At 48.7% G+C, this 57,671-nt stretch carries 58 protein-coding genes (1 of these 58 only partly in view); 32 read left to right on the top strand and 26 right to left on the bottom strand.

What is annotated here, in order from left to right:
- A protein-coding gene (locus tag ACO6VG_RS06260) for an SURF1 family protein (RefSeq protein ID WP_422136124.1) crosses the window boundary here: on the bottom strand, positions 1–125 show its 5' portion. It extends 658 nt beyond the left edge of the window; the window shows 125 of its 783 coding nt (coding positions 1–125); the start codon lies at positions 123–125; its stop codon lies beyond the left edge, outside the window.
- Between the two features lie 139 nt (positions 126–264).
- Between ACO6VG_RS06260 and ACO6VG_RS06255 the strand changes: the two genes are divergently transcribed.
- Positions 265–480, top strand: coding sequence for a twin transmembrane helix small protein (locus tag ACO6VG_RS06255; RefSeq protein ID WP_422136123.1), 216 nt, complete (start codon positions 265–267; stop codon positions 478–480).
- Positions 481–530: 50 nt separating this feature from the next.
- Here the strand turns inward: ACO6VG_RS06255 and ACO6VG_RS06250 are convergent, their stop codons facing one another.
- The 4 genes from ACO6VG_RS06250 to coxB are packed head-to-tail and all read right to left on the bottom strand — an operon-like array spanning position 531 to position 4,804.
- Positions 531–1,427: a cytochrome c oxidase subunit 3 gene (locus tag ACO6VG_RS06250; protein WP_422139418.1), complete on the bottom strand. Its 897-nt coding sequence runs from the start codon at positions 1,425–1,427 to the stop codon at positions 531–533.
- 10 nt (positions 1,428–1,437) lie between these two features.
- Entirely contained in the window at positions 1,438–2,067 is a 630-nt protein-coding gene (locus tag ACO6VG_RS06245) for a cytochrome c oxidase assembly protein (RefSeq protein WP_422442043.1), read from the bottom strand.
- Positions 2,007–3,608 (bottom strand): cytochrome c oxidase subunit I, encoded by a 1,602-nt coding sequence (gene ctaD, locus ACO6VG_RS06240; RefSeq protein ID WP_422136120.1) that lies wholly within the window; start codon positions 3,606–3,608, stop codon positions 2,007–2,009. Before ctaD ends, ACO6VG_RS06245 begins: the two co-directional genes overlap by 61 nt.
- An 11-nt stretch (positions 3,609–3,619) precedes the next feature.
- Positions 3,620–4,804: a cytochrome c oxidase subunit II gene (gene coxB / locus ACO6VG_RS06235; RefSeq protein ID WP_422140060.1), complete on the bottom strand. Its 1,185-nt coding sequence runs from the start codon at positions 4,802–4,804 to the stop codon at positions 3,620–3,622.
- A 1,262-nt stretch (positions 4,805–6,066) separates the two neighbouring features.
- On the opposite strand from coxB, the gene ACO6VG_RS06230 reads away from it, so the two are divergent.
- The gene (locus ACO6VG_RS06230; protein WP_422136119.1) at positions 6,067–6,717 is read left to right on the top strand and encodes a hypothetical protein; all 651 of its coding nucleotides are present in this window, start codon (positions 6,067–6,069) and stop codon (positions 6,715–6,717) included.
- Between the two features lie 135 nt (positions 6,718–6,852).
- Here the strand turns inward: ACO6VG_RS06230 and ACO6VG_RS06225 are convergent, their stop codons facing one another.
- Together ACO6VG_RS06225 and prlC are read right to left on the bottom strand one after the other, a co-directional pair.
- Positions 6,853–7,110 carry a YheV family putative zinc ribbon protein gene (locus ACO6VG_RS06225; RefSeq protein ID WP_422411752.1) on the bottom strand — a complete coding sequence of 86 codons (258 nt, stop codon included), beginning with the start codon at positions 7,108–7,110 and terminating at the stop codon, positions 6,853–6,855.
- Between the two features lie 116 nt (positions 7,111–7,226).
- Positions 7,227–9,275 (bottom strand): oligopeptidase A, encoded by a 2,049-nt coding sequence (gene prlC / locus ACO6VG_RS06220; protein ID WP_422136117.1) that lies wholly within the window; start codon positions 9,273–9,275, stop codon positions 7,227–7,229.
- Between the two features lie 277 nt (positions 9,276–9,552).
- Between prlC and ACO6VG_RS06215 the strand changes: the two genes are divergently transcribed.
- The 10 genes from ACO6VG_RS06215 to oppF all read left to right on the top strand — a co-directional run bounded on the left by ACO6VG_RS06215 (position 9,553) and on the right by oppF (position 18,362).
- The gene (locus tag ACO6VG_RS06215; protein ID WP_422473175.1) at positions 9,553–9,843 is read left to right on the top strand and encodes a DUF2442 domain-containing protein; all 291 of its coding nucleotides are present in this window, start codon (positions 9,553–9,555) and stop codon (positions 9,841–9,843) included.
- Positions 9,840–10,379, top strand: coding sequence for a gamma carbonic anhydrase family protein (locus tag ACO6VG_RS06210; protein WP_422411748.1), 540 nt, complete (start codon positions 9,840–9,842; stop codon positions 10,377–10,379). Before ACO6VG_RS06215 ends, ACO6VG_RS06210 begins: the two co-directional genes overlap by 4 nt.
- A gap of 119 nt (positions 10,380–10,498) precedes the next feature.
- A complete protein-coding gene (locus ACO6VG_RS06205; protein WP_422136114.1) occupies positions 10,499–10,720 on the top strand; it encodes a hypothetical protein in 222 nt (73 codons plus the stop codon).
- Between the two features lie 66 nt (positions 10,721–10,786).
- The gene (locus ACO6VG_RS06200) at positions 10,787–11,218 is read left to right on the top strand and encodes a hypothetical protein (protein ID WP_422473173.1); all 432 of its coding nucleotides are present in this window, start codon (positions 10,787–10,789) and stop codon (positions 11,216–11,218) included.
- Positions 11,219–11,376: 158 nt separating this feature from the next.
- Entirely contained in the window at positions 11,377–11,967 is a 591-nt protein-coding gene (locus tag ACO6VG_RS06195; protein WP_317144210.1) for a YhgN family NAAT transporter, read from the top strand.
- 663 nt (positions 11,968–12,630) lie between these two features.
- Positions 12,631–14,277, top strand: coding sequence for a peptide ABC transporter substrate-binding protein (locus tag ACO6VG_RS06190; RefSeq protein ID WP_422411745.1), 1,647 nt, complete (start codon positions 12,631–12,633; stop codon positions 14,275–14,277).
- A gap of 176 nt (positions 14,278–14,453) precedes the next feature.
- On the top strand, positions 14,454–15,380 hold the full coding sequence (gene oppB, locus ACO6VG_RS06185; protein ID WP_422473171.1) for an oligopeptide ABC transporter permease OppB: 927 nt from the start codon (positions 14,454–14,456) through the stop codon (positions 15,378–15,380).
- A gap of 42 nt (positions 15,381–15,422) precedes the next feature.
- Positions 15,423–16,343, top strand: a complete 921-nt coding sequence (gene oppC / locus ACO6VG_RS06180; RefSeq protein ID WP_422476259.1) for an oligopeptide ABC transporter permease OppC — start codon at positions 15,423–15,425, stop codon at positions 16,341–16,343.
- 1 nt (position 16,344) lies between these two features.
- Positions 16,345–17,340, top strand: a complete 996-nt coding sequence (locus ACO6VG_RS06175) for an ABC transporter ATP-binding protein (protein WP_422411742.1) — start codon at positions 16,345–16,347, stop codon at positions 17,338–17,340.
- On the top strand, positions 17,337–18,362 hold the full coding sequence (gene oppF / locus ACO6VG_RS06170; protein WP_422473169.1) for a murein tripeptide/oligopeptide ABC transporter ATP binding protein OppF: 1,026 nt from the start codon (positions 17,337–17,339) through the stop codon (positions 18,360–18,362). Before ACO6VG_RS06175 ends, oppF begins: the two co-directional genes overlap by 4 nt.
- 43 nt (positions 18,363–18,405) lie before the next feature.
- Here oppF and ACO6VG_RS06165 read toward each other — a convergent pair whose 3' ends face one another.
- Positions 18,406–18,888, bottom strand: coding sequence for a DUF29 domain-containing protein (locus ACO6VG_RS06165; RefSeq protein WP_422136107.1), 483 nt, complete (start codon positions 18,886–18,888; stop codon positions 18,406–18,408).
- Positions 18,889–18,966: 78 nt separating this feature from the next.
- Between ACO6VG_RS06165 and ACO6VG_RS06160 the strand changes: the two genes are divergently transcribed.
- On the top strand, positions 18,967–19,122 hold the full coding sequence (locus ACO6VG_RS06160; RefSeq protein ID WP_422136106.1) for a hypothetical protein: 156 nt from the start codon (positions 18,967–18,969) through the stop codon (positions 19,120–19,122).
- Between the two features lie 29 nt (positions 19,123–19,151).
- Here the strand turns inward: ACO6VG_RS06160 and ACO6VG_RS06155 are convergent, their stop codons facing one another.
- Positions 19,152–20,456 carry an ATP-binding protein gene (locus ACO6VG_RS06155; protein WP_422473167.1) on the bottom strand — a complete coding sequence of 435 codons (1,305 nt, stop codon included), beginning with the start codon at positions 20,454–20,456 and terminating at the stop codon, positions 19,152–19,154.
- Between the two features lie 466 nt (positions 20,457–20,922).
- Here ACO6VG_RS06155 and speE point away from each other — a divergent pair, with 466 nt between their 5' ends.
- The 4 genes from speE to speB are packed head-to-tail and all read left to right on the top strand — an operon-like array spanning position 20,923 to position 25,636.
- Positions 20,923–21,801: a polyamine aminopropyltransferase gene (gene speE / locus ACO6VG_RS06150; RefSeq protein WP_422136104.1), complete on the top strand. Its 879-nt coding sequence runs from the start codon at positions 20,923–20,925 to the stop codon at positions 21,799–21,801.
- The gene (gene speA, locus ACO6VG_RS06145) at positions 21,794–23,776 is read left to right on the top strand and encodes a biosynthetic arginine decarboxylase (RefSeq protein ID WP_422136103.1); all 1,983 of its coding nucleotides are present in this window, start codon (positions 21,794–21,796) and stop codon (positions 23,774–23,776) included. Before speE ends, speA begins: the two co-directional genes overlap by 8 nt.
- Positions 23,776–24,705: an adenosylmethionine decarboxylase gene (locus ACO6VG_RS06140; protein WP_422136102.1), complete on the top strand. Its 930-nt coding sequence runs from the start codon at positions 23,776–23,778 to the stop codon at positions 24,703–24,705. Before speA ends, ACO6VG_RS06140 begins: the two co-directional genes overlap by 1 nt.
- 4 nt (positions 24,706–24,709) lie before the next feature.
- Entirely contained in the window at positions 24,710–25,636 is a 927-nt protein-coding gene (gene speB, locus ACO6VG_RS06135) for an agmatinase (RefSeq protein ID WP_422473165.1), read from the top strand.
- A 12-nt stretch (positions 25,637–25,648) separates the two neighbouring features.
- Here speB and ACO6VG_RS06130 read toward each other — a convergent pair whose 3' ends face one another.
- The 11 genes from ACO6VG_RS06130 to ACO6VG_RS06080 form a co-directional block, all read right to left on the bottom strand.
- The gene (locus tag ACO6VG_RS06130; RefSeq protein WP_422473163.1) at positions 25,649–26,314 is read right to left on the bottom strand and encodes a YiiX/YebB-like N1pC/P60 family cysteine hydrolase; all 666 of its coding nucleotides are present in this window, start codon (positions 26,312–26,314) and stop codon (positions 25,649–25,651) included.
- Between the two features lie 159 nt (positions 26,315–26,473).
- The gene (locus ACO6VG_RS06125; protein ID WP_422473161.1) at positions 26,474–26,815 is read right to left on the bottom strand and encodes a type II toxin-antitoxin system ChpB family toxin; all 342 of its coding nucleotides are present in this window, start codon (positions 26,813–26,815) and stop codon (positions 26,474–26,476) included.
- Positions 26,812–27,057 carry an AbrB/MazE/SpoVT family DNA-binding domain-containing protein gene (locus ACO6VG_RS06120; protein ID WP_422136098.1) on the bottom strand — a complete coding sequence of 82 codons (246 nt, stop codon included), beginning with the start codon at positions 27,055–27,057 and terminating at the stop codon, positions 26,812–26,814. Before ACO6VG_RS06120 ends, ACO6VG_RS06125 begins: the two co-directional genes overlap by 4 nt.
- A gap of 217 nt (positions 27,058–27,274) precedes the next feature.
- Entirely contained in the window at positions 27,275–27,598 is a 324-nt protein-coding gene (locus ACO6VG_RS06115) for an RING finger protein (RefSeq protein ID WP_422136097.1), read from the bottom strand.
- A gap of 523 nt (positions 27,599–28,121) precedes the next feature.
- A complete protein-coding gene (gene aroE / locus ACO6VG_RS06110; RefSeq protein WP_422473159.1) occupies positions 28,122–28,958 on the bottom strand; it encodes a shikimate dehydrogenase in 837 nt (278 codons plus the stop codon).
- A gap of 31 nt (positions 28,959–28,989) precedes the next feature.
- Positions 28,990–29,970 carry an oxygen-dependent coproporphyrinogen oxidase gene (gene hemF / locus ACO6VG_RS06105; protein ID WP_422442041.1) on the bottom strand — a complete coding sequence of 327 codons (981 nt, stop codon included), beginning with the start codon at positions 29,968–29,970 and terminating at the stop codon, positions 28,990–28,992.
- Between the two features lie 57 nt (positions 29,971–30,027).
- Positions 30,028–30,573, bottom strand: coding sequence for an L-threonylcarbamoyladenylate synthase (locus tag ACO6VG_RS06100; protein ID WP_422139404.1), 546 nt, complete (start codon positions 30,571–30,573; stop codon positions 30,028–30,030).
- A gap of 77 nt (positions 30,574–30,650) precedes the next feature.
- Positions 30,651–31,790 carry a 5-(carboxyamino)imidazole ribonucleotide synthase gene (locus tag ACO6VG_RS06095; RefSeq protein ID WP_422473157.1) on the bottom strand — a complete coding sequence of 380 codons (1,140 nt, stop codon included), beginning with the start codon at positions 31,788–31,790 and terminating at the stop codon, positions 30,651–30,653.
- Between the two features lie 4 nt (positions 31,791–31,794).
- A complete protein-coding gene (gene purE / locus ACO6VG_RS06090; RefSeq protein ID WP_422473155.1) occupies positions 31,795–32,280 on the bottom strand; it encodes a 5-(carboxyamino)imidazole ribonucleotide mutase in 486 nt (161 codons plus the stop codon).
- A gap of 312 nt (positions 32,281–32,592) precedes the next feature.
- The gene (gene dprA / locus ACO6VG_RS06085) at positions 32,593–33,723 is read right to left on the bottom strand and encodes a DNA-processing protein DprA (RefSeq protein ID WP_422136091.1); all 1,131 of its coding nucleotides are present in this window, start codon (positions 33,721–33,723) and stop codon (positions 32,593–32,595) included.
- 6 nt (positions 33,724–33,729) lie between these two features.
- On the bottom strand, positions 33,730–34,758 hold the full coding sequence (locus ACO6VG_RS06080) for a LysM peptidoglycan-binding domain-containing protein (RefSeq protein WP_422136090.1): 1,029 nt from the start codon (positions 34,756–34,758) through the stop codon (positions 33,730–33,732).
- Between the two features lie 297 nt (positions 34,759–35,055).
- On the opposite strand from ACO6VG_RS06080, the gene ACO6VG_RS06075 reads away from it, so the two are divergent.
- Entirely contained in the window at positions 35,056–35,490 is a 435-nt protein-coding gene (locus ACO6VG_RS06075; RefSeq protein WP_422413500.1) for a DUF29 domain-containing protein, read from the top strand.
- 91 nt (positions 35,491–35,581) lie between these two features.
- On the opposite strand, the gene ACO6VG_RS06070 is transcribed toward ACO6VG_RS06075, so the two are convergent.
- Positions 35,582–36,355, bottom strand: coding sequence for an SPRY domain-containing protein (locus ACO6VG_RS06070; protein WP_422473152.1), 774 nt, complete (start codon positions 36,353–36,355; stop codon positions 35,582–35,584).
- 303 nt (positions 36,356–36,658) lie between these two features.
- Between ACO6VG_RS06070 and ACO6VG_RS06065 the strand changes: the two genes are divergently transcribed.
- The 12 genes from ACO6VG_RS06065 (at position 36,659) to ACO6VG_RS06010 (ending at position 49,066) form a co-directional block, all read left to right on the top strand.
- Entirely contained in the window at positions 36,659–37,060 is a 402-nt protein-coding gene (locus tag ACO6VG_RS06065; RefSeq protein WP_422137052.1) for an ABC transporter substrate-binding protein, read from the top strand.
- On the top strand, positions 37,057–37,515 hold the full coding sequence (locus tag ACO6VG_RS06060; RefSeq protein ID WP_422473150.1) for an ABC transporter substrate-binding protein: 459 nt from the start codon (positions 37,057–37,059) through the stop codon (positions 37,513–37,515). Before ACO6VG_RS06065 ends, ACO6VG_RS06060 begins: the two co-directional genes overlap by 4 nt.
- Positions 37,512–37,910: a hypothetical protein gene (locus ACO6VG_RS06055; RefSeq protein ID WP_422139396.1), complete on the top strand. Its 399-nt coding sequence runs from the start codon at positions 37,512–37,514 to the stop codon at positions 37,908–37,910. The genes ACO6VG_RS06060 and ACO6VG_RS06055 overlap by 4 nt, the downstream gene beginning before the upstream one ends.
- 280 nt (positions 37,911–38,190) lie before the next feature.
- Positions 38,191–38,700, top strand: a complete 510-nt coding sequence (def, locus tag ACO6VG_RS06050; RefSeq protein ID WP_422136086.1) for a peptide deformylase — start codon at positions 38,191–38,193, stop codon at positions 38,698–38,700.
- 126 nt (positions 38,701–38,826) lie between these two features.
- A complete protein-coding gene (gene fmt, locus ACO6VG_RS06045; RefSeq protein ID WP_422136085.1) occupies positions 38,827–39,774 on the top strand; it encodes a methionyl-tRNA formyltransferase in 948 nt (315 codons plus the stop codon).
- On the top strand, positions 39,774–41,150 hold the full coding sequence (gene rsmB / locus ACO6VG_RS06040) for a 16S rRNA (cytosine(967)-C(5))-methyltransferase RsmB (protein ID WP_422413496.1): 1,377 nt from the start codon (positions 39,774–39,776) through the stop codon (positions 41,148–41,150). The genes fmt and rsmB overlap by 1 nt, the downstream gene beginning before the upstream one ends.
- Positions 41,147–42,520, top strand: a complete 1,374-nt coding sequence (gene trkA, locus ACO6VG_RS06035; RefSeq protein ID WP_422136083.1) for a Trk system potassium transporter TrkA — start codon at positions 41,147–41,149, stop codon at positions 42,518–42,520. The genes rsmB and trkA overlap by 4 nt, the downstream gene beginning before the upstream one ends.
- 346 nt (positions 42,521–42,866) lie before the next feature.
- Complete coding sequence (locus ACO6VG_RS06030; RefSeq protein ID WP_422136082.1) at positions 42,867–44,315, top strand: TrkH family potassium uptake protein; 1,449 nt, start codon at positions 42,867–42,869, stop codon at positions 44,313–44,315.
- Positions 44,316–44,535: 220 nt separating this feature from the next.
- The gene (gene glyQ, locus ACO6VG_RS06025; RefSeq protein WP_422136081.1) at positions 44,536–45,501 is read left to right on the top strand and encodes a glycine--tRNA ligase subunit alpha; all 966 of its coding nucleotides are present in this window, start codon (positions 44,536–44,538) and stop codon (positions 45,499–45,501) included.
- Entirely contained in the window at positions 45,501–47,618 is a 2,118-nt protein-coding gene (gene glyS / locus ACO6VG_RS06020) for a glycine--tRNA ligase subunit beta (protein WP_422473148.1), read from the top strand. The genes glyQ and glyS overlap by 1 nt, the downstream gene beginning before the upstream one ends.
- 130 nt (positions 47,619–47,748) lie before the next feature.
- Positions 47,749–48,309, top strand: coding sequence for a D-glycero-beta-D-manno-heptose 1,7-bisphosphate 7-phosphatase (gene gmhB, locus ACO6VG_RS06015; protein ID WP_422136079.1), 561 nt, complete (start codon positions 47,749–47,751; stop codon positions 48,307–48,309).
- A 16-nt stretch (positions 48,310–48,325) separates the two neighbouring features.
- The gene (locus ACO6VG_RS06010; RefSeq protein WP_422136078.1) at positions 48,326–49,066 is read left to right on the top strand and encodes a lysophospholipid acyltransferase family protein; all 741 of its coding nucleotides are present in this window, start codon (positions 48,326–48,328) and stop codon (positions 49,064–49,066) included.
- A gap of 71 nt (positions 49,067–49,137) precedes the next feature.
- Here ACO6VG_RS06010 and lpcA read toward each other — a convergent pair whose 3' ends face one another.
- The 5 genes from lpcA to dnaA form a co-directional block, all read right to left on the bottom strand.
- Positions 49,138–49,716 carry a D-sedoheptulose 7-phosphate isomerase gene (lpcA, locus tag ACO6VG_RS06005; RefSeq protein ID WP_422136077.1) on the bottom strand — a complete coding sequence of 193 codons (579 nt, stop codon included), beginning with the start codon at positions 49,714–49,716 and terminating at the stop codon, positions 49,138–49,140.
- Positions 49,717–49,861: 145 nt separating this feature from the next.
- Entirely contained in the window at positions 49,862–52,276 is a 2,415-nt protein-coding gene (gene gyrB / locus ACO6VG_RS06000) for a DNA topoisomerase (ATP-hydrolyzing) subunit B (protein ID WP_422136076.1), read from the bottom strand.
- Positions 52,269–53,423, bottom strand: a complete 1,155-nt coding sequence (gene recF / locus ACO6VG_RS05995) for a DNA replication/repair protein RecF (protein ID WP_422473146.1) — start codon at positions 53,421–53,423, stop codon at positions 52,269–52,271. Before recF ends, gyrB begins: the two co-directional genes overlap by 8 nt.
- 121 nt (positions 53,424–53,544) lie before the next feature.
- On the bottom strand, positions 53,545–54,648 hold the full coding sequence (gene dnaN, locus ACO6VG_RS05990; protein WP_422136074.1) for a DNA polymerase III subunit beta: 1,104 nt from the start codon (positions 54,646–54,648) through the stop codon (positions 53,545–53,547).
- 85 nt (positions 54,649–54,733) lie between these two features.
- Positions 54,734–56,296 carry a chromosomal replication initiator protein DnaA gene (dnaA, locus tag ACO6VG_RS05985; RefSeq protein WP_422473144.1) on the bottom strand — a complete coding sequence of 521 codons (1,563 nt, stop codon included), beginning with the start codon at positions 56,294–56,296 and terminating at the stop codon, positions 54,734–54,736.
- A gap of 842 nt (positions 56,297–57,138) precedes the next feature.
- Here dnaA and rpmH point away from each other — a divergent pair.
- Both rpmH and rnpA read left to right on the top strand, forming a co-directional pair.
- A complete protein-coding gene (gene rpmH, locus ACO6VG_RS05980) occupies positions 57,139–57,273 on the top strand; it encodes a 50S ribosomal protein L34 (RefSeq protein WP_252177766.1) in 135 nt (44 codons plus the stop codon).
- A 13-nt stretch (positions 57,274–57,286) separates the two neighbouring features.
- Positions 57,287–57,655 (top strand): ribonuclease P protein component, encoded by a 369-nt coding sequence (gene rnpA / locus ACO6VG_RS05975; RefSeq protein WP_422136072.1) that lies wholly within the window; start codon positions 57,287–57,289, stop codon positions 57,653–57,655.
- Positions 57,656–57,671: the final 16 nt, after the last annotated feature.

Raw genomic sequence — 57,671 nt, 5'->3', positions numbered from 1 at the left:
AGCTTCTCCTGGTATCGGGACATCTGCCAGAACCCCAGTTTGATCAGCAGGGGCAAAAGCAGCAACACCAATAGCGACAACTTAACGCGATAGCTCTTAAGGGATCGATAGCTATACTTCAACATCGGGTGCTCTACCAAACTCCGCTGTTATTCTGATCTGAATGCCTTTAACGTAAGAAAAAACATGTGCGACACAGATTGATTTAACAATCGGTTAAGCAAACCGTTTTTCATCAACTCAGGCATCAGCAGGGAGCGTAATATGTGGTTAAAAATTATTATTGTTGTTCTTTTTCTTGCCGTACTCTTCTGCCTGGGCAGAGGCATGTACTTTCTACTTAAAGGTGATGGCGGTTCCGCCAAACTGGTAAATTCACTCACCGCCCGGGTTGGCCTGACCGCCCTGATCATGTTGATCATTGTGGTGGCCTGGCTGTTTGGAGATGTTCACAGTAACGCTCCCTGGCTGTACCGCTAAACGACGAAAGTCGTTAGCTTCCACCTCTTCCCGGAAATGTCGGGCTCTCCTCATATCAGATAAACAAAGATAAACAGGCCGAGCCAGACCACATCAACAAAGTGCCAGTACCAGCTGGATGCCTCAAAAGCAAAATGGTTATCCGGCTTAAAATGCCCTTTATAGATACGAATCAGCATGATCAGCAACATTATGGCACCCAGGGTGACATGTGCCCCGTGAAAACCCGTCAAAATAAAGAACGTTGAGCCATAGATACCCGCGCTCAGGGTCAACCCGAGCTCATTGTAGGCTTCGGCGTATTCTTCAGCCTGAAAGTAAAGGAAAGTAAAACCCAGAATCAGGGTGAGAATCATCCATACCTTCACCTTGGTTCTCTCTGCCTTTCTGAGGGCATGGTGTGCAATCGTCAGGGTAATACTGGAAGCGACCAGTAACAGGGTGTTCAGCAGAGGAAGATGGAATGGATCGATGACCCCTCGGGCTCCCGGGAATGTTTCATTATCCGGGTTGGTCATCAGCGGCCAGTCCGCTTCAAACTCTGGCCAGAGGTGTTCATGAGTGGAAGCACCGTCTCCCTCGCCGGCCAGCCAGGGAACGGCAAAGTAACGGATATAAAAGAGCGTTCCGAAGAAAGCCGCAAAGAACATGACTTCGGAGAAGATAAACCAGCCCATACTCCAACGGAAGCTGCGGTCCATCTGGTCACTGTAAAGACCTTTGCGGGACTCTTCGATGACATTACTGAACCAGCCAAAGATCATGTAAGCCATGATCAGGGAGCCGCCGAAAAACACATAATGTGCAAACGAATCTTTTACCCCGGCAGACATGTCGTTCATCATCATGCCTGCACCCAACAGCATGGTAAAAAGACCTATCGAGGCAATGATCGGCCACTTGCTCTGGGCCGGAACATAATAGGTACCTTCACCTTCTTGAGCCATCAGAATCTCCTCAGGACGGCAGTGTCCTCTCTCCCATTGTCGTCACATCAAACAAGGTGTACGACAACGTTAGTTTGGTGATATGCCGGGGTAATGCCTGATCCACAATAATTCTAAGCGGCATGATTTTTTCTTCGCCTGCTTCCAATGTCTGGGTGGTGAAGCAGAAACACTCTACCTTGTGCAGATAGTTGGTAGCCTGAAACGGTGAAACACTGGGAATGGCCTGACCGATCATTCGTTCGCCGGTCGGGTTGCGGGCAAAGAACTCCAGCTCGCCAACCTGCCCGGGGTGAACCACCACTTCTGTGACGCTGGGTTTGAAGTCCCAGCTCATCTCAGCATTGTTGGTTGCCACAAACTGCACTTTCACCTTCCGGCTGGTATCCACCTCAGCCGTTTCGGCATTGTAGCGGTATGGATTCGGATCGGTTTTGCCATTGAGTCCCGTTACCTTACAAAACACGTCGTATATGGGAACCATGGCAAAGCCGAAACCAAACATACCGCCAGCCACCAAGCCAGTCTTGATGACAGTTCTCCGCGACAGGTCGGCCGGGGTATCATCCTTCTCACTCATTACTTCACGTCCGGTGGTGTGGTGAAGGTATGGTAAGGTGCTGGCGAAGGCAGGCTCCATTCCAGACCTTCTGCACCTTCCCAGCTTTGAGCCTTGGCTTTCTCGCCGCCCCTGATGCATTTGATCACGATAAACAGGAACAGCAGCTGCGTGGTTCCAAACATAAAACCACCGATACTGGCAATCATGTTGAAGTCGGCAAATTGCAGGGCATAATCCGGAATACGGCGAGGCATACCCGCCAGCCCGATAAAGTGCATCGGAAAGAAGGTCAGGTTCATACCGATAAAGGACAGCCAGAAATGCGTCTTGCCCAGCGTCTCGTCATACATATGACCTGTCCATTTGGGCAACCAGTAATAGACCGCAGCAAAGATGGCAAAAATTGCACCGGGTACCAGTACGTAGTGGAAGTGAGCCACGACAAAATAGGTGTCGTGATACTGGAAGTCAGCAGGGGCAATAGACAGCATCAGTCCAGAGAAACCACCGATAGTAAACAGCACCACAAAAGCAATACTGAACAGCATGGGGGTTTCAAAGGTCATGGCGCCCCTGAACATAGTGGTAACCCAGTTAAAGACCTTCACTCCGGTAGGCACAGCAATCAACATGGTGGCGTACATAAAGAACAGTTCACCCACCAGCGGAATACCTACGGTAAACATATGGTGCGCCCAGACAATAAACGACAAAAAAGCAATACTTGCGGTGGCATAGACCATTGACGTATAGCCGAAGAGGGGTTTTCTGGCGAATGCTGGCAGAATGGCTGACACGATCCCGAAGGAAGGCAGGATCATGATGTACACTTCTGGATGTCCGAAGAACCAGAAAATATGCTGGAACAGAACAGGGTCGCCACCACCGCCTGCATTAAAGAAACTGGTGCCAAAGTGGATGTCCATCAGCATCATAGTCACAGCACCGGCCAGTACCGGCATAACAGCAATCAGCAGATACGCAGTAATCAACCAGGTCCATACAAACAGCGGCATCTTCATCATGGTCATGCCGGGTGCCCGCAGGTTCAGAATGGTGGCGATAATATTGATCGCCCCCATGATGGACGAGATACCCAGCATGTGGATGGCAAAGATAAAGAAGGTGGTTGACGGCGGCCCATAGGTGGTTGACAGAGGTGCGTAAAATGTCCAGCCAAAGTTTGGACCCCCGCCTTCCATAAACAGTGTGCTGATCAGCATCACGGCTGCAAAAGGCAGAATCCAGAAGCTCCAGTTATTCATTCTTGGCAGCGCCATGTCTGGCGCACCGATCATCAATGGAATCATCCAGTTAGCCAGGCCGACAAAGGCAGGCATGACCGCACCGAATACCATGATGAGACCGTGCATGGTGGTCATCTGGTTAAAGAAGCCGGGATCTACGATCTGCATCCCTGGTTGAAACAGTTCCGCCCGGATCACCATCGCCATAGCACCGCCGGTCAGGAACATAATAAAACTGAACCAGAGATACATGGTGCCAATATCTTTATGGTTCGTGGTTAGCACCCAGCGCATCAATCCCCTGGCAGGACCGTGATGGTCATGATGCTCGCTTGGCTTGTCATTTGCGCATGTGTCTGTCACAGCAGTCATGGTTGCATTCCTCACAGTCCAGCCTGATGTGTATTAGTATTCGGCTCATTCACCGCTGGCTTACTGACAGCAGCAGACCCGCCTGAAGCTTCAGCATCCGTCGCTTTGTACTCCCCGGTATTCTTGTATTCCAGAATTTGCTTCGGCGTGACCAGATCACCGGTATTATTACCCCAGGCATTTCTTTCGTAGGTAATGACTGCCGCCAGATCGACTTCGCTCAACTGGGCAGCAAAGGCCTGCATGGCGGTACCCTTCTTGCCGTTCAAGACAATATCGATATGCGCTTTGACCTGATCTTTCTCAACAGCCATTTTTGATCCTTTGAGAGCAGGAAACAGGGGCGGCATACCCTCACCATTGACCTGGTGACAGGCCGCACAGACTCTTTCGTAGGTGTTTTTTCCGCGCTCCATCAGCTCGGCCATAGTCCAGTTTTTACTGGTTAACTCACGCTCTTTAGCAGCCAGTGTTTTCTTCTCTGACAACCAGTCTTCATAGTCATCCGGTGACCTGACATCCACTACAATGGGCATAAAGCCATGATCCTTCCCACACAGTTCTGCACATTGACCACGATAAATTCCGGGACGTTCGACGTTGGTCCAGGCTTCGTTAATAAAACCCGGAATAGCATCCCGTTTAACGGCGAATGAGGGTACCCACCATGAATGAATAACATCTGCGGCAGTGACCAGGAAACGGATCTTTTTACCCGCAGGTAATACCAGTGGTTCGTCAACCTCCAGAAGATAGTTGGGGTCTTTGCTGCGAACGTTATAAATCTGTTCCGGTGTAGTTTTGAGATTACTGAAGAAGGACACTCCTTCTCCCAGATACTCATACTGCCACTTCCATTGATACCCGGTAATTTTGATATCAATTTCAGCTTCATCCGTATCGTAAATATCAATCAGTGTCTTTGTTGCCGGAATCGCCATGCCCACCAGAATTAATAGCGGGATGGTCGTCCACAGTATTTCTACAATCGTACTTTCATGGAAGGGATGGGGCTTAACGCCTCTTGATTTACGGTGCATGAAAATGGAGTAAAACATAACACCGAATACCAGAATGCCAATGACCACACAGATAATAAATATGGTCATGTGCAAGTCGTAAACCGAACGACTGACTGCCGTAACCCCCTCGGTCATATTGACTTTCCAATCAGCCAACAGACGGCTGGGCATCATAAAACCTGATAGTGTGGTCAGAAAAACCAGAAAGTATTGACCGACTCCCCCGGAAACAATAGAAGAGGGTCGTTTTCTGGAAGTTAAACAAGTGGAAGAAACCAGAACTTTTCCTGATCCGAGCGACAATAACGACCGGACTATTCGAAAAATGGCACCATACCGGAACCCCGCCACTGGCACCATCCGGGATGGGCGATATTTACCGCTCATGCTTTTCGTCCCGTTCATGGCAGTTTTTATCAAAAGAAAGAGAGCTAGTGCGTGCTGCATCATTCCCTTACATCCCCTGACTGTCCGCCCAGACAAGGCGGTGACTTATTATTATTGTTCAGCAGACCCAAGTCTTGCTTTCAGAGGCGACGGGGCAGCAAGCATCCGGACATCCCCGAGCAATGCTTACTGACTTGACTAGTTGTCGTTACCGGACAGGAGCCACACAGCATCTTGCCAGAAAAACTGCAATACACTTTAACTATCAGAGCTAACTACCAGAGCTGCTGATTTACAGAGATTTCAGCCAACCGTCTACCTGTTATTTCTTTTTCGCTGTGGAGAAAGAAATAACCCGGTTCAGGCTATCTGCGGAAAGTCAAAGTGCCAATATTCAATCGCAAGAGAGCGCTAAGTAACCGACAACGTCATACTACTTCGGACCCGACCTGCAAAACCTACTGCACAGGAACACCCTGCAAATAACAATACCCGTGAGACGCATTGAGTGATTCATTCAACCTGACAATGATCGCTCATCAAGTATAGTCCCAGAACCTCATTAAACAACATGATTGCACAAAATGAAAAGAGTCTTGTCAAAAAATACCTTTAATAAGAAATTGCCACTTGTCGTTTAAAATAAGGTAACGTGAATTCAATGGAAAGAATACCTGTTTAGACTTTTTTCGATCACTCTTATTGAGTCAGCACAACTTTGTAACGCCTGTCACAGATACAAACATCCATTCATCTTCTTTATGATATTTTTATTACACCTCGAAATGGGTGGATCAGAACCAACTTTCAGAGCCTGTTTAAGCATATGTAGTGTGTCATTTTTTTGACTGCACAAGTGCTTGCACTTTTTCATTTTTGTCGTAATTTACAGTCTTTTTTAAATTCTAATTTAATGAATAAAAGATCTTTGTATTATGAAAAAGAGGTATTTAAAAAAGCTTGAGTTCTTGTTGGTACTATGGTCTTTTTAACACCTTCACGGTGACGTTGCAGTACCCAAATTAATAGCAACCGCAACGGAGACAATCATGGACGTAGTGGCAATTAATAATCTGATCGATTGTGCCCGAAAGCATGAAGAGGGCTCAAGCCACCTTCAGTCGCTTGTCTGTCAACAGGTGGAGCAGTTGCACCACACAATCGAACTTCCCGACGACATGGCCAGTGAGACACTGCTGAAGTTTGCAGTTGAATACATTGATCATGTACCTGACTTTCTTGAAGCGCTGGATCAGGCTTCAAAGGAACTGGACATTGAGGCTTTCATTTCCCCTTTTCTAAGCATTGCCGAAGAGAACTTTCTGGCACCGGTTTTGCAGTCCCAAAATAATGTGGGGCTGTTTGATCTGCTGGATAAAGCCTACTTTACGCATCGACTGATTGAGGAAGTAAACGACAGTTACCTATCTCGAATCGGCTCTCCCCTGATCCCGATGAACATGACCTGGGCCAACCTGATCATTCATGCCATTCTGGGTGAAGAGTTTGGCAATGAGCTGGACAAAATCGTTGAGCAGACGGTCAGGCACATGATTCGTTCGCAGGAGCTTTATAACGATCGCATGTTCAAGGATTTCGTCAACAACCGCAATCCGGAGCAGTGGGTAACGACCTGGTCAAAATGGAATTGCCTGTCCAGCCGTATGGGTATTGAACTGAAGTTTACGTCAGCAGCCTGATCCGGGGCACTGACGATGAAGTAGACGTTAATGCAGAGGACTGTATTTGAACATCGCTTGTTAAACTCCAATAGCCATGGCGCATTTGCAAAGCAGCACAGCTGTGAGGGTTTATCATAACATCTGATTTCGAACTCAGGGTTGTTGATCCAGTATTCTTACGATCTGAACAGCGCTTTCCTTTTTAGCATCATCATCCGACTTCCTGTCTTCTGGGGAGACCCTCGTCACTGGTGGTTTCCCCGCAAGAGAAGGATCTTTTTCCATCACATCCGAATAATGGCATTCCACGCACTCGCGATAGTTTTCACCGTTCTCGGCGTACATCCTCACCGAATCCTGCTGACCACAGGATGGACAGACGGCTCCGGCAATAAATCTTTTCGTTGTCATAGCTCTGAGGCCTACAGCAAACAGGTGCCACAGCGCATAAATGCCTATAGCACATAAAGAAATACCAAGACCCCGAGATCCCATGATCTCAGAGCCTTTCATTCAAAATTCTCTTTTCAGACAGAGATACCCGAATGGCGCAACAGAGCATCCACTTCTGGCTCCCGGCCCCGGAAATTTACAAACAGCTCCATGGGCTCCGCAGAACCGCCTTTTTCCAGAATTTCATGCAGGAAAGACTCACCGGTCTGGCGGTTGAATATACCCTCTTCTTCAAATCGGGAGAAGGCATCCGCAGACAATACCTCAGCCCATTTGTAGCTGTAGTAGCCCGCCGCATACCCTCCAGCAAAGATATGGCTGAAGCCATGCTGGAAACGATTGAAGGCCGGAGGCATAACCACAGAGACCTGACTGCGAACTTCATCCAATACCGCCTGAACCGTTTTCCCTTCACTCACGCTTTTTGAAAAGTCTTTATGCAGTTTGAAATCAAACAGTGAGAACTCCAGCTGACGCACCATCATCATGGCGGACTGGAAGTTTTTAGCGGCCAGTAATTTATCCAGTTTATCTTCAGGCAGAGGCTCGCCCGTTTCAAAATGGCCGGAGATCAAAGCCAGACCTTCTTCTTCCCAGCACCAATTCTCAAGAAACTGGCTGGGCAGCTCGACTGCATCCCAGGCTACGCCATTGATTCCGGATACGGCAGAATAATCGACCCGGGTCAGCATATGATGCAGACCGTGACCAAACTCATGGAACAGGGTCACAACTTCATCATGGGTCAGCAGGGCTGGCTGATTACCAACGGGTGGCGTGAAGTTACAAGTCAGGTAAGCCACTGGCAGCTGAACTTTGTCGCCAATCCTGCGACGCACCCGGCACTCACCCATCCAGGCACCACCGCGCTTGTGTTCACGGGCATAGAGGTCGAGGTAGAAACGACCAATCACTTCGCCATCGCGAATAACATTGAAAAAGCCAACATCTTTGTGCCAGGTTTCAACGTCGGTGACCTTGTCAAAGGTAATTCCAAATAGGCGTTCCACGACAGAGAACATGCCATTCACTACTTTTTCTGACGGAAACCAGGGACGCAACTCTTCCTGAGAAATAGCGTAGCGCTGCTGTCTGAGCTTCTCGCCATAGTAGCCAATGTCCCAGGCCTGCAAATCTTCAGCACCGTGTTCTGCTTTGGCAAAGGCTTTCAGTTCATTCAGTTCTTTTTCTGCCTGAGGCTTGCTCTTACTGGCCAGATCTTCCAGAAACGCAACGACCTTGTCAGTGGAGTCAGCCATTTTGGTCGCCAGTGAGTATTCCGCATAGTTATTGAACCCCAGCAGTTCGGCCAGCTCCTGACGTAGCTTGAGGATTTCATTAATATTGCCTGAATTATCAAATTCACCCGCATTCGGACCCTGGTCCGATGCCCGGGTACTGAACGCTGTATAAACCTCTTCCCGCAACTCACGATTGTCTGCATAGGTGATCACCGGGAAATAGCTCGGAAAATCCAGATTCAGCATCCAGCCTTCGCTGTGACCTTTGGACTCAGCCAACTGTCTGGCGCCTGCCAATGCGGATTCAGGCAGGCCGACCAGCTCTGATTCATCGGTAATCAGTTTGGACCAGGCCATGGTGGCATCCAGAACATTGTCAGAAAACTTACTGGTCAGTTCAGAAAGACGTTTTTGAATGTCGCCATAACGAGCTTTTTTCTCTTGCGGCAGGGCAACACCCGCCAGTTTGAAATCCCGCAGATTATCGGTAATGACTTTTTTCTGAGCCTTATCCAGATTCTCGAACCCCTCTGACTCGGACAGCGTCAGATAGGCCTGATAGAGATCCTGATTCTGACCCAGCCATGTTGAATATTCGCAAAGCAGGGGAAGACAGGCATTGTAAGCATCTCTTAGCTCATCGGTATTGACGACAGCATTCATATGACCCACCGGTGACCAGGCCTGATTAAGCCTGTCTCCCAGACTGTCCATGGGTTCCTGAAGCGTCTTCCAGCTGAAGGTTTGATTTTTATCTGCCAGAAGTGCGTCTACCGCTTGCTCACTTTCGGCAATAATGGTCTCTACAGCCGGTTTTATATGCTCTGGTTTAATCTTGGCAAAAGGAGGCAGTTCGCAGGTTTCCAGCAGTGGGTTGCTCATAATTCAGATGCTCGCTGTTTATTGTCCAAACTGATGGTTCTTTTTATGTCTATGGGTGCAGGATTATCGGTTTTCAAGGACAATGCAATACTTGAAAGCGTTCTGCTTCGCGACAATAGTTGTCTAAAAGGCATTACTTTCTTTCAGTTTGAGCAATTGTTGTTCTAACTTTCCCTGTCTGAGAAACTATTGAGGCATGAGATGAGTCCAACTGTATTCAAGAAGAAGGGGTATCGTTTTTTCTGAGAGATTGAGAAACTGATCAAGGAGAAGCACTATGCCATCATCAACGCATGGAATATGCACTTCCGGAACTGAAGTGACAAATATCTCATCTCATGGCATCTGGCTAATGACCAGTGGCAAAGAGCTGTTCATGTCTTACGAAGATTTTCCATGGTTCAAGGACCAGCCAGTTAGCGCAATCATCAACGTTGAAGAACTCAGAAAAGGTCACTTCTATTGGCCAGATATTGATGTTGATCTTACTGAAACAATGATTGAATCTCCTGACCGTTTTCCTCTTAAAGCCCAGACAAAGAGCAAGCAAAGAAGTCAAACATCATGACAAGCCAATCCATCAGAACCTTCAGAGGTCATACCCCAGCACTGGGTGACCGGGTATTTATTGACGAAACCGCCCTGGTCCTGGGCGACGTAGAAATTGGTGAAGACAGCTCCGTCTGGCCCATGGCGGTGGTGCGCGGAGATATGCATCGCATCCGCATAGGCTCACGCACCAGTATTCAGGACGGTTCGGTGTTGCATATCACCCATGCCAGCGCGTTTAACCCCGATGGTTATCCGTTGATTATTGGTGATGAAGTGACGGTCGGTCACAAGGTCACCCTGCACGGTTGTACGATCCACAATCGCTGCCTGATTGGCATTGGAGCCGTGGTGATGGATGGCGTAGTGGTCGAGGAGGAAGTGATTGTCGCTGCGGGCAGCCTGGTGCCACCGGGAAAGCGACTGGAAAGCGGGTTTGTTTACAAAGGCAATCCAGCCCAGAAGGCTCGCCCGATCAGTGAAAAAGAGAAGGCCCTCTTCTCTTACGGTGCGGACAACTATGTGAAGTTGAAAAACGAATACTTGGGCCTTTAAAAGGTTATTAAAAATAAATTTAATATAATTAAAGTTTACTTTCGCCCAAAGTATTACAGACGCTTGAACTATCCAGACCTAATCTTCCCATATCAGCAAATGATTTGGGGAGATTCACCATGAGCGAAGCCATTAAGCCCATCAACACAGCAGCCACTCAACAGTCCCACTGGATCGCAGACAGCCAGATGGATAAGCAGGAAATCTACAACGCTGAAAAGCAGGCTGAGAAATTTCATGAAAACCTCAGCGCCCAAACCGCTGAACAGCATTCTGGATATATGAAAGATAAACAGGCAAGACTCGCATTATTGCTGAGCCAAAAGAATTTTGTTATTTGAGCCTATGCAGATTGACTGGGGCTGCTATGCTGTCAGCTCCATTCACGTAAACAGGTTCCATAATTCATGTCCCTAGAAGTAAGACTTGAAAAGCTTGAAACCCAGCATAGAAACCTTGACGCAGATGTGCACAGTCTGGCCAGGGTGTGTGCAGATATAAAAAACATCGCACTCACTAATCAGCATGATATTGCCGGATTGAAGTTAGATGTTTCCGGGGTGAAGACGGATCTCGCTGGTGTGAAAGCCTGCATAGCTGCATTGACAGAAGCCACCCACGCAGGGTTCAAGAGGGCGGATGAACAACACAATGAGTTCGTCAGGGAAACCCGCCAACGCTTTGATGAACATGACAAGCGCTTTGATGAACATGATAAGCGCTTTGACCAAGTCGATCAGCGCTTTGACAAAGTTGATGAGCGCTTTGACAAAGTCGATGAGCGCTTTGATCAGCTCGAGTTACTCATTCGTCAAAGAATTCCCAACACGCAAAACTAATCACTTTCGAAAACTCACCCTCTACAAAAAGCCCGCCAGATTTTAATGTCCGGGCTTTGTCGTGTAAAATCGACAAATCAGGATTGGTTTTTTTAAAGGCCAGATGTTATAAGCCCGCTCAATTTTTTTTATTCTAATTCTGAGTTTAAGCTGAACCGATGGAAATCTACTCCACAGCCATATTGCTGTTCCTGATTATGGATCCGCTCGGCAATATGCCAATCTTTATCTCTGTTCTAAAAGCTGTGCCCCCCAGGCGTCGGGTCAAAATTCTGATGCGGGAAATGCTGATCGCCCTGTTGATTCTGGTGATTTTCCTGTTTGTCGGCGATGCCATGCTGCAAGTACTCCATCTCAGGCAGGAAGCGGTCAGTATTGCAGGGGCGATTATCCTCTTTATTATCGCCATCAAGATGATTTTCCCTCCCAGCCGAGGGGGTGGCATCATGGGTGACACTCCCGATGGCGAGCCTTTCATCGTACCTTTGGCCATTCCTTTGATTGCCGGTCCTTCTATCCTGGCCACCCTGATTCTGTTGGGTAATCAGCACCCGGGAGAACAGGCTAAACTGGTGACGGCGTTGCTGATCGCCTGGGCTGCATCCGCCGCCATCCTGATGTGCTCAAATCAATTTATGAGAGTATTGGGCAACCGTGGTGTATTCGCTATTGAGCGACTGATGGGGATGATTCTGGTGATGCTTTCTGTGCAAATGTTTATGGATGGTATTGCCAAGTATCTGGGATAATTCCTAATCGTTTGGAGGCTGCAAAAAGTCAGCCTCCAATCTCAAAAGCCGTAAAAGTATCCTTAATTTATATCTTCCATACAAAATACTTATCGCCTGATGCGCTGCAAAAAAGGTGTAACTTTGCCAGCATAAAAAAACTGCATAACCCTTATGAAAAAAACTTATAACCATAGATTAAGGAAAAGTCAGTTTATTCACCTGTATTTTTATAAATTTCAACAAGTCTAACTTTTTTGAACGATTCAATTTTTACGCACATACGTTCAAAAACCTTCTTGATCCTTTTTACAACTTTTAGTTATATTCGGTTACCCGACCACTGTGATTCGGTTTTTCTGTATTAAAAACACATAATCCGAATAGTCGATGATCAGGGTCGGGGAAGATTTCCGTGATCTGCTTTTCGGGATCAATGCTACACCCGGCGGAATTGACGACAGTAGTCCATCAAATAAAAACAACCACCCAGTAGATGACTCTTTACTCAAGTTGAGAACATTGAACAAGGTGTTATAAAACGGCAATACACAGGATCGTGTGTTACTCGTCTTGCTCTGACACATCCGTCAGCAGCAACAGCACCCGCCCATTACCATAACTCCAATCAGAATTATGCGTTGACCGTTATCAGACCGGTCATCGAATGAAGGGGATAACAATATGAAGAAGCCATTCAAGGCTCTGACGCTTGCCGGCATTCCGGCTTTGACTCTGGCTGCCAGCATCATGGCCACCTCCAGCGCCAACGCCGCAATCGTTCCGGCAGGCACACAACTGGCACAGGTCCAGGAGCTGGTTCGCGGGAACGGTGCAGAGCCTGCCTCTCTGGATCCACAGAAAGTAGAAGGCTCTCCAGGCAATAAAGTTGTTAAAGATTTGTTTGAAGGTCTGGTAAACCAGGATGCTGAAGGCAATGTTATTCCCGGTCAGGCAGAAAGCTGGTCAATTTCCGACGATAACAAAGTATTTACCTTTAAGATTCGAGATACAGCAAAGTGGTCCAATGGAGACACTGTAACAGCCCATGACTTTGTTTTTGGTTTCCGAAGAGCTGTAGACCCAGTCACTGCGTCACGCTATTCCTGGTATATGGAAATTCCCACTATCGTTAATGCTTCTGAGATTATCAAAGGTGAACAGCCCGTTGAAAGTCTTGGAGTCAAAGCTCTTGATGATAAAACCTTTCAGGTAACGCTTGAAAAACCTGTACCTTACTTTATCAAAATGCTGGCTCACTACACTATGTTCCCTGCACCGGAGAAGGTTATAAAAAAATATGGAAATAACTGGACCAAGCCGGAAAATATAGTATCAAATGGCGCATACAAGATGGAAAAATGGGTTGTGAATGAACGAATTACATTGTCTCGCAATGCCCAATATTGGAATAATGAACAAACCGTCATTGACAAAGTCACTTTCCTGCCAGTCTCTGGCAATATTGAGCTTACACGCTACAAAGCAGGTGAAATAGACTTTACCAACGGCATAACACCTATTCCCGTCCAGCACTTTGCCAGCTTGCAGAAAAGCATTCCTGATGAAATAAAAATCACCCCAAGGCTCTCCACTTATTATTATGAGTTTAATGAGAAGGTTAAGCCTTTTGATGATGCTCGTGTCAGAAAGGCCCTTTCCTATGCAATCAATCGCAACGCTATTGCCAAGTATGTAATGAAACAAGGTGAAACACCTGCTTATACTTTCACACCTAAATCTGTAGCTGGTTTTATTCCACCTGAAATAGATTACAGCAAGATGACTCAAGCTGAGCGTGATAAAGAAGCCAAGCGCCTCCTGACAGAAGCCGGTTTCGGTCCTGATAATCCATTAGAATTTGATCTCCTCTACAACACTGATGAGGCACACAAACAGATAGCTATTGCCATCTCGCAGATGTGGAAGCCTTTAGGCGTTGAAGTCACACTGGAAAATCAGGAATGGAAAACCTTCCTCGATAGTAAAGATGAAGGTAAGTTTCAGGTTGCCAGAGCAGGGTGGGCAGGAGACTATAACGAAGCGTCGACCTTTCTTGATTTAAAAACATCCACTCATGGTCAAAACGATGGCAAGTTTAATAGTCGTGAGTATGATGCCTTAATGGAAAAATCCAGAACTGTTACTACAGACGAAGAGCGCGCCGAACTTTATCGCAAAGCAGAAGAAATACTTGCAGAGGATATGCCTTTAGCACCTATCGTTGAGTACACAACAAGCCGACTGGTTAAGCCATACGTCGGTGGTTACCCAATGAGCAATGTTGAGGACAACGTTTACACCAGAGATTTGTATATCAGGAAGCATTAATCTCTCTGGCGTGGAAAACCCCTGGTTCCCACGCTCTTGAGGGATGTCACAAAACCTCCGGTTGCCGGACTGAAGCCCGGCAACCGGAGGGTTGGTAACAGCCTCTCCTGCATGGAAACAAGTTTTACATACAGTCAGGGACACATAGTCGTCTAAGACTAACAAAGAGTGTACCTATGTTTATATTTATTCTGAAACGCATCGGCGTTGCCATTCCGACACTGTTCATTCTCGTACTTTTGTCGTTTTTTCTGATGCAGATGGCTCCGGGCAGTCCTTTCACGGGCGATTTCAATATGCCACCGGAAATCCTGGCCAACCTTGAAGCCAAGTACCACCTCGACAAGCCGCTCTGGCAACAGTTTGCCTATTACCTGAAAGACCTTCTGCAGGGCGACCTGGGACCGTCTTTCAAGTACAAGGATTACACCGTTAACGAACTGGTGGCCCAGAGCTTTCCGGTTTCCCTGACCATTGGCTCACTGGCGTTTTTATTCACCGTTATTGTGGGGGTTGGACTGGGAACTCTGGCAGCCCTGAAGCAAAATTCCTGGATCGACTACAGCATTATGACGTTCTCCATGGTGGGCGTCGTACTTCCTTCTTTTGTGATTGCGCCACTGATGGTACTGATCTTTTCCATCAGCCTGAAGTGGTTGCCTGCGGGTGGCTGGAACGATGGCAGCTGGCAGAACATGATTCTTCCTGTCGCCGCCATGGGTATTCTTTATGTAGCGGCAATAGCCCGAATCATGCGTTCCAGCATGATTGAAACCCTGAACAGCAACTTTATTCGTACTGCCAGGGCCAAGGGTTTGCCAAAGCATCACATGATTCTCAAACATGCCCTGAAACCCTCATTGCTGCCTGTTGTTTCTTATCTGGGTCCGGCTTTCGTCGGCATTATCACCGGCTCTGTGGTGATTGAAACCGTGTTTGGCCTGCCGGGCATGGGCCAGCATTTTGTCAATGGAGCACTGAACCGGGATTACTCGCTGGTATTGGGACTGACGATCATCATTGGTTCACTGACCATCCTGTTCACCGCTATCGTCGATATTCTCTATGGGCTGATCGATCCAAAAATCAGGGTGGGGGGTTAAACCATGGCGTCTATTTCCATGAAAACCGGCACTGTGAATAACATGGTGAAAAAAGAGAGCCACAAGGCTGTGGAAAACTTCTCCGAACAGCTTGCCAACGAGCGGTTGGAGATTGAAGGGCGCAGCCTCTGGGCCGATGCCCGCCGACGCTTTCTGAGTAACAAGGCCGCTGTCGCCAGTATGATTGTTCTGGCAGCGGTCACCTTGCTGATTATCTTTGGCCCTGCGGCCAGTCAGTTCACTTATGAAGAAATTGACTGGGCCAATATGGCTGCACCACCCTCTATGGAAACCGGACATTTCTTTGGTACCGACCACCTCGGTCGGGACCTTTTCGTACGGACCCTTGAAGGCGGACGAATCTCCTTCATGGTAGGTGCACTGGGGGCTCTGGTGGCCGTTATTATCGGAACCATTTACGGTGCCATGGCGGGCTTCCTGGGTGGCCGTGTTGATAACCTGATGATGCGGGCCCTGGAAATTCTTCAGTCTTTCCCGTTTATGTTTCTGGTTATTCTGATGATCACTTTCTTCGGACGCTCCATATTGCTGATCTTTATCGCCATAGGGGCCGTCTCCTGGCTGGATATGGCGCGTATCGTCAGGGGTCAGACCTTGAGCCTGAAGAGCAAGGAGTTTGTCGAAGCGGCCATCATCAGTGGCGCCAATTCCAGCCAGATTATTTTCCGTCACCTGATTCCTAACCTGCTCGGTATTGTGGTGGTTTACGCCTCCCTGCTGGTGCCCGGAATGATTCTGTTTGAATCCTTCCTGAGCTTCCTGGGACTGGGTGTACAGGAACCCATGACCAGCTGGGGTGCACTGGTCAACGAAGGCGCCATCTCTATGGAAGTGGCGGTCTGGCAGCTGGCCTTCCCGACCACTTTTCTGGTGATTACCCTGTTCTGTTTCAACTTTATTGGCGACGGGCTCCGTGATGCCCTGGACCCGAAGGATCGTTGATATGCAACTATTAGATGTCGATAACCTGCGGGTTCGATTTACGACACCCGACGGAGATGTCACAGCCGTAAACAATATGACCTTTTCTCTGAAGGCTGGTGAAACACTGGGCCTGGTAGGAGAGTCCGGGTCAGGTAAAAGTCAGACTGCTTTTGCTCTCATGGGGCTGCTGGCCAAAAACGGCATTATTGAAGGTTCCGCCAGGTTTGAAGGACAGAATATTCTGGCGCTGAGTGAGACTGAGCTGAATCGTATTCGTGCCCAGAAGATCGCCATGATCTTCCAGGACCCCATGACCTCGCTGAACCCTTACATGAAAGTAGGGCCTCAGCTGATGGAAGTTCTAAAGCTGCATAAAGGCATGAGTAAAAAAGAAGCCTTTGAAGAATCCGTAAAAATGCTGGATGCGGTAAAAATTCCTGAAGCTCGCAAGCGAATGAATATGTACCCCCATGAATTTTCAGGCGGCATGCGCCAGCGGGTTATGATTGCCATGGCATTGCTGTGTCGTCCCAAACTGTTGATTGCTGACGAACCGACCACCGCTCTGGACGTCACCGTTCAGGCCCAGATCATGGAGCTGTTGAATGAACTGAAGACCGAGTTCAACACCGCCATCATTATGATCACTCACGACCTGGGGGTGGTGGCCGGCATCTGTGACAAGGTACTGGTAATGTACGCCGGTCGTACCATGGAATATGGCACGACCAACGAGGTCTTCTATGATCCTCGTCATCCATATTCCCGAGGCCTGCTGGGTGCGATTCCACGACTGGATACACAGGGTGATTCGCTGCCCACTATTCCGGGCAATCCTCCGAACCTGTTGAGCCTTCCACAGGGCTGTCCTTTCCAGGAACGTTGCCCTCATGTCATACCACGTTGCCAGCAGGAAGCGCCGCCACTGGAGAGCTTTGGCGAAGGTCGTCAGAAAGCCTGTTTCTGGACACCCGACAACCCCGTTAATACTTCCGGCAGGGAGGTGGCAGCATGAGCCTTCAGCGGCCTATAAAAAGCCTTCAGCGAGCTATAGAAAGCCCTCAGCCTATTTTGAAAGTTCGGGATGTTAAGGTTCATTTCCCGATTCATAAAGCCAAAAACTGGCCCTGGGAGAAATCCCCGGTCCTCAAAGCCGTTGATGGTGTCAGTTTTGATCTCTTCGAAGGAGAAACCCTCGGTGTCGTGGGTGAGTCCGGTTGCGGCAAATCAACACTGGCCCGCTCGATCATTGGTCTGGTGAAGGCTACGGAGGGTAAAATTCTCTGGCAGGACGGCAATATTGCCGGGCTACCGGAAAAAGCCATGAAAAGTATCCGCAAGGATATCCAGATGATTTTTCAAGACCCTCTGGCGTCACTGAACCCGAGAATGACCGTAGGCGATATCATTGCCGAGCCTCTTCACAACTATTACCCGGATCTCTCGAAAGATGAGATTCTTTCCCGGGTTCGTGAAATGATGACCAGGGTGGGCCTGCTGCCTAATGTTATTAACCGTTATCCCCACGAGTTCTCTGGTGGTCAGTGTCAGCGTATTGGTATTGCCCGGGCACTGATTCTCAAGCCGAAACTGGTGATTTGTGATGAGCCGGTGAGTGCTTTGGACGTGTCCATACAAGCTCAGGTGGTTAACCTGCTGAAAGAGCTTCAGCAACAGATGGGACTGTCACTGATCTTTATTGCCCACGACCTGAGCGTAGTCAAGCACATCAGTGATCGGGTACTGGTGATGTACCTGGGTAATGAGGTAGAGACCGCCAAAGCCGAGCCAATGTATGATGCCCCCCGTCATCCTTACACCAAAGCTTTGTTGTCGGCGGTGCCTGTCCCTGATCCGAAAATGGAAAAAGAGAAGGAGATTGAACTGTTGGAAGGTGAACTGCCATCGCCTATCAACCCACCCAGCGGCTGTGTCTTCAGGACCCGTTGCCCGATAGCAGAAGCCAGCTGCGCCGAGCATCGTCCAAGACTGATGGATGTAGGCAACCAGCATTTTGCGGCCTGTCCCAAGGCCTGATTAACTTCTCACCTGTCTAATGGCAGGTGAGTCGTCTTGCCGTTTAGCCTTCCGGCAACCAATTCTCTGTCATGATTTGCTCAAAATCCCAGGGACAGCTCTCTGGAAAACTGCTCTCATCCAGTCTCTGATGGGGCTGGACGTAATCATTCATGGCCTGAATAGCCAGTTTCTTACCACTGGCGTAAGCGTCGTCAAATACCTCACAGACTTTATGATTCAGGTGGGAACGGTCCTGAAGCAGAATGACCAGCTGTTCCCTCTGTTCCCGGATAGTGCCTTTCCAGCTACGGCAGTTATAAGGCTCTGGAAGCACCGGATTAATGACTTGAGTCTGGTACTGGTATTTGAGCAAGTGCAGCAAGAGAGTCGTTAGCCTGGATCGAAGGGTGTTTCGATCATTGCCCATATCATCAAACTCCTCAATGACTCTCTCCAGATCAAGTTGATCAAAGCGCCGGTTGATCAAGTGATCTTTCTGTTGCTCTTTCCAGCGATAAAAGTCAGTTTCGTACAGGTTTTCCATAAGCTACCTCCATTGCTCTTCCACTTTAGGCAAAAACAAAAAGGGGAGCAAAGGCGAACTGAAGAAAGATTCCTACAGATGGGGCTGTCACTGATCTTTATTGCCCATGACCTGGGCGTAGTCAAGCACATCAGTGACCGGGTACTGGTGATGTACCTGGGTAATGAAGTAGAGACCGCCAAAGCCGAGCCGATATATGTCGCCCCCGTCATCCTTACACTAAAGCGTTGCTGACGGCAGTGCCTGTCCCAAGGCCTGAATCTTTACTTCTTGCCATATCTGCTGACGCAGATATGGCTCCCTTTCTCACCTGCAGAACAAAACAGGTAACTGACTGGCACAGCCACTAGCTGATCCGAGAAGGGCAGTACCCTGTCTCCGTTATAGACGATAACACCTCGTTGAATACATCCTGTTTTTATCAGCATTTCCTGAGCCGCAAACATTTCCTTCTTAATCGTTAAGCCTGCTTTCACTTCAATACCTGTCGCTCGTCCGCTACGTCCGGACAAAATAAAATCCACCTCTCGCTTGTTTTTGTCACGGTAATGGAACAATTGACAGTCCTCATCACTGACAACGATAGCTTTCAGCAATTCTGAGCAAACCCAGGTTTCCATCATTGGACCCATCAGATTTTTATCAGCCTGAAGCGAATCTTCATTGATACCTCTCAGCGCACAAAGCAGTCCAGTGTCCACAAAATGTATTTTGGCCTGCTTGACACTTCGTTTCAGCTCATTGCGATGCCAACCGGGAATTCGCTTCACCAGATAAAGATTTTCCAATGCCGAAACATACTTCTGTACCGATTTAATATCCATCTGCACAGCCTTTCCAAGACTGGCATAGTTCAAAGCATTTGATGAAATAGAGGCTAACCGTTTCAGTAGTTGAGCCATTTCATCCAGCTTTTGCAGCTGGAACACTTCTTTGATATCTCGCCGAACAATGGCATCGCTATAGGAAAGATGCCAACGAGCCCTCCGTCTTGGTGAACGTTGCTGAACTTCAGGATAACCGCCGCAGACAATCGCCGAGATAACGTCATCGTATCCAAAAGAAATCAAGGGCTTTGGAACAAAATCTGGAGACAAGAGTTGTTTAATAATATCGTTTTCATCACTACTGAATAAAGGCTGTTGCAGCTCAGGTTGACTGAACGGATACAGGGTCACGAACTCAACTCGACCAGCCAGAGAATCTGCCAGTGTGGGCAGCGTCATAAGATCAGCAGAGCCGGTCAGAATAAAAGAACCAGGCTGACGATCTTCATCTACTAACAATTTGATAGTACGCACCAGTTCAGGAGCCCTCTGAACTTCATCAATAATGACAGGGCGTAATTGATGACGCAGCAAGCCAATAGGATCATCACGGGCAATGGATAGAATATTTTCGTCATCCAAAGTTAGATAACTACCCTTTTCTATTAGCTCGGGCAGCTCCAGAAGATGCTTGCTCAGAGTAGTCTTTCCAGACTGTCTTGGGCCGGTTATCACCACTACGGGTGTATCAGTCAGACATTCCTGAAGGTACCGTTCAAGAGCTCTGGTAATGTAGGGCATATTTTCGACCAAAATGGATTTTAAACCCGACTATTATGGATTTTAGTTAAAACTAAAATGGATTTCATTTAAGACTATTATGGATTTTAGTTAAGACTAAAATGGATTTCCAATAAAGATATAATGAATTTAAATCACTCAGTCATATTGCCTGTCAGCTGGTTTGGGACGAAGCCCATGGCTCCGCAAGCCGGTCAGACTGAATGACTGAAAACCCGACATCACCCCTGAAGCGTACTGATTAATTATGTTTCAGGGGTTGTCATCTGGGCATTTCAAGGGTTTAATTCGCGCATTCTAAACAGCCCTGAGCTTGATCAACGATCGAGCCTTCCGGCAGAGTGAAACGCTTAATAAGTGCTTCCCATTCACTGTTGGTTCTTAATTTCCAGTTTCTCTATCCCTGTCCTGACTGGCTGGTTGGACCTTCCCGTTATTGAAGGTTGGTTTTAAAAGGAAAGGCATCATGCTAAAAGACAACACATACCTTGAGACCCTCTATAGTGGCTACGGCCAGAGCTTTTCCGTCGATGAGATGTTGTTCGAACAAAAAACCGAACACCAGCATCTGGTCATATTCAACAATAAGATGTTTGGTCGCATGATGGCACTGGACGGTGTTATCCAGACTACAGAAAAAGATGAGTTTATCTATCACGAAATGATGACCCATGTGCCGATCCTGACTCACGGTAACGTCCGTCGTGTTCTGATCATCGGTGGTGGTGACGGTGGTATCCTGCGTGAAGTGCTCAAGCACAAAAGCATTGAACACGTCACTATGGTTGAGATTGATGGCGCAGTGGTCGATATGTGTAAAAAATGGCTGCCTGATCACTCCGCTGGCGCTTACGAAGACCCACGGGCCCAACTGGTGATTGACGATGGCATCAACTTTGTCAGTGACTGTGAAAAAACACCTGACGGCAGCTTTGACGTCATCATTTCTGACTGTACAGACCCCATCGGTCCCGGTGAAGTGCTGTTCTCTACAGAGTTTTATGCTGGCTGCAAACGTCTGCTAAAAGAAGGTGGCATCTTTGTCGCTCAGAACGGCGTCTGCTTTATGCAACTGGATGAAGTAGAGACCACCAGCCGTCGTCTGGGCCATTATATGAAGGACTGCTACTTCTACAGTGCCGCTGTACCCACTTATGTAGGTGGTATCATGACCTTTGCCTGGGGCTCCGACAATCCCGAAGCCCGTCACGTTTCTCTGGCAACGGTGACTGAACGTTTTGAAGCCTGCGGTGTCGAAACACATTATTACACTCCCGCTATCCACAAGGCAGCTTTTGCTCTGCCCGGATACGTAGAAAAGGCGATACAGAAGGTCAATGACTAACCCAGTGATGCCCGGCTTTCCGGAAGGCCCGATAAACAACCCTGACGCGGTGATCAGAGAAAGCGGATGGAGCGTTGAAGCCTCACGCTCCACCTACAACGCCCGCTATTGGAGCCAGGGATACTTCGATATTAACGACGATGGTGAAGTCGTTTATCTGCCCAGGGGCAGACCGGCAGTCAGTCTCAATAATATTGCCGCCCAACTGGTCCGCAAAGGTGCATCATTACCGATCCTGGTACGTTTCCCGGAGATTCTCCACGATCGGGTTAACACACTGTGTGACGCCTTTAACCAGGCCATTGGAGAATATGGCTATCGCAATGATTACCTTGCGGTTTACCCCATCAAGGTGAATCAGCAGCGAGCCGTGGTTGAAGAGATTCTGGAAAGCCAGGCCGCCAGGCAGGATCGCCAACTGGGTCTTGAGTCTGGCAGTAAACCTGAGTTGCTGGCGGTATTGGCCATGGCCAAGCGTGCCAGCTCTGTCATTGTCTGCAATGGCTACAAAGACAGGGAATACATTCGTCTGGCACTGATTGGTGAAAAACTGGGGCATCAGGTCTATATCGTTCTGGAAAAAATCACCGAACTGGAAATGGTTCTGAAAGAAGCCAAAGAACTCGGTGTCACCCCAAGACTGGGGCTTCGTGTTCGCCTTGCTTCCCAGGGTAAGGGAAAATGGCAGGCCAGTGGTGGCGAGAAATCCAAGTTTGGTCTGTCTGCCAGCCAGGTACTGAATGTCATCAAGCGACTAAAAGACAATGGCAACATGGACTCTTTGCAGCTGCTGCATTTCCATCTGGGCTCCCAGATGTCGAATATTCGAGATATACGCAAGGGCATCAGCGAATGCGCGAGAGTTTATGCAGAACTGTATCGCCTGGGTGCACCGATCCATTGTCTGGACGTGGGTGGCGGTCTGGCTGTGGACTACGAAGGAACCCGAAGCCAGAGTAACTGCTCCATGAACTACAGCCTCCAGGAATATGCGAACAATATCGTTTATACCCTGGGAGACCTTTGCGCCGAACAGGCCATTCCTGTACCCAGGATTATATCCGAGTCGGGTAGAAACCTGACGGCTCACCATGCCGTCCTGATCACCGACGTAGTGGGTGTTGAAAGCTACGAGCCGGAAGAACCTGATGCACCGGGCAAAGAGGCCCCACAACTTCTCCATAACATGTGGCGCTCCTGGCAAGATCTGGTGAAAGGTGTTGAGCAACGGGCACTGGTTGAGCTGTTCCACGACACTCAGAGTGACCTTTCAGAGGTTCATACACAGTTCGGAATCGGTCTGCTGGATCTTGAGCAAAGAGCCTGGGCAGAAAGTATTAATTTGAGAATTTGTTATGAGCTGTCCAGACGTCTGTCTCATAAAAACCGCTCTCACAGACCTCTGATTGATGAGCTGAGTGAAAAACTGGCTGACAAATTCTATGTCAACTTTTCACTGTTTCAATCTCTACCCGATGCCTGGGGGATTGATCAGGTTTTCCCGGTGCTGCCACTTTCCGGCTTGAACCGTCCGCCGGAAAAGCGGGCCGTTATGCTGGATATTACCTGTGACTCCGATGGCACCATCGACCAGTACGTTGATGGTCAGGGCATTGAAACCACTCTGCCGGTACCTGAGTGGCACCCGGATAAGCCTTATATGATTGGTATTTTCCTGATCGGCGCCTATCAGGAAATTCTGGGTGATATGCACAACTTATTTGGCGACACCGACACGGTATCTGTTCGTGTCACGGAACTGGGATTAGTCGAGATGTTTGATTTCCAGACCGGAGACACAGTGGAAGATGTTCTTAAGTACGTCAATCTGAAGCCGGAAAGCTTCCTGCATACCTACAAGAAACTGGTGGAAGAGTATCTGCCGGAATCCAGCCGGGCCTCTGTGCTGGCAGAGCTGGAAGCGGGCTTGAAGGGTTACACCTACCTTGAACACCTGGGAGGAATTGAGCTGTGATGTTCTTCGAAGGCTCTGAAAAAAAAGTAGAAGTCATTATAGCGACTGAAGCCGGTTCGCTGCGTGGGCTGGGCAAAAACTTCTGGTCCGATATGGTAGCCAAGGCTCAGGCGGACATTCTGACGACCCTGAGCAATGACTACTGCGACGCTTACCTGCTGTCTGAATCCAGCCTCTTTGTCTGGGAAGACCGCTTCCTGATGCTGACTTGTGGAACCACAACTCTGGTCGATGCCTTCCTGTTTTTTCTGGAACATGTGGCTGACGAACACATTCTGTTTGCCAGCTTTCAGCGCAAAAATGAGTACCTTTCACATCTGCAGAAAACCTCTTTTGAAGAGGATATTCACCGGATTCAATCTGATTTGAAAGGTAGTGCTTTTCGTATTGGCAGTCTGGACAGTCATCACAACTATATCTTCCATCTGAATCGTCCCTACCAGCCCAGGGCCGATGACCAGACCAGTGAGTTACTGATGTATCACATCAAAGGTGAGAGCGCTCAATATCTGCGCGGTGAAGGGCAAACGATTGAAGGTATCCGAAAACTACTCAGACTGGAAGAAATATTGCCCGGTTTTGATCTGAGTGACTGGCTTTTTGAACCTTTTGGTTATTCTCTCAACGCCATCAGAGGTGATCGTTACGCCACTTTCCATATCACACCTCAGGAAGACAGCTCCTATGTCAGTTTTGAGACCAACCTGAATATGGAAGACGCTGCTATTCTGGAAAGTCTGCTGGAAGCCCTGCGCCCGGGCAGTTGGGACTTGATTGGCTTTAATGCACCAGCTCCCCTGCGGGAAAATGGCGAGTTCAGCTGTCTGACAGAATGCCTTCTGCCTTTGGCCTGTGGCTATGAAATGAGTTTTAATCATTACCAGCACACAGAACAGCGCTCACTGCAGGCCGTGGAGCTGACGGGATAAGATCATGACTACGCTGACAAAGAAGGAAGACCACTCCCTTTACGCTAATGCCTTTGGCTTTCTGCGGCTGCCAATGGATTTCAACCCTGTTCAGTCTGGTACTGACCTGATCATTACCGGTGTTCCGTTTGATCTGGCGACTACAGGGCGCAGCGGCGCTCGCTTTGGTCCTGAGGCTATTCGCAAGGCTTCAGTCAACCTGACCTGGGAGGGCAAGCGCTGGCCCTGGTTCTTCAGCCTGAAAGATCATCTTTCTGTGGCTGACTGCGGTGATCTGGTCTTTGAATGCGGCAATGCACAGGATATGAGCGATACCCTGTTCCAACATGCCGACCGGTTATTGTCTGTTGGCAAACGTATGCTGACGTTTGGCGGCGATCACTTTATTACCCTGCCTTTGCTCAGAGCCCACGCCAAACATTATGGACCTCTGGCACTGATTCACTTTGATGCTCATACCGACGACTATGACCAGGGTGGTAAATTCGACCACGGAACCATGTTTTATCATGCCCAGGTTGAAGGGTTGATTGATACCTCGGCTTCGACCCAGGTGGGTATTCGAACCAATTACGATCACAAGAACACCCCCTTCAATATTCTGGATGCCAGTTACGTCAACAGTACCCCAGTGGCAGAGATAATTGACAATATACGTAAAAGAACAGGTAATCGCCGTGTTTACCTGACCTTTGATATCGACTGCCTGGACCCGGCTTTTGCTCCGGGAACCGGAACCCCGGTTTGTGGCGGCCTGACCTCGGACCGGGCTTTACAGCTGCTCAGAGGTCTTGAAGGTCTGGATATTGTGGGCATGGATGTGGTTGAAGTCGCGCCGGCTTACGATCACGCCGATATTACCGCTCTGGCTGGTGCTACGATTGCTCTCGAGATGCTTTATCTTCAGGCAGCCCAATCAAAAGCCACCTGACAACCATCCGGCTCAGGCAAGCTGCCCGTTGGTGCTTTGCCTGGCAGGGAGTTGTCCTACCACTCTGACCACTTCAAGCTTATCGGAACATGACAGCAGGGCAGGGTGTGAACCCGGCTCGCCTTCCGGTATCGGCTGTCCCATCTTCTGATAGAAGTCGACCCAGTAGGGGAATATTTCTCCGGTTTCCAGATCACGAAACCCCATGGGGGTTTCCGGAAATACCGGCTCTCCCTTGTTGGCAGACCTGAACGCTTCCAAAACAAGAGCACTGCAGTACCAGGCTCGGTCACTGATATCGGATTGAGCATGACCCTCCGGAGAGAAGTTTCTGTTATAGGGCGAGTGCAATTGCTCATCAGCAAAGGCCAACGCTTCATCAACTAAAGCAAGCCATGGAGACTTGAGACGAGCCATCAGAATGCAAGGCCGCCCCAGTCCATCACATACGGATTTGTCGATAAACTGATTCAGGCTTACTGTCTGAACCTTTGGCATGACCGCTTCAACCAGCTCCCCGCCTTCCATAGCAATGGCGACATGATTCAGAGCCATGCCGTTGTAACCGGCAAACAGTCTGCTGATAACCCACTCCAGCTCTCCTCCCTTGCGCAGTTGAAACAGAAGGTCGCCTTTTTGCAGTTCTGGAATGGAAATTGCGTTTGGCTGCTCAGTCATTTATCAAAATCCTCATAAAACCTGATGAGAGATTTCTGGAAATATTCAGGTTTTCTGCAGCCTCAGCCGCCGAAAGATTCATAGGCTCCAGAACACAGAACCTTACAATTTCCCTGGATGATCCATCCTTCTATTTCTGATTCGTTTTGTCACAGGACGCTACTCAATAACAGTTTGAAGCTTTGCCAGGACTTCATTAACCAGTGTTTCAGGGGCGCTCTCAACCTTCCTTGATTGCCTTGCCCTAAGATCAATCATCCTCACACCATTAATGAGCACCACTCCCGGAGTCTCTGTTCCCGTTCCCATCAATGGAACAGTAAAACCCTGCACACGGGAATAATTACCTTCCTGGGTAATTGGGGCAACCAGCATAGAGCCCAAGCGATTAAATGCGTTTACGGAGAGTACAAGACAAGGTCGGCTCTCTCCCTGCACTTCAGATCCCGACACTGGGTTTAGATTCACCCGGACGATATCGCCACGGTCGTAAATACTCAAAGTGCTTCATCCCCAACAGGCGGGATAGAATCCCATTCGGTTAACTCTTCCGGCATGGCCGCTGACAGATCGCACTGGGCCAGCAACTCATCCATTGAATAGCGTGGCCGCTTGGTGGCCTTGGTAATCACCAGACTGTTTTTCACTTCCTCAATAACGATACTGTCACCATCCTTCAAATTCAGCCTGCGCAGAAGCTCTGACGGTATGAGTTCAGGTGGCAACTTGAATATAAGCAGCACTGGTCGGGTGGTGATGTTATGTCAGTGAAACCTCAATCCACCAGAAAGTAGCAACCCTGGCCAGGTGCCCCCATAGAAATACCTAACTGACTTCTTTTGGTCATTGTTAATCCACAATGTTTCACCAGATTGCACTTCCAGCCATATACTGCCAGACCTATCTGGAGAGAACTCCCCCATCTGGAGAGAAATAATCATCCACAGGACTCCTATAAAACTAAAAATTTTGCCGTTCATCAACTGAATGCGTAACCACATGTACACCATCCCCATACAAATTGTTATTGCCCCTAAATTGAGAGAATGGCGTGGCGGGCATTGGTTGTACTTCCCTTTCCCCGAGACTTCTGCACATGGGACAGGTTCTATTATTCACTAGCCAGGTCGCCAGGCATCTTTCATGAAACATATGGGTGCATGGTTCGAAAACCTTGACTTCACTTTCGGCAAAAGGTGCATAACAAATAGGGCATTCTTCGCTCAGCTCTTGATAACGTGCTGACTGATCATTTGGGCTGTTGGGTGGTGTGGTTCCGTTCATATCTCTTACTCCTATCTCTGTTTTTCAAATAACCTGTAGCGTTAGATCATTGTCTATCCATTTAGTTCCCAGTGCTTATTTTTTTGGTACGCCCGGCATGGGCATGAACTTATGGGCTGAAAGTCCCTTGTGGAAGAACCTACACAGGATTCTGCCTTAAAAATTGCAATGCTTTGCAGGTTCTTATAATCAGGCACTACGAATGTTCATCTCTGGCTTTATGGCGATAGCAGGGTATTTTTTTAGCAGCTTTTTATCGTGGATTAGTTTTTACCATCAGAGGCGCCCTTCGTTTCGCCACTCGCTCGTTTCTTCGTGATGAGTTTCCGGTAACTGGTTCCATCGGTTTTTTGATGCGTTCAAGGGTATCCAGCTTTTTCGGGTAATGGGTTTCCAGTAATTCCCTTACTTCTTGCTCCATAGAACGGTTAGCAAAATCGTCGGGGGGTCATTTCTTTCGAGCTTACGGATCGCCTGTAACCTTCATGATCTCGCCAGCCTCGGAGTTTGGCTGCTCAGTCGTTTAACCCCCAGAGAGCTCATTTCTGAGCATTTCCAGAACAGGAGTGGTCTCCGGACGGACACCTCTCCAGATAGCAAACTGCTCTGCGGCCTGTTCTACCAACATACCCAGACCATCAATCACGGTTCCCGCCCCCTGATCCAATGCCCAACGGTTGAATACTGTATAAGAAGCTGAATACATCATGTCATAACAACAGGTCGAAGCAGCAATGACTGATGGTGGAACTGGAGGCAGATCACCATGCAAACTGGCAGAGGTTCCATTGATGATAATATCAAAATGACCTTCCAGTTCTGAAAAACCGGAAGCTTTTACGGGTTGCTCCGGAAACAGGTCTGCCAGAGCCTCGGCCTTGCTGACAGTGCGGTTGGCAATCACCAGTTCGGACAGCTCCTGTGCAAGGATCGGCTCAAGGATACCTCTTACCGCACCACCAGCCCCAAGAACCAGCACCCGCGCTCCTTTGATTGAAACACCATTGTTGACCGTCAGGTCCTGAACCAGACCGAGTCCATCGGTATTGTCTCCGTTGAGAGCACCTTGTTCATCCAGCCAGAGGGTATTAACTGCCCCGGCTTTCTGAGCCCTCGCCGTTCGCACAGTTGATAGCTGCCAGGCCTGCTCCTTGAAAGGAACCGTTACACTCAGACCCAGGTAACCGCCATTTTCAAAAAAGCGTTTAACGGCCTGTTCAAAATCATCAACCGGAACCAGTTGGGCGTTGTAAGTCAGCCTGTGCCCCACAGACTCGGCAAACATGGCATGAATTCTGGGCGACTTACTGTGCTCAATGGGGTTTCCCATCACAGCGTAATGATCAACAGGTATGGCCATTGTTTTTTCTCGGGGAGTGTCACTTTAAATATCAGACCCAGTCTCTGGGTTTCAGAAATTCATTATACAAACGGGCCTCTTCTGTCCCGTCTTCCGGGTGCCAGTTGTAATCCCAGCGCACAACAGGCGGCAGAGACATCAGGATAGACTCGGTACGACCACCGGATTGCAGGCCAAATAGTGTGCCACGGTCGTACACAAGATTGAACTCAACATAACGCCCGCGCCGGTACTCTTGAAAATAACGGTTCTGTTCTGTGTATTCAGTGTCCTTACGCCTCTGAACGATGGGCAGATAAGCGTCGATATAACTGTTGCCTACCGCCTGCATAAACTCGAAGCAGCGTTCAAATGGCCACTCGTTAAGATCATCGTAGAACAGACCGCCGACACCACGGGGCTCGTCCCGATGCTTCAGGAAGAAGTATTCGTCACACCATTTTTTGAAGCGGGGATAGACCTCTCCGCCAAAAGGTTCGCATGCGGATCTGGCCACCTGATGCCAGTGTATGCAGTCTTCTTCGAAACCGTAATAGGGTGTCAGGTCATAGCCACCGCCGAACCACCAGACCGGATCAGCCCCCTCTTTTTCGGCAATCAACAGACGAACATTGGCATGAGACGTTGGCACAAACGGATTCCTGGGATGAATCACCAGAGAGACCCCCATGGCCTGAAAACTCCGGCCTTCCAGCTCGGGTCTTTTTGCGGTGGCGGAAGGGGGCAGTTTATCGCCTTTTACGTGGGAGAAGTTCACTCCCCCTTTTTCAAACAGAGAACCATCTTCAATAACCCGGGCACGGCCACCACCGCCACCGTGGTAATCCCAGGTTTCTTCACGAAAAACAGTACCAGTGTCTTCTTTTTCCAGGGCGTTACAGATAGCGTCCTGCAATGACAGCAGGTATCGCCTGACCCTCTCTACCTGTTCATGGCTGTCTAGAGGCTCGACATCTAGAGGCTCGCTGCTGTTTTCCGGACTTGTGGCTTTTCCGGTTTGGGCATCGGTCACCATAATACTCCCTGGGCTGGCTGGATAAAAAAGAGATGCAGTTTAACAGAGCCGGAATCAACCGGCCCGAATCAGTTGTCCTGTCTGAAGATCACGAATTTCAGAAGGTTCGGTCTGTGGGCCCGTTTCACCGGAAACAATCAGAGATACCAGGTTTCCCATCTGTTCCTGAACCTGCTGCTCAGTCATTAAAGGAGATTCTCCTGCCCGGTTGGCAGAAGTGGATACCAGTGGCTGCCCGGCCTGTTCACAGAGCTTTTTAACCACCGGGTGAGCACTGACCCTGACAGCGACCGTATCGAACTTTCCACGAACCCAGTCCGGTGTCCATCGCTCAGTATCAGGCAGTAGCCAGGTATAAGGCCCCGGCCAACTGGCTGATAAGGTTTCAAGCTGTGCTTCGGTCAGGTTGGAAAGCAGGGGAGCAATCTGTTGTTGAGATGAGGCAACCAGTATCAACCCTTTTTCAACAGGGCGATGCTTAATAGCCAGCACTTTGTAAACAGCTTCCCGATTCCAGGGGTCGCATCCGAGCCCCCAGACCGCTTCCGTAGGGTAGGCTATGACCCCCCCCTGTTCGATAACAGCCTGAACTTTAGACATAGCGTTTCATCAACTTGATCAGCGAGTAGCGGAGTTTAGCAAGGCTGTAAAAACGCCGCTAGCTGATCAGGACTGACTCAGGCTTCTGTTGATGACTTTCCGACACGTTCATGCAGCGCAGGGTAGGCTGCCTGATCGAGCCATTGCGTCAGCTCACAGAGCTTGTTTTGCACACTGACGGTACTCCCACCACAAACATTGATGTGGCCCATTTTGCGACCAGGCCGTTTTCCTTTGCCGTACCAGTGAATATGAGCCCCCTCCATTGCTATCACAGCATCGGGAAGCGTGTCTTCACCCAAAATGTTGATCATAGTGGTTTCACGGATAAGACGGGTACTGCCCAAGGGCATTGCACAAATAGCGCGCAGATGATTTTCAAACTGACAGGTTTCAGCTCCCTGCTGAGTCCAGTGCCCGGAGTTGTGAACCCTTGGCGCTATTTCATTGACCAGCAGGAAGCCATTGACATCAAAGAACTCCAAAGCCAGCACTCCGACGTAGTCCAGACTCTCTGCTACTGCAATGAACATCTGCTTTGCCTGTCCCTGCAAAGCCTGATCAGTGATCGCAGTAGAGAGACTCAACACTCCGTTGGTATGTACATTCTCGGCCAGAGGGTAGACCGCAACTGTTCCATCTGCGCTTCGGGCACCGACCAGTGAGACTTCACGATCAAAAGGGACAAACTCTTCGGCAACAATAGCCTGATGCTCTGTGGCTGCAATGCAGTCGGCCATTTCTGCCCAGATGGCATCAGCCTGATCCGCCTCTTTTAGCCGCCACTGCCCTTTACCGTCATAGCCGCCCAGAGCACTTTTGAGCACCATGGGCAGCCCCACGTGCTCAATGGCTTTCCGGAAGTCTTCGTATGACTGAATGACAAAGTATCGGGCATTTTGAACGCCTGCATCGTCCAGCCGTTTTTTCTCGATTCGGCGGTCGCCACCGGCCTCAATAGCTTCTGTAGATGGCAGGAATTTACCGCTTTTCTCGCAGATAGCCAGAATATCGAGGGGAATGTGCTCAAATTCTGCGGTAACGACATCAGCCTGCCTGATTGCCGATTCCAGGTCATCACCGGTGGTCATTTGAGTCAGTGGGTGAACCACTGTTTCGCTGCTTACATCATAAGCACTGATTTGAATGTTCAGCGGTGCGCCCGCCAATGACATCATTCGCGCCAGCTGACCGGCCCCCAGCACTAAAACCTGCATCAGATTAATCCTCTGCCGGATTGGAATTAGCCAGAACCGTGTCCGTTTGTTCTTTACGGAAAGCTTCTACTTTAGCCATGACCGCTTCGTTGTGGGTACCAATGATTTGAGCGGCCAGAATACCGGCATTGGCTGCACCTGCCTCGCCAATGGCCAGAGTCCCCACGGCAATCCCTTTGGGCATCTGGGCGATGGACAGTAATGAGTCCATACCCTTCAGTGCTTTGGACTGAACCGGCACACCCAGAACAGGCAGGCTGGTGAAAGCTGCAGCCATACCGGGCAGGTGAGCCGCACCGCCTGCGCCTGCGATGATAACTTTGAGGCCGCGCTCTTTTGCGCCTGAGGCGTAATCAGCCAACAGCTGGGGAGTCCTGTGTGCTGAAACCACTCTGGTTTCATAGCGGACTCCAAACCGATCCAGCATTTCTGCTGCCAGTTTCATCGTTGGCCAGTCTGACCTGGACCCCATGATAATGCCGACTTCCATCTCAAACTCCTGTAAGCCGTGTAATGGTCGGTGGATGATTCGGGGTAGATTATAAGAAGACTTGTACGTTTGAGCGAATAAGCATTAGAAAATCTTGCAATAAAATCTCAATGGTCGGGAAAATGATTGTTTTTTGTTCAGATTGAGAACTAGGAGGCCGACCGAGAATAGCGCCCGTAGCGAGGACGGCAGAAAATTGAGGATGAAAATTCGGTTTTGTGAGGAGAATAGCGAGCTATTTGACGAACAAAAGCGGATTTTCAGACCAATTTGCTGCCGCCGCAGTAGGGCAGTCTATTCTCGGTCGGCCTCCTAGCCCGTCCGGATATAACCACCAGGCACCGACTCAATAAAACCTTCCAGCTCCATTTCAGTCAGAATGACAGAGACCTGGTCAAACGAGAGCCCTGATATCTGGCAGATCAGATCCACACTGACGGCTTCACCGTTCATGCTTTCCAGAATGACTCTTTGTAACCCTGACAAGTCAGAGCTGGCGGATTCAGGTTTATGAGAGGGTTCAACAAAAGCCCGGAGATAGCTCTGCAACTCAATCAGGATATCCTCAGCCGATTCAACCAGAACAGCCCCTTCCTTTATGAGCTTATGACAGCCACGGCTGAGAGGATTTAACACAGAACCCGGTACAGCAAAGACTTCGCGCCCCTGCTCGGCAGCCAGTCTGGCTGAAATCAGGGATCCGCTGTTCAGTGCTGCCTCAACCACCAATACACCCGATGACAAGCCACTGATGATGCGGTTTCTTCTTGGAAAATGTCCAGGGTTTGGTGTCGTCCCCAGGGGAAATTCGCTCACGAGAGCGCCCTGGATTGCTATAGCCTGATACAGGTCGCCATGGCTTCTTGGATAAACCACATCCACCCCGGTTCCCAGAACCGCTATGGTACTGCCATAACTGCCCAGCACTCCCTGATGCGCAGCTGCATCTATCCCCAATGCCATACCACTGGTAATAACCAGTCCTTTTCGAGACAGTTCCTTAGCCAGCTCCTGAGCGAGTCGACGCCCCTGGGGAGTCGGTCTGCGGCTGCCGACAATGGCGAGCTGAGGCTCATTCAAGAGATCAATATTACCGATCACGTAAAGCAGGGGAGGGGGGTCACTTAACTCTTTGAGAGCAACAGGGTATTGAGGCGATTGCAGGGTAATTATGTGATGAGCCTGGCTGGATTCCAGCCAGAGTCGACAATGGTTCAGACGCTCAAGAATATCGGGGGTCTCAGGATTCCCTGATAATTGCGCCGCCAGTTTTTCCGGCAGCCCCATTCTCAATGTCTGATAAGAGGCTGACAGAATAGCGTCTGCAGAACCAAACTCCCGGATCAGACCATTGAAGCGAACCGCACCTAATCCGGGCTGAAAGGAAAGCAGCAGCCATTTGCGTAAAGGCTGCCAGATGGAATCATGGATTTGCTGAGTCATTGCACCTCAGGGGCTTTTCAGAGTGTCTCCTACACCTATTTCTTCATAGGCAGTCAGCACAATACCATAGCTCACTTTTTCAAAAGTACGATAAATCATGATCATACCGGCTCTTTCAGGAGGCAGATTGACCATTTCACCACTGATCTGATCCTTAACCTTCAGGTTCTTGTAGGCATTGAGTATATCGCCCTGACGCAAACCTTCCCGGATACCCCGATTGATAATAACGCTGTTGAACTGACCGACTTTTTTCACCCCATCAACCACAGAAACAATTTTACCTTCCACCGGTGCATCAGGTGCTCTGGGGAAGAAGGTAGTTTGAAGGCTGAAGGTGTCTGCTGGCACCACTTTATCACCAGGCCTAACCTCCTGCTGGCTTGTCTGGATTTTCAGACTGGCAATGCCATTGTCGACTTTTTGCAGGGAAGCATCGGCCACTTGATGGCCAATAATACCCAGTACTTCACCGCTGTCAGGATCTTTCAGAACGTCTCCGGCTCGGAGAATGTCGAGACTCTTGTCCAGAGAGCCTATTTGTCCCCGGACATAAACCTTGTCTCCCGCGCCGGTTATAATTCGTTCCTGTCTGGAAGCAAATATATAAGGAGCACTTTCTAAAGCCCGTTTAGAGGTAAATACCCGGCTGCTCTTGAGAAAGGCATCGATTGCGCTGAGCGGGATAGCAGGAATTGCGGATTCAGCAGGCAGTGTTCTTACTTTCGGGCTGAGCTTGATGGTTCTGCCACTCTCGCCACGACGGACAATCGTCAGCCTTGGACGACCATCGATGTAAACCAGGCTCACCAGATCACCGGGGAAGATGAGATGAGGGTTATGAATCTGGGGGTTTGCGTGCCAGATTTCAGGCCATAGCCAGGGACTTTTCAGAAAGCGGTTGGAAATTTCCCACAGCGTATCCCCTTTTTTTACCATGTAATCCCGGGGAGAATCTGACTTGATCGGACTCTCGTAAGCTATCCCTGATGACGACAGGCAGAGCAGAAGAACGCCCAGTACTATGCTTCTCATTGGTTACCGATCCCTTGCACTTGTTGTTGGTTTTATTCCAGCAGTTTATCAACGGGTCCTGTCATCGGGCAATCAAACCCTTCAATATGAAGAAAATCTGCCCACAAAATTGTGACTTATCTTTTTTATTCCACTGCACCCATAGCCGATAAAACAAAAGCTCAGGGACAAATCTGAGTCACTATTGTTCTCGACCGGCAACGGCCTTTCTGTACTTCAGAGCAAATCAGGAAACTATCCAAAGCAGTGATTTTTGCCTACATTAGGAAGGCTGGAAGGCAGCTAGGGAGGTGATATATGGAAAACCTTTATAAAACTGATTATTACCAATGGGTCAAACAACAAAAAGAACTTTTGATAAACCGTCAGTTTGACCAGCTTGATCTGGAACATCTCATTGAGGAAGTTGACGATATGGGTAGGCATGAGCCCCGGTCACTCACCAGCCACCTGAAGCAACTACTTATGCATCTCCTCAAATGGCAGTTTCTACCAGAGCGTCGATCAAGAAGCTGGCAGGACTCCATTATTCTCCACAGGGAGGATGTTGAAGAACTGCTTGAGGAGAATCCAAGTCTGGGGCTGAAAGTACCTGAACTTTTCAGCAAGGCCTATAAAAGGGCGGTTGTACTGGCGGTTAAGCAAACCGGCCTCCCCACCAGAACTTTTCCAAAAGAATGCTCATGGACCTATGAGCAAGTGATGAAAGATGGCTGGTTGCCTGAGGAATAGCAGGGCTTGAAACTGTCGGCAGGGGACTTCAATTAGTCGAAAATAAAGTAATGAAAATACCTGTTAAAGCAGCCAGCAAAGGTTATATGCTTTACTGGCTACTATTGCTATCGTTACCCTCAACGTCGTCTGTCATTTCTTTATCAGCAATGAATCTCTTTAATGGTGGAGCGGTAGGAAGGTGGGCAATCTGCTCTTCAAATTGAACCCGACTTCTGACTGACAACTTTGACAGTTCTTGTAGCGAAAGGGGGGTATTTGAGCCTTTGATATATTTGACAGAGATTGTTGCGTATGACCTGACAACGTTCACAGCCAGAAAAACGGTTTTATGCTTTAGCCCCGAAAACGCATCTCCCAAATATTTCCCGTTGGTTTTGAAGCCTATCGTTCCAGCATTCATATCTATTATGCAACTTATCTTTTCAGGCGCATTAAATGTACTGTTTGATTCGTCTTTGGGGTAATTGCCTATCGTTTGGCCATTATGAATCAGTTTGTTGTTTTCTATGTTCCAGCCCCATGAGGACTCCGTGCTACCAAGAAGGTTTGTGTAAGCTTTTCCATGCTTAGGAGTTCCTTCCAGTGCAACCCCAATCACCGGATGAGAGCCTCGCCTCAATGTCGGCCATTCAATGTCCAGAATATGAATGCCTTTTGAAAAGCCGGTATCCGACATGGCAATATCTGTACTCGATCCAGAGTCAAAGCGTACTAGTTTTGTTGGCTCATCACTTAAGATATCAAGATTGTCACCACTTTTGGCTCGATCCCAAATGGTGGGAATGAAGAGATTAGTATCATCCTGACATTCCAGGGCTTTTAAAGATAGTGATGTATAACTACACACCTGCAATGGGACCATTTGATCGACTTTCCTTCCTTCCCAGAATGCATTGCCATGTCCAGCTTTGGTTGCTTGACTGGTCTGAGAGTTGGAGCTTAGACACGATATTGGCAAACACGACAAATATTGTGAAATACGGCTTGATGGATTCATAATTACATTCCCTTGAATTAATATTATTTAGATAGCTTTAAATTGAAAAAGTTCCTTTTTTGCCCCAATTTTCACCACTCCATCGATAACATTCCGATTTCAAAAAGTTAATAAGTCGTGCCAACCATTAATTCGAATTTGATATATATTTGAAAATCACATGATTGCATCTTATTTCGCTCCGAAGCCCGTTTCCATGACGGGCATGAGATCACCTCGGAAGATGTCATCTTTTCATTCAAAGCCCTCAGTGAAAAAGGAAGCCCCCGATACAAAATGCAGCTGGACTCCATTGCTTCGGTGGAGGCACTGGGCCGGAGAAAAGTCCGCTTTAACTTTAAACAGTCGGGTTCCCGCCAACAGCTATTCCACGCAGCGGAGCTTCCCGTTCTGCCAGCCCACTTCTGGAAGAACAGGGCCATCGATAAATCAACCCTCACTCCACCTTTAAACAGCGGCCCCTACAGAGTCAGTCATGTGGAACCCGGCAAGCTGATTGTGTTCTCAAGGGTCGAGGATTACTGGGGAACTTACCCGTTAACAAGGGAAAATATAATTTCGACACAGTGAACATACATTTCTATCGCGATTTTCAGGTAGCCCTGGAAGCCTTTAAATCCGATGGACACGATCTGCATCTTGAAGTCGTCGCCAAGAACTGGCAATTCGCCTACGACTTCCCCGCTGTCATCGACGGGCGTATAAAAAAACGAACCATTCCCCATCAGATGGCTTATGGCAGCAGCTTTTTCTTTTTCAATACCCGTCGTCCATTATTCAGGGATATACGGGTTCGCCAGGCCATTACCCTGATGTTTGATTATGAATGGACGAACCGGGTGATCTTTCATAATGCCTACCGTCGTTCTCACAGCTACTTTCCCAACAGTTCTCTGGGAGCTATTGATAAGCCAACCCCCGCAGAGCAGAAGCTACTAGCGTCATTAACTCCCTCATTACCGAACCCGATTGTCAGTCAGGCATTTCTTTCAGGAAAAACCTCGAGTCCATCGGAATCACCATGAAATACACGGTCATGGACTCCAGCCAGTATTACGCCAGAATGCGATCCCGGGACTTTGATATGATTGCACAATTACTGCCGCAGACACTCTCGCCGGGCCTGGAACTGTTCGATTATTTCCATTCAAGCCGGGCCCATGACAACAGCTCCAGAAATTTTGCCGGCATTGACCATCCGGTCGTAGATCAACTCCTTCAGAAACTGACTGAAGTGAATTCACAACAGGAACTCCAAACCCTGACACGCTCACTGGACCGGGTGCTGCTATGGAACTATTACGGCATCCCGAAGTGGCACTCCACTTACATGAGGGTGGCTCACTGGGACAAATTTGGCTGGCCTGAGCAACTGCCGGAATACACCACCAGCTTCAGCACCTGGTGGCAAAAGCCCTGAGCACCGGAATTTAGCATTGCTTGCCGATATCTGACTGATTACCAGCCTCCTGGCACGGTCATGGAAATCACACTCCGATGCCACACTCCTGCTAAGCCCGCAGTCATCTAATCATTTCTCCTGATAACGGCGCTCAAAACACAGATAGCTCCTCCTTAAGTTCATCGCCTATCCGTCAATAAGCACTTAAAAAATGGAACATTCGCACTTAAAACTACCTATATACCTAAAAGAAATTTAAAATTACTTTTTAATTTAATGAAACAGCTTGAGAATCCCCATGGCGCTTCTGGAAATCCTTCAATACCCTGACGAAAGACTTCGCACTATTGCTGAGCCCGTGGCCGAGGTAAACGACGATATTCGTAAAATCGTCGATGACATGCTGGAAACTATGTACCAATCCAAAGGCGTTGGTCTGGCGGCCACTCAGGTCGATATTCATCTGCGCATAGTGGTGATGGACTTTTCCGATGATGGCAACGAACCAATGGTTCTGATCAATCCAACATTCGAACCTCTGACCGAAGAGTTGACGGATCTGTCTGAAGGCTGCCTGTCCATCCCGGGATTCTTCGAGCTGCTGGATCGCCCGGCTGAGATTCGTCTGACCGCACTGGACAGAGACGGAAACGAGTACTCAAAAGACCTGGATGGTCTGGCTGCTGTCTGCGTACAGCATGAGCTGGATCACCTGAATGGCAAACTGTTTGTGGACTATCTGTCCCGACTGAAGCAAGAACGTATTCGCAAAAAGCTGGTGAAGAACAAGCGCCTTGCCACAGCTTAATGACTCTGATGATCTCCCGGATAATACAGGAAAAGCCGCTCCGGGGGACTCAGATTTTACTCAGGCCCTTACTTTATCTATCATCGCCGCCATCCCAATCGTTCTGTCGAGCCTTTAGAAAACCTAATGAAAAGTCTTCGTATTGTCTTTGCCGGTACTCCGGATTTTGCCAGCGCCCACCTTCAGGCGGTTCTGGACAGTCAGCATGAAGTCATTGCCGTATACACCCAGCCCGACAGACCGGCGGGACGAGGCAGAAAACTCAAGCCCAGCCCGGTGAAAGCGCTGGCGTTGCAACATGACATCCCGGTGTTTCAGCCACAATCTCTGAAAAAAGATGACGCAGCCCGGGAACAACTCGCTGCGCTCAAACCCGATCTGATGATTGTAGTGGCCTATGGTTTGATACTTCCGAAAAGTGTTCTGGAGATTCCAACCTTTGGTTGCATCAATGTGCATGGATCAATTCTGCCACGCTGGCGTGGAGCAGCTCCTATTCAACGGGCTATTGCTGCGGGTGATGAAGAGTCCGGTGTCACCATCATGCAGATGGATGAAGGTCTGGATACTGGCGATATGCTGGTTAAAGCCCGCTGTCCGATTCACACAACAGACACATCTTCCGATTTGCATGACCGTCTGATCGAAGTAGGGCAGCCGGCTCTGATTGAAGCCGTCAATGCTATTGCTCAAGGCACTATCCGTGCAGAAAAGCAGGATGATGGTAATGCTTGTTACGCCCATAAAATGAGCAAGGAGGAAGCCCGTATTCAATGGAACAGATCAGCAACTGATCTTGATTGTATGATACGGGCATTCAACCCTTGGCCAGTGGCGACAACAGAGCTGGAAGGTAATGCCATTCGGGTCTGGGAGGCAAAGCCTGTTACAGGAAACCATGATTTGGCACCCGGCACCCTGATCAAGGCTGACAAATCAGGCCTGGATATTGCTACTGAAGAAGGCATACTGCGTCTCACTAACGTGCAGTTATCTGGCAGCCGTGCCATGCCAGTGCAGGACCTGCTCAACAGCCGCAGGGATATGTTTGTACCCGGGAAAAAATTCAACTGATGGCCAAGCAATCTTCCGTTCGACTGGCGGCAGCCAAAGTAATCAGCCGCGTTGTTTCCGGTGAATCCCTGAGCCAGGTATTACCTGAATATCAGCAAGCCCTGCGCAAGAAAGACCAACCGCTTCTGGCAGAGCTCTCTTACGGCACACTGCGTTACTATTTTCGACTGGATAGCTGGCTCAGCACCCTGATGGACAAACCGCTGAAAGCAAAAGAGCAGACGATTCACAGTCTGATTCTGGTGGGGCTCTACCAGTTGTTCTACACCCGCATTCCGGCACACGCCGCTATTGGGGAGACCGTTCAGGTCACCCGCATGATGGGTAAAGCCTGGGCCCGAGGTCTTGTGAATGGTGTTCTGCGCTCTGCACAGCGTCAGGAAGAAGCGCTCAATGCACTGGCTGAATCCAACGACATTTGTCTTACAGCTCACCCCCAATGGCTGGTCGGCAAAATCCGCAATGCCTGGCCCGGGCACTGGCAGGATATCACCCGGGCCAATAATCAGTCTCCACCTATGACCTTGCGGGTCAATGAGCGGCATTTAAAGCGTGATCGATACCTGAAAAAATTACTGGATGACTGCATTCAGGCTTCGTCTTCTCGGGTGTCTCCTCAGGCAATAACCCTGACGCGGGCTCTCCCGGTGGATCAGCTGCCCGGCTTTTCGGACGGTGTGGTCAGTGTTCAGGATGAATCTGCTCAGCTTTCCGGAAACCTGTTGCCTGTTAAAAAAGGTGACAAGGTTCTCGATGCCTGCTGTGCTCCGGGAGGCAAAACCTGCCAGCTGCTGGAAATGTTCCCGGGCATTGAACTCGATGCTCTGGATATAGATGAGAAGCGACTGGCTCGTGTGCAGGAAAATCTGGATCGTATTGGCCTGAAGGCCCGACTCATGACAGGTGATGGTGCTCAGCCCGAGCAGTGGTGGGATGGACAGAGTTACGATCATATTCTGCTGGACGCCCCCTGCTCGGCAACCGGTGTCATCCGCCGCCATCCGGATATTAAACTGCTTCGCAAACCCGAAGACATTGATGCATTGGCTGAGCTTCAAGGCAAGATTCTTAATACCATGTGGTCGTTGCTCAAGCCCGGTGGCACACTGCTCTACGCAACCTGTTCCATCATGCCTGCTGAAAACAGCAAACAGATTGCCGCCTTCCTCGAACATCAGGAAGACGCCGTACTGCAACCCTTTCCAGGAGAATGGGGACTGGATACCGGCTTTGGCCGACAGATTCTGCCCGGTTCAGGTGACGGTTTTTTCTACAGCCTGCTGAAAAAAGTGGACCATGATTCTGACGAAACCATTGAGCACTCTGAGCAGACAAACAGCCTTCAGCCAATAAAAAGCCATCAGGAAAGTCTATGAAAATCATCATTCTCGGTGCCGGACAAGTAGGCGGAACCCTGGCTGAAAACCTGGCCAGTGAAGAGAACGACATCACGGTAGTGGATGCCAACGGAGAGCTTCTCAGAGAGTTGCAGGATCGTATTGATATCCGGACTATTCAGGGTATGGCCTCCTTCCCCTCTGTACTCAAACAGGCCGGTGCTGATGATGCTGACATGCTGGTGGCGGTAACCAACAGCGATGAAGTGAACATGGTGGCCTGCCAGATTGCCTATACCCTGTTTCACACACCTTCCAAGATTGCCCGTATTCGTCAGGCGGCTTATCTGAACAGGGATAAACTGTTTGGCGATGATGCTATGCCCATCGACGTATTGATCAGCCCCGAGCAGGTGGTGACCAACTACATTCGACGCCTTCTTGAACGTCCCGGTGCTCTTCAGGTTCTCGACTTTGCCGATGGCCGTGCCCAGCTGGTGGCCATGAGAGCCTATTATGGCGGTCCATTGGTCGGGCAGGAGTTGCGCTACCTGCGTGAACATATGCCCAACGTTGACACCCGTGTGGCTGCAATTTTCCGCCGTGGCAAGGCCATCATGCCCAAGGGGACCACAGTGATCGAGGCCGACGATGAAGTATTCTTCATCGCCGACCGCTGTCATATCCGGGCTGTCATGAGTGAACTGCAGAGGCTGGATGATGATTACAAACGCATCATCATTGCCGGTGGCGGTAACATTGGTTTGCGCCTTGCTCAGTCGGCTGAAAATGATTTCAAGGTAAAAATCATTGAGCAGAATATGGAGCGCTGTCAGTTCCTGTCTGAGACGCTGATCAAAGCCATGGTTTTCAATGGCAATGCATCCGATAAAGAGCTGCTGATTTCTGAAAACATCGAAGAGACGGATGTCTTTTGTGCCCTGACCAACGATGATGAAGCCAACGTCATGGCCGCTATGCTGGCTAAACGACTGGGCGCCCGAAAAGTCATGGCCCTGATCAATAACCCTGCCTACGTTGATCTGGTCCAGGGCGGCGAGATAGATATTGCGATTTCTCCACAGCAGGCCACCATCGGCAGTCTTCTTAAACACGTACGAAGAGGGGACGTTGTCAATGTTCACTCACTTCGTCGTGGTGCAGCAGAAGCCATTGAAGCCATTGCCCATGGCGATGAAAATTCATCCAGAGTCGTCGGTAAAACGGTTCAACAGGTCGTGCTGCCCCCCGGAACAACCATCGGAGCCATAGTCAGAAACGATGAAGTGTTGATTGCACACGACACTACTCGTATAGAGTCCGGGGATCATATCATTCTGTTCCTGACCAACAAGAAACGTATTCACGAAGTAGAACAACTCTTTCAGGTTGGACTGGGGTTCTTTTAAACGATACATTTCGACATTAGAGTCAGCGGTTTATTTTTTACCAGACTTGAAAAATGACACCCATGACTAGGAGCCTGACCGAGAATAGCGCCCGTAGCGAGGACGGCAGAAAATTGAGTATGAAAATTCGGTTTTGTGAGGAGAATAGCGAGCTATTTGACGAACAAAAGCGGATTTTCAGACCAATTTGCTGCCGCCGCAGTAGGGCAGTCTATTCTCGGTCAGGCTCCTAGGAGGTATTACCGCATCTGGGGGGTCCGATGGGGTGGTACCAGTCTTGTGTACTTATTGATAATTGAGTCAGACGGCATGGCCGTTGTCTGTATAACTAGAAAAACAGGGTCTTATGCAGTTTTCTGTCGTTTTGCCCGTCCTGGGTATTCTCTTGATGCTATTCAGCTTCTCCAGTCTTCCACCTCTGGCAGTGGCGATGATCTATGGGGAATCTGAAATTTCACTGTTTTTATATACTTTTTTTCTGACTTTTCTTATCGGTTTCTTATTTTGGTTTCCCTTCAGAAAAATTAAATCGGACCTTCGCCCCCGTGACGGCTTTATTATCACTGTTCTTTTCTGGGTGGTCCTGGGAGGCATGGGTTCCCTGCCACTTTTATTAATGACAGACCCGGGACTCAGCGTCACTGATGCCCTATTCGAGTCCATGTCGGGCCTGACCACCACTGGCGCTACGATACTGACGGGCATCGATCACCTGCCCAAATCGATCCTCTTTTATCGCCAGCAACTGCAGTGGCTGGGAGGCATGGGGATCATTGTTCTGGCTGTCGCTATCATGCCTATGCTGGGCGTCGGAGGGATGCAGCTTTATCGGACAGAAACGCCGGGACCTATAAAGGACAACAAGCTGACGCCCCGAATTAAAGAAACCGCGAAAGCACTCTGGCTGCTCTACGTGACATTAACGGCAGTGTGTGCCCTGGGTTACTGGCTGGCAGGTATGAACCTTTTTGATGCTGTGAGCCATAGCTTTTCGACCATAGCCATTGGTGGATTCTCAACCCACGATGCCAGTATTGGCTATTTTGAATCACCACTGATTAATGCCACGGCTACTTTCTTTATGCTGGTAGCCGGTATTAACTTTGCCCTCCACTTTTTCGCCTGGCGCAATAAATCTACTTACCATTACTGGAAAGACCCTGAGTTTCGCACTTACCTGCTGATCCTTCTGGTGGTTTCATTGATTACAGTGGCAGGCCTCTACTTCTCTGCCACTTATGATCTGGCAGACTCCCTCGATTACGGTATTTTTGAGGTGGTTTCTGCTGCCACGACGACCGGTTATGCCACCAGCGGTTTCTCAGCCTGGCCAACATTCCTGCCACTTCTTCTCTTTATGACCAGTTTTATCGGGGGATGTGCAGGCTCGACGGCAGGAGGGATTAAGGTGATTCGTGTACTGCTGATCTTCAAACAGGGTGTAAGAGAACTTCGTCGTCTGGTTCATCCTAACGCCGTTTACTCCATCAAACTCGGTGGCAAGGCTGTTCACAGCCGAGTCGGTGAGGCGGTCTGGGGGTTCTTTGCCGCCTATGTATTCCTGTTTGCCGTTATGATACTGGCTGTGATGGCAACGGGTGTTGATTTGACTACCGCTTTTTCTACCGTCGCTTCCAGCATGAATAACCTGGGCCCCGCCCTGGGAGAAGCCGCCGAAAACTACAGCACGCTTCCTGATACCGCGAAATGGATTCTCTGTTTTGCCATGCTGCTGGGTCGTCTGGAAATCTTCACACTGCTGGTACTATTCACACCCACATTCTGGAAATACTGAGACGGGAAAAGTTATTCACAACAGCTAACAGCTTATCCACATTTTCTTCAGAACTCCATGATCCTGTCCCGTGGAGTTTTCCGGATATTATTACCCTCTTATTCACAACGACCTCATTTCCAGAGGGATACAACGGTATCCGCTCCAGAGCCAAAACGTTATAATCCGCTGCTGTTTCCAGAAAATTAAAGCCTAATTTGAGCCTCCATGAGGTAGTACTGTGACTTCTCAAAGCACGCCTGATATCAAGACATTCCAGGGCCTTATTTTGGCCCTTCAGCAGTTCTGGGCTCGCCAGGGCTGTGTCATTATGCAGCCGCTGGACATGGAAGTGGGTGCAGGCACCTTCCATCCAGCGACGTTCCTTCGCGCTATCGGTCCGGAAAACTGGAATTCTGCCTATGTGCAGCCCAGCCGTCGTCCAACAGATGGTCGTTATGGTGAGAACCCAAACCGTCTTCAGCACTACTATCAGTTTCAGGTGGTAATGAAACCTTCTCCGGATAACATTCAGGAACTTTACCTGGACTCCCTGAGAGAGCTGGGCATTGATCCACTGGTGCATGACCTTCGCTTTGTAGAGGACAACTGGGAATCCCCCACACTCGGCGCCTGGGGTCTGGGCTGGGAGGTTTGGATGAATGGCATGGAAGTCACACAGTTCACCTACTTCCAGCAAGTGGGTGGTATTGAGTGCTATCCGGTGACTGGTGAGATCACCTACGGTCTTGAGCGTCTGGCCATGTACATTCAGGGTGTTGATAACGTCTACGATCTGGTTTGGACTGAAGGCCCACAGGGCACAGTATCTTATGGCGACGTCTTCCATCAGCAGGAAGTAGAGATGTCTACTTTCAACTTTGAACATGCTGACACTCAGGAACTGTTCCATCAGTTCGATTTTTATGAAGGTGAATCAAGACGTCTGGTCGAAGCTGGCCTGCCTCTGCCTGCCTATGAGTACGTCTTGAAAGCTTCCCATACATTCAACCTTCTGGACGCCCGCCACGCCATCTCGGTGACAGAGCGTCAACGCTTTATTCTGCGAGTCAGAACGCTCGCCAGAGCTGTAGCCAAAGCCTACTTTGACGCTCGCCATAACCTCGGCTTCCCGCTGGCCAGTGAGGATATCCGCTCAGAAGTTCTGGCCAGTCTGAAAGACAGCAAGACACAGGAGAAGAAGTAATGAGTCAGAAAGATTTCCTGGTCGAGCTGGGAACAGAAGAGCTGCCTCCAAAAGCGCTTAAAAGCCTTTCCAATGCTTTCACTCGCGGCATTGTTGATCGCCTGAAGAGTGCTCAGCTGTCTTTTGACAGTTATGAAGCCTTTGCCGCACCTCGTCGTCTGGCTTTGCTGATAAAAGGGCTGGAAACGGCTCAGCCTGATCAGCAGCTTGAGCGCCGCGGCCCTGCTATAAAAGCCGCCTTCAACGCAGAAGGCAAGGCCACTAAAGCAGCCGAGGGTTTTGCCCGTTCTAATGGAGTGTCTGTCGACCAGCTGGAGAGGCTGGAAACCGATAAAGGTGCCTGGCTTGTCTATCGTGGGGTTCAGCAAGGTTCCGACACCACTCAACTGCTGCCAGACATGGTCAGTCAGTCTCTCAATGAACTGCCTATTCCCAGGAGAATGCGCTGGGGTGCGCAGCGCACCGAGTTTGTTCGCCCTGTCCACTGGTTAGTCATGCTAATGGGTGGAGAGGTAGTCAATTGCGAAATTCTGGGCCTGAAATCAGGTAACCAGACTCGAGGCCACCGATTCCATGGGAACCAGCCTCTGACCATTAACCAGCCTGCCGATTATCAGAACCTTCTGAAAGAACAGGGTAAGGTGATGGCTCTCTTTGAAGAAAGACGCAGTCTCATTAAAACACAGGTAACGGAGCTGGCTGCCGGATTAGGTGGCGAAGCGGTTATCGATGAAGACCTTTTGGATGAAGTGACCGCTTTGAATGAGTGGCCTGTTGCTCTGTCCGGTCGTTTTGATGAAGAATTCCTGGAAGTCCCTGCTGAAGCCCTGATTTCTTCCATGAAGGAGCATCAGAAGTATTTCCACGTCCTGTCAAAAGAGCTATCTCGGGAAGGAACATTGCTTCCCCATTTTATAACCATTGCAAATATCGAGAGCCTGAAGCCTGAACACGTAGTATCCGGTAACGAACGGGTAATAAGACCTCGCCTCGCAGATGCCAAATTTTTCTTTGATACAGACAAAAAAAACACGCTTGAAGCACGCAGGGAGACCCTGAAACCCATCGTTTTCCAGGCACAGCTGGGATCGCTATTCGATAAGAGCGACCGCATTGCAAAACTGGCGGGTTTTATCGCTAAACAGGAAGGTGGGCAGGAACAGCTGGCTGTCCGAGCCGGAGAACTCTGCAAATCAGATCTGACTTCAGAAATGGTTTTGGAATTCCCGGAGCTGCAGGGCATCATGGGGCAATACTACGGTGCAAACGATGGTGAACCACAAGAGGTATGCGTCGCTCTGAACGAACAGTACATGCCACGCTTTGCAGGTGATGAGCTACCCTCTAGCCTGACAGGTTGTGCCGTAGCGATTGCTGACAAAATCGATACCATCACCGGCATCTTTGGCATCAATCAGCCACCTTCAGGCAATAAAGATCCGTTTGCTCTGAGAAGGGCCACCCTGGGTGTCCTGCGAATTATTGTTGAGAAGAAGCTGGATCTGGACCTGCGTGATCTCATTAATCAGTCTGTCGAAGGTTATCAATCACAAGGGGTTGAGCTGCCAGCAGCCAGCGGAAAAGCTTTAGCAAATAATGAAGAGCTGGCAGAAACTGTTCTGGATTTCATGCTGGAGCGTTTCCGCTCCTGGTATCATGACGAACAGATTCCTGTTGAAGTCTTCCTTTCTGTTAAGGCCCTGAAACCATCCCGCCCCTTCGACTTTGATCAACGTGTCAAGGCAGTGCATCGCTTTAGTCAGATGGTCGAAGCCGAAACCCTTTCTGCAGCCAACAAGCGTGTTTCCAACATTCTGGCAAAAGCCGGAGATCTGGTCATTCCTGACTCCGTTGACCCTGCACTGATGACAGAAGCCGCAGAAAAGGCTCTGGCCACAGCGCTGGCCGACAGTAAAGAAAAAGCTGCACCGATTCTGGAACAGAGACAATACACAGTCGCTATGGAAAGTCTGGCGCCACTGAAGGACTCTGTAGACCGCTTCTTTGATGAAGTATTGGTCAATGCTGAAGATCAGCAGGTTCGTTTGAACCGCTATGCTCTTTTGAAACAATTACGCAGCCTTTTCTTACACGTTGCGGATATTTCATTACTGTAGGTTGCACTCGGGACTGCCTTTGTTGCAGAAATTCTGACTAAAGCTTGATAAAGTGGAGTGCGGCATTTATGCCGCACTTTTTCTATCTTTTGGAAAAGTTTTTCAGGTATGAAGCCTGCTGACTGAAATTATGAGTAAACTGATCATTCTTGACCGCGACGGAGTCATCAATAAAGACTCCGATCACTACATTCGTTCGGTGGCTGAGTGGATTCCTCTACCAGGCAGTATTGAAGCCATCGCCAGACTGAGCAGGGCAGGGTATTCCATTGCCATTGCAACCAACCAGTCAGGCCTTGCCAGAGGTTACTTTACTCAAGAAACCCTTGAGGCCATGCATCAGAAAATGCTGGATCTGTTAGCCTTGGAAGGAGGCAAGATAGATTGTATTCGATACTGCCCCCATGGCCCTGACGATCAATGTCGCTGCAGAAAGCCTTTGCCTGGCATGATTGAACAGATCGAAGAAGCCCTGAACATACCCGCATCATCTGCCTGGGTGGTCGGGGATTCTCTCAGAGACCTTCAGGCAGGGCAGGCAATGGGGTGCAATGTAGCTCTGGTGAAAACCGGCAAGGGTGTCAGAACGATGAATAAAGGGGAAGGCCTCCATAATGTACCAGTATTTGAAGACCTGGCTGCATTTACCCGCTTTATTCTCGAACCGTCACAGGTCAGTATTCAAGGATAAACAAGATAGGTTTTAAATGACATTCGTCGTTCAATATATAAGAACAGCGTTATTTTATTTTCTGCTGGCCACCTTCACCGTTTTCTGGTCCATTTTACTGTTTTTTGCTATTCCTTTTGTTCCTGTTAATAGACGCCACAAATTATTGGTGAAGTACTGGGCGATGATGGCTATGGGACTGGCCAGATTTATCTGTGGGATAAAGTATGAAGTGCACGGGAAGGAAAATATTCCTGATACACCCTGTGTCATGATCAGTAATCACCAGAGCACCTGGGAAACCTTTTTCCTGCAGATGCTTTTCAGTCCTCAGGCTCCGGTTCTTAAAAAAGAGTTATTTAAGATTCCATTCTTTGGCTGGGCAATCAGACTCATTAAACCGATCGCTATTAATCGCGATGACCCCAGGGCCGCATTAAATGATGTAGTAGAGCAGGGTACTGATGCCTTACACAACGGTCGTTGGGTTCTTATTTTTCCGGAAGGAACCCGCAACCCTAATGGTCAGTTAGGCAAATTTTCAAGAGGTGGTGTCAATCTGGCAAGAAAGGCCGGGGTTAATGTACTACCCATTGCCCATAATGCTGCTGCTTGCTGGCCTATGAACAGCTTTCTGAAAAAGCCCGGTACCATTCAGCTTCATATAGGAACGGTCATAGAAACCACAGACAGGACGGCGCTGGAGATTAATAATGAGGCTCGGAACTGGATTGCCAATACACTCGACAACATGAACGGGAAATCGAAACAGGTTTAAACAAAAACATCATTCATCACCGGGTATAGGGTAACAGGTGATGAATGATTTAGAGCCTTATCAAATGAGTATCAGGCAGCCATGTGTTTTTCAATCAATTGAATTATGATATGAATGACTTTGATGTGAATTTCCTGAATCCGGTCTGCATAACCAAAGTGGGGCACCCGGATTTCTATATCCGCCAGACCGTCCATTTTCCCACCATCCTTACCCGTCAGAAGAATCACTTTCATCCCTTTTTTTCGGGCTGCTTCAATCGCTTTTAAAATATTGCCAGAGTTACCACTGGTACTGAGCCCGAACAGTACATCACCTTCAAAGCCTACACCTTCAAGATAACGTGAGAATACATAGTCATAACCGTAATCGTTGGAGACACAGGACAAGTGACTGACATCAGAGATAGCAATGGCCGGGTAGGCAGGGCGGTTATCACGATAGCGACCAGTCAACTCTTCAGCAAAGTGCATGGCATCGCAATGGGAGCCTCCGTTACCACAGGAGATAACCTTTCCACCCTGCTTAAAGGATTCCGCCAACAGGCTCGCCGCACGGTCTATGGCATCAATACAGGTTTCATCATTGAGAAAACGCTCCAGAACCTGCTGGGCTTCTTCGAGTTCTGCACGAATTACTGAATGGTTCATGGCTATCAACTGTCGAATCAGAGGCCTAAAGTATACTGCTGATACATTAACGGCGCAGCATAACTTTATTTGCCCGGAAGAGGATTAATAGATTGGGCTCAGAGCCACTTTTCATGGCCCCCTGAGACCCTGTGAGGATGAGGTATTAAATGTCGAGATTAGCCACGTTCAACGCATTAGACTCAATAAAGTCTCTTCGAGGCTCAACCTGATCACCCATCAATGTATTGAAGATCTGGTCAGCTGCAATAGCATCTTCAATGGTCACCTTCAGCATTCTTCTTACTTCCGGATCCATGGTGGTTTCCCAAAGCTGTTCGGGATTCATCTCACCCAGACCCTTATAGCGCTGAATGTTGTGGCGTTTGGTCGATTCAGTCATCAGCCATTCCAGACCTTCCTCAAAGCTTTCTATCGCTTTTTTGCGCTCACCTTTCTGGATGAATGCGGTCTCTTCCAGCAAGCCTTGTAGCTTGGCTCCCAGGGCTTTGATAGAGCCGTAGTCTCCGGAACCAAAGAAGTCGACATTCCAGATATATTCAGTTGGCACACCGTGAGAAATGATAGTGACCTTGGGCAACCACACCTGATGCTCACGGTCTTCAAACAGCTCAAAGCTCATCTCACGACCAGCCAGCTTCAGCTCCTGAATGCGAGTATTCAGGGTATCCAGCCAGGACTGCATTTTTGTCTGGTCTTTCAGGTCTTCCTGGGAAACTGCATCCAGATAAATCATCTCTTTCATGATTTCAGAAGGGTAAATGCGAGACAGACGCTCAATGGTTGCAATGACTTTTCTGTATTCTTTTACCAGAGATTCCAGAGCTTCATCACCAATACCCGGTGCATTTTCATTGACATGCAGTGTGGCATTTTCCAGTGCAGACTGGGTTAAATAGTCATCCAGTGCAATATCGTCTTTCAGGTATTGCTCCTGTTTGCCTTTCTTCACTTTATAGAGAGGCGGCTGAGCAATATAGACATAGCCATTTTCAATCAATTCTGGCATCTGACGGAAGAAGAATGTCAATAGCAGGGTTCGAATGTGAGAGCCGTCAACATCAGCATCGGTCATGATGATGATGTTGTGGTAGCGCAGTTTCTCAATATTGAACTCTGTGCGACCAATGCCACACCCCATTGCGGTAATCAGGGTACCAACCTCCTGGGAGGAAAGCATTTTGTCAAAGCGTGCTTTTTCAACGTTCAGGATCTTACCTTTCAGTGGCAGGATGGCTTGTGTTTTCCGGTTTCGACCTTGTTTGGCAGAGCCCCCCGCAGAGTCACCCTCCACTATGTAAAGTTCGGAGAGAGCAGGGTCTTTTTCCTGACAGTCAGCCAACTTTCCGGGCAGTCCAGCTATGTCCAGAGCGCCTTTCCTGCGGGTCATTTCACGGGCCTTACGGGCCGCTTCACGGGCTCTGGCTGCATCCAGCATCTTGTTTACAACCGCTCGGGCTTCTTGTGGGTTTTCCATCAGATAGTCCGCAAGATAACTGCTCATCTCCTGCTCAACAGCTGTTTTCACTTCAGAAGAAACCAGCTTGTCCTTGGTCTGGGATGAGAATTTGGGGTCTGGAACCTTGACCGAAATAATCGCTGTGAGACCTTCACGAGCATCATCACCGGAAGTGGAAACTTTCTGGTTTTTAGCAAAACCTTCGCGCTCAATGTAGCTGTTCAGGTTTCGGGTCAGGGCGGCTCTGAAGCCGGCAAGGTGGGTACCACCATCACGCTGAGGAATGTTATTGGTGAAGCAAAAAATGTTTTCCTGAAAGCCATCATTCCACTGCAATGCCACCTCTACACCAATGCCATCTTCCCTTGTTTTTGTGAAGTGGAAGACCTTGTTGATATTGGTCTTATTGGTATTCAGATATTCAACGAATGCACTCAGACCACCGTCATAACGGAACTGATCTTCTTTACCTGTACGCTCATCAATCAAGCGGATAAAAACACCAGAGTTCAGGAAAGAGAGCTCTCTCAGTCTTTTTGCCAGAATGTCATAGCTGAACTGAATATTGGAGAAAGTCTCCTCAGAAGGTACAAAATGAACCTCTGTACCGCTCTTTTCAGTCTCTCCTATCACCTTCATAGATTCCTGTGGAACACCGTGAGAATAGACCTGCTGATGAACCTGACCATTCCTGCGAATGGTTAACTTGAGCTCTTTGGAAAGGGCGTTTACCACGGAAACACCAACACCGTGCAGACCACCAGAGACCTTATAGGTGTTGTCATCAAACTTACCGCCGGCATGGAGTACCGTCATGATCACTTCTGCGGCGGAGACACCTTCTTCTTCGTGGATATCTACAGGGATTCCCCGACCGTTATCACGAACGGTAATGGATTCATCCGGATGGATAATGACGGCAATTTCATCACAGAAGCCTGCCAAGGCTTCATCGATCGAGTTGTCTACCACCTCAAAAACCATGTGGTGAAGGCCGGTACCATCATCGGTATCACCAATGTACATGCCCGGGCGCTTACGAACTGCATCCAGACCTTTCAGCACTTTAATATTGGACGCATCGTAATTTTGTTCACTCATACTCTTTCTCCAGCGATTCAGTCTGGCGAATCTCACGCCCAGATTCCAAGTTCACAGATCCCTGTTTCACGTGAAACACTTTCAGATTGATTTCAGGCTCCCAGCAATCCACCAGTGCGCCCGGCTCTACGCAGGTAATAAATACCTGACTCTGCATATTCTGTAATATCTTGCACATAGCTTTTCTGTGGGGAGCGTCTAGCTCTGAAGGTAAATCATCCACAAGAAAAACACACTGGCTACGGGTCATTTTTGAAAAGAGATAGCCTTGTGCCAGCTTTAACGCACAAACGACTAATTTCAGCTGACCACGAGAAAGAATATCAACGGCATTACTTCCTTCCAGACGCACCCTTATATCTGCTCGTTGTGGCCCTGATTGTGTGTATCCGGTCTGAAAATCACGAACTGTATTTTCTTTTAACACCTCAGCCAGACGTCGTTCTCTGTCCCAACCCCGGTAATAACTTATCTTGATATCACCCAGCGAGGTCAGCTGGTTTAGAACATCCTGAAAAACGGGTGTCAGTTGATCAAAGTATTGCTGTCTGAGTTGATCTACAGCCTCAGCCGCTTTTACCAGTTCCTCATCCCAGACAGACAGCTGAGATGAGTAGGATGAACCCGTTATTTTACCATGCCGAAGCAAACTGTTCCGCTGTTTAAGCACTTTTTGAGTTCGCTTCCAAAGAGGTAAGAATTCATGGTGTTTCACGTGAAACACCCCCCAATCAAGAAACTGTCTTCTTTGCTTGGGTGAACCTTCCAAAAGTTTGAAAGTATCGGGATTAATAATTTGTAAAGGTAGAAGTCTGGCCAACTCGGACGTTGACTTAAGCGTTTCACCCGCGACCCGAATTTGAAAATTCTCTTCTTCCATATCTCGGGAAACGCCAACCGGTATCAGTCGGTCATTATTGGATTGAATTTGCGCAAATACCGTGCACTTACCTTTTTTATGACGAATGACCGGCTTAAGTCTGGCACTTCGAAAAGATCGAGCCAAACCCAAGAGATGAATAGACTCAAGAATACTGGTTTTTCCACTGCCATTAAGACCGTAGAGAATATTGATATCCGGGGAAGGGGAGAAGGTAGCGGATGCCAGATTCCTGACATCCTTAATCATCAGCTTGTGAATCGTCATCGGCTTGAACAAACCTCAGAGATGAGACTTTTCACAACGGCTTTCAATGATAAGAGGACCTTTTTTTCTGAAAAGACCCAGAACACTAAAAAGGCCTTCAATGATGGTAAAAACACCTTCATTAAAGTCTCATAGGCATAACAACATAACTGGAATCACTGGCGTCAGACTCTTCCAGCAGGGCACTGCTATTAGGATCAGAAAGGGTAATCTTCACGGATTCACCTGAGATAACAGACAACACATCCAGCAAGTAACTGACGTTGAAGCCCATCTCCAGAGTTTCACCGTGGTATGCCAGACTGATTTCTTCTTCCGCTTCTTCCTGCTCAGGGTTATTTGCTATCACCTTTAGCAAGCCATCGGAAAGTATCAGGCGAATACCACGATACTTTTCATTGGAAAGAATGGAAGCACGTTGGAAAGCCTGACGAAGCTCCTGACGATCTCCAATAATAATCTTGTCACCACCACGGGGAATAACACGGTCATAATCCGGGAACTTCCCATCCACCAGCTTGGAGGTGAACATAAAGTCTCCGGTTTTCGCTCTGATATGGTTGGCACCCAAAGTAATATGAACCATCTCGTCTCCTTCTGTCAGAAGACGGGCCATCTCCATAATCCCCTTACGCGGGACGATAACCTGGTGACGGTCTTGCTGATTAATATCAGCATCAACGGTACACATAGCCAGACGATGGCCATCAGTAGCAACAAAACGCAGCGTATTCTGGCTGACTTCTATCAGCATACCATTCAGATAGTAACGAACGTCCTGTTGCGCCATGGCAAAGCCAGAACGATCAATCAATCGGCGCAAACGGCTCTGACCAATGGTAAAGGTCATTGAACCCGGTTCTTCGTCAATACTTGGGAATTCATTGGCGGGCAAAGTCGACAAAGTAAAACGAGAACGGCCTGCTTTCAGTTTGACTCGTTGATCATCCTGGGAAAACTCAATCAAAGCGTTTTCCGGAAGAGACTTACAGATATCCATCAGCTTCCTGGCTGGAACGGTAATTTCTCCGCCCTCAGAGACCTCATCCAGTGTCACTCTACCGACCAGTTCTACTTCCAGGTCAGTACCTGTCAGAGAGAGTTGATCACCGTCCACCACCATCAGGACGTTGGACAATACAGGTAGAGTCTGTCTGCGCTCAACAACACCCGCCACCAGTTGAAGTGGCTTGAGCAATGCTTCCCGATTAATGGTAAATTTCATCGCTTTCCTTTCTCTTGGCTATCTGGAAGTAAGTCACAATGACCTTCTTCCTGAATTCATTAAATATCTGCTGGCTGAATCAAAATCAGCTAGTCAGAGATCTCAAAAGATTTTTGTAATCATCACGGATTTCACCGTCTTCATCCACCAGCTCTTTCACTTTACGGCAGGCATGAAGCACAGTGGTATGATCTCGACCGCCGTAGGCGTCACCAATTTCAGGCAGACTGTGACTGGTCAGCTCCTTGGAAAGAGCCATTGCAATCTGTCTGGGCCGAGCCACAGAACGACTACGACGTTTAGATAGAATATCAGCTACCTTGATCTTGTAATACTCAGCCACTGTTCTTTGAATATTATCGATACTGACCTGCTTATCCTGCAAGGCAAGCAGATCCTTCAGGGACTCCCTGATGAGATCAATATCAATCTTGCGCCCCATAAAATGAGCACTGGCAATCACCCGTTTCAGAGCGCCTTCCAGCTCACGAACATTGGATCGAATTCGCTGGGCAATAAAGAAAGCCGCTTCATGGGGTAAATCAACTTTTTGCTGCTCTGCCTTCTTCATTAATATGGCTACTCGGGTTTCAAGCTCGGGAGGCTCCACTGCGACCGTCAGGCCCCAGCCAAATCGGGACTTTAATCGTTCCTCCACACCACTGATTTCCTTGGGGTAACGATCACAGGTCAGAATCATTTGCTGTCCCCCCTCAAGCAGGGCATTGAAGGTATGAAAAAATTCTTCCTGTGAGCGCTCTTTACCGGCAAAGAACTGGATGTCATCAATCAGCAGGGCATCGACGGAGCGATAGTAGCGTTTAAAGTCATTGATGGCATTTAATTGCAGCGCCTTGACCATGTCGGCAACAAATCGTTCGGAATGCAAATATACGACTCTGGCATTACGATTTTGACGAACCAGAGAATTACCCACGGCATGCATAAGGTGAGTTTTACCCAGGCCTACACCGCCGTATAAAAACAGTGGATTGTATGCAGCTCCCGGGTTTTCAGACACCTGACGGGCTGCTGCAAGTGCCAGCTGATTCGATTTACCTTCAACAAAGGTATCAAAGGTGAAGTGGGCATTCAGGGAACTGTTATGTTTTATTGAACCCTCGACTTCTATTTGTCGTCCGGAAGAAGGTTCTTCTTTCCTGGCAGGATGACTGCTGGCAGTGTCCTCTTTTGCTTTCAGAGGATTGACTTTCTTGGGTATGGCATGGGGCTCAATACTTTCAGACGACACAGGTTTACTAGTAGAAAGGCCCGATGCTTCACTGAGGCTGGACACCAGCTCCCGGGTCACCGCCTTCTTTTCTTCTACGACAGGCTTGGGTTGTTCAGGGCGTACAGGACTGCTGGCAGGCGAAGCACTCCTTCGGCTGAGAGACTGAGGGCGACGGTTCGAGACGGCCAGTGCCACCGCCGGAGCCTGTCCATCAGTCAGTTCATCAAGTATCTCTTCGATGCGCGGCAGAAACTTCTCTTTCACCCAGTCTGCGACAAAACGATTAGGAGCCAGCAGGCAAAGATCGTGTTCATCACCCATGACTTTCAATGGGCGAATCCAGGTATTGAACTGCTGTGAGGACAGTTCATCTTGAAGCAAGTCCACACACTTTTGCCAGAGCTCTAAGGGCACGGGCGCTCTCCTGAAAATGGGTGAAATGGAAGCCGGTCAGCCTGCCTGCTGGACGACTTCGCTAATGGCAGGAAACAGAATCTGTCCAGAAACACCTATTCCTCCACAGCAGAACAGTGCAGATACGCAAGAAGAACAGGCCAAAAAACAGCTTCAATTGTATCCTTTCAGGGAAAAGTTATCCACACCTTAAATTTGTTGAAAGCATGGCCAGAAAATAATCTTTTTACTTAATTATCAACACTCTATAAGCAAAAAGAGACGAAAAAAGAGACAATCAGTGATGAAAAAATAATGTGGAAAAGGCTGTGTTCACAAAGGCTGATGAAGGATGAGTGAGCTGTGAATAAGTATAATGCATCGACGTACTGTGTATAAGGTACCAAATTATACACAGGCTGTGAGCAGGCAGAGAACAGTATAGTTGCTTATTTTCTACACATTCACACACACGAACAAACCCAGAGTACAAAAGGCTTTACAGAACTTATCCACATAAAAAGTGTTGCCTAATATTTATTAAAAAAACAAAACACCATCACTCAAGTACATATGTATTATATGTACTTAATTTTCCAGAATGACTCTCAAAAGATTTTTAATTTATAAATGTCATTTGAAATTAGTGGTGTGTTATTTTTCCCTATATATAAAGGACGTAATTTCCCCTATAAAAATGCACTTTTACGATAACCCCACTTAATATCCGCAAAGAGCTGGCTGCCCTCTAAGGATTGAGCCCTGAGCCCAGGTGGCAAACTCTTGACAAATGCAAATTGACGCTTATCCCTCAATTACTTAGAATGCCCGTCTTTTTGTAAATCGATAAAACGAGTAACGTCATGAAAAGAACATTTCAGCCCAGTAATCTGAAGCGCAAGCGCACTCACGGTTTCCGTGCTCGCATGGCTACCAAGAACGGTCGTGCGGTAATCAACCGTCGCCGTGCCAAAGGTCGCAAGCGTCTGGCTGCCTGATTTGGACTGACAGGTGAGCTTCGCTTTTGGTCGCGATCTGCGACTTTGCTCAGCAGCTGATTTTAAGCAGGTTTTCAACCGTACGGATATCAAGGTCAGTAGTCGCCATTTACTGATACTGGCTTGCCAGAATGAGCTTGACCACCCCCGCCTGGGGTTGGTGATCGCCAAAAAAAATATCCGTAAAGCTACCGGCCGCAATCGAGTCAAACGACACATTCGGGAAACCTTTCGCCTCCATCAGGGGGAACTGGGAAACCTGGATATTGTTGTTCTGGCTAGAAGAGGTCTGGGTGAGCTGGAAAGCTGCGATATCAATAAACTGCTCACCCACCAATGGTTTAAACTGGCCAGACGTCGGAACGAGCAGAAGGTTTCCTGAATGGAGACCATTGCCT

It is taken from the genome of Endozoicomonas sp. ALB032, assembly GCF_049310125.1.
Classification (GTDB): domain Bacteria; phylum Pseudomonadota; class Gammaproteobacteria; order Pseudomonadales; family Endozoicomonadaceae; genus Endozoicomonas_A.
Note: the sequence above shows the minus strand (reverse complement) of the source record. Positions and strands in the feature narration are given on the sequence as shown.

Bases quoted from the DNA above. Each gene is read 5' to 3' on its own strand.
- ACO6VG_RS06205 (WP_422136114.1), top strand. From the start codon at position 10,499: ATGAGCGAAGCCATTAAGCCCATCAACACAGCAGCCACTCAACAGTCC.
- lpcA (WP_422136077.1), bottom strand. From the start codon at position 49,716: ATGAACCATTCAGTAATTCGTGCAGAACTCGAAGAAGCCCAGCAGGTT.
- fmt (WP_422136085.1), top strand. From the start codon at position 38,827: ATGAAAAGTCTTCGTATTGTCTTTGCCGGTACTCCGGATTTTGCCAGC.
- ACO6VG_RS06230 (WP_422136119.1), top strand. From the start codon at position 6,067: ATGGACGTAGTGGCAATTAATAATCTGATCGATTGTGCCCGAAAGCAT.
- speB (WP_422473165.1), top strand. From the start codon at position 24,710: ATGACTACGCTGACAAAGAAGGAAGACCACTCCCTTTACGCTAATGCC.
- dnaN (WP_422136074.1), bottom strand. From the start codon at position 54,648: ATGAAATTTACCATTAATCGGGAAGCATTGCTCAAGCCACTTCAACTG.
- ACO6VG_RS06115 (WP_422136097.1), bottom strand. From the start codon at position 27,598: ATGAACGGAACCACACCACCCAACAGCCCAAATGATCAGTCAGCACGT.
- ACO6VG_RS06225 (WP_422411752.1), bottom strand. From the start codon at position 7,110: ATGACAACGAAAAGATTTATTGCCGGAGCCGTCTGTCCATCCTGTGGT.
- rsmB (WP_422413496.1), top strand. From the start codon at position 39,774: ATGGCCAAGCAATCTTCCGTTCGACTGGCGGCAGCCAAAGTAATCAGC.
- ACO6VG_RS06215 (WP_422473175.1), top strand. From the start codon at position 9,553: ATGCCATCATCAACGCATGGAATATGCACTTCCGGAACTGAAGTGACA.
- ACO6VG_RS06075 (WP_422413500.1), top strand. From the start codon at position 35,056: ATGGAAAACCTTTATAAAACTGATTATTACCAATGGGTCAAACAACAA.
- prlC (WP_422136117.1), bottom strand. From the start codon at position 9,275: ATGAGCAACCCACTGCTGGAAACCTGCGAACTGCCTCCTTTTGCCAAG.
- ACO6VG_RS06250 (WP_422139418.1), bottom strand. From the start codon at position 1,427: ATGGCTCAAGAAGGTGAAGGTACCTATTATGTTCCGGCCCAGAGCAAG.
- speE (WP_422136104.1), top strand. From the start codon at position 20,923: ATGCTAAAAGACAACACATACCTTGAGACCCTCTATAGTGGCTACGGC.
- gyrB (WP_422136076.1), bottom strand. From the start codon at position 52,276: ATGAGTGAACAAAATTACGATGCGTCCAATATTAAAGTGCTGAAAGGT.
- ACO6VG_RS06130 (WP_422473163.1), bottom strand. From the start codon at position 26,314: ATGACTGAGCAGCCAAACGCAATTTCCATTCCAGAACTGCAAAAAGGC.
- ACO6VG_RS06080 (WP_422136090.1), bottom strand. From the start codon at position 34,758: ATGAGAAGCATAGTACTGGGCGTTCTTCTGCTCTGCCTGTCGTCATCA.
- glyS (WP_422473148.1), top strand. From the start codon at position 45,501: ATGAGTCAGAAAGATTTCCTGGTCGAGCTGGGAACAGAAGAGCTGCCT.
- ACO6VG_RS06195 (WP_317144210.1), top strand. From the start codon at position 11,377: ATGGAAATCTACTCCACAGCCATATTGCTGTTCCTGATTATGGATCCG.
- oppC (WP_422476259.1), top strand. From the start codon at position 15,423: ATGGTGAAAAAAGAGAGCCACAAGGCTGTGGAAAACTTCTCCGAACAG.
- ctaD (WP_422136120.1), bottom strand. From the start codon at position 3,608: ATGACTGCTGTGACAGACACATGCGCAAATGACAAGCCAAGCGAGCAT.
- ACO6VG_RS06190 (WP_422411745.1), top strand. From the start codon at position 12,631: ATGAAGAAGCCATTCAAGGCTCTGACGCTTGCCGGCATTCCGGCTTTG.
- ACO6VG_RS06010 (WP_422136078.1), top strand. From the start codon at position 48,326: ATGACATTCGTCGTTCAATATATAAGAACAGCGTTATTTTATTTTCTG.
- ACO6VG_RS06095 (WP_422473157.1), bottom strand. From the start codon at position 31,790: ATGCAGGTTTTAGTGCTGGGGGCCGGTCAGCTGGCGCGAATGATGTCA.
- ACO6VG_RS06140 (WP_422136102.1), top strand. From the start codon at position 23,776: ATGTTCTTCGAAGGCTCTGAAAAAAAAGTAGAAGTCATTATAGCGACT.
- aroE (WP_422473159.1), bottom strand. From the start codon at position 28,958: ATGGCCATACCTGTTGATCATTACGCTGTGATGGGAAACCCCATTGAG.
- ACO6VG_RS06255 (WP_422136123.1), top strand. From the start codon at position 265: ATGTGGTTAAAAATTATTATTGTTGTTCTTTTTCTTGCCGTACTCTTC.
- ACO6VG_RS06055 (WP_422139396.1), top strand. From the start codon at position 37,512: ATGAAATACACGGTCATGGACTCCAGCCAGTATTACGCCAGAATGCGA.
- speA (WP_422136103.1), top strand. From the start codon at position 21,794: ATGACTAACCCAGTGATGCCCGGCTTTCCGGAAGGCCCGATAAACAAC.
- ACO6VG_RS06175 (WP_422411742.1), top strand. From the start codon at position 16,345: ATGCAACTATTAGATGTCGATAACCTGCGGGTTCGATTTACGACACCC.
- purE (WP_422473155.1), bottom strand. From the start codon at position 32,280: ATGGAAGTCGGCATTATCATGGGGTCCAGGTCAGACTGGCCAACGATG.
- ACO6VG_RS06070 (WP_422473152.1), bottom strand. From the start codon at position 36,355: ATGGTCCCATTGCAGGTGTGTAGTTATACATCACTATCTTTAAAAGCC.
- def (WP_422136086.1), top strand. From the start codon at position 38,191: ATGGCGCTTCTGGAAATCCTTCAATACCCTGACGAAAGACTTCGCACT.
- ACO6VG_RS06160 (WP_422136106.1), top strand. From the start codon at position 18,967: ATGGGGCTGTCACTGATCTTTATTGCCCATGACCTGGGCGTAGTCAAG.
- recF (WP_422473146.1), bottom strand. From the start codon at position 53,423: ATGACGATTCACAAGCTGATGATTAAGGATGTCAGGAATCTGGCATCC.
- ACO6VG_RS06030 (WP_422136082.1), top strand. From the start codon at position 42,867: ATGCAGTTTTCTGTCGTTTTGCCCGTCCTGGGTATTCTCTTGATGCTA.
- oppF (WP_422473169.1), top strand. From the start codon at position 17,337: ATGAGCCTTCAGCGGCCTATAAAAAGCCTTCAGCGAGCTATAGAAAGC.
- oppB (WP_422473171.1), top strand. From the start codon at position 14,454: ATGTTTATATTTATTCTGAAACGCATCGGCGTTGCCATTCCGACACTG.
- ACO6VG_RS06200 (WP_422473173.1), top strand. From the start codon at position 10,787: ATGTCCCTAGAAGTAAGACTTGAAAAGCTTGAAACCCAGCATAGAAAC.
- ACO6VG_RS06165 (WP_422136107.1), bottom strand. From the start codon at position 18,888: ATGGAAAACCTGTACGAAACTGACTTTTATCGCTGGAAAGAGCAACAG.
- coxB (WP_422140060.1), bottom strand. From the start codon at position 4,804: ATGATGCCCAGCCGTCTGTTGGCTGATTGGAAAGTCAATATGACCGAG.
- ACO6VG_RS06245 (WP_422442043.1), bottom strand. From the start codon at position 2,067: ATGGAGCCTGCCTTCGCCAGCACCTTACCATACCTTCACCACACCACC.
- gmhB (WP_422136079.1), top strand. From the start codon at position 47,749: ATGAGTAAACTGATCATTCTTGACCGCGACGGAGTCATCAATAAAGAC.
- rpmH (WP_252177766.1), top strand. From the start codon at position 57,139: ATGAAAAGAACATTTCAGCCCAGTAATCTGAAGCGCAAGCGCACTCAC.
- trkA (WP_422136083.1), top strand. From the start codon at position 41,147: ATGAAAATCATCATTCTCGGTGCCGGACAAGTAGGCGGAACCCTGGCT.
- ACO6VG_RS06210 (WP_422411748.1), top strand. From the start codon at position 9,840: ATGACAAGCCAATCCATCAGAACCTTCAGAGGTCATACCCCAGCACTG.
- dprA (WP_422136091.1), bottom strand. From the start codon at position 33,723: ATGACTCAGCAAATCCATGATTCCATCTGGCAGCCTTTACGCAAATGG.
- ACO6VG_RS06100 (WP_422139404.1), bottom strand. From the start codon at position 30,573: ATGTCTAAAGTTCAGGCTGTTATCGAACAGGGGGGGGTCATAGCCTAC.
- ACO6VG_RS06155 (WP_422473167.1), bottom strand. From the start codon at position 20,456: ATGCCCTACATTACCAGAGCTCTTGAACGGTACCTTCAGGAATGTCTG.